Raw genomic sequence first — 45,866 nt, 5'->3', positions numbered from 1 at the left:
ACGACCGTCGCCTCGGTGGGGCCGTAGGTGTTCCACACCTCGCGACCTGTGACGGCGAGCCGGTCGGCGAGCTCGGGCGGGCAGGCCTCGCCGCCGAAGATCAACAGCCGCACGGCTTCCAGCGCCTCCGGCGGCCACAGGGATGCCAGCGTGGGAACCGTCGACACGATCGTGATGTCGCGCGCCACCAACCACGGACCGAGGTCCATGCCGCTGCGGACCAGCGAGCGCGGTGCGGGCACCAGGCACGCGCCGTTGCGCCACGCCAGCCACATCTCCTCGCACGAGGCGTCGAACGCGACCGACAGTCCGGCCAGGACACGGTCGTGCGGGCCGATCGGGGCGTCCGGCAGGAACATGGCCGCCTCGGCGTCGACGAACGCCGCCGCGTTGCGGTGGGTGACCGCGACGCCCTTCGGCTTGCCGGTGGAACCGGAGGTGAAGATGATCCACGCGTCGTCGTCGGGTGTGGGGCGGGCAGGAGATTGCGCGGGCGTCGACGCCGGTTTCGTCGAACGGGGTCCGTCGGCGTCGACGATGGCGTCGACCTCGGCCTCGCCGAAGACGAGCTCGGCGCGTTCGTCCGGGTCGTCGGCGTCGACCGGCACGTACGCGGCGCCGGCATAGAGGGTCGCCAGGATCGCGACGTACAGGTCCCGCGACCCCGACGGCATCCGGATGCCGACCCGGCTTCCCCGCCCGACGCCGACCTCGCCGAGACGTGCGACCGTGCGGCGGACCACGGCCAGCAACTGGCCGTAGGTGAGGGTCATCTCGCCGTCGTCGATGGCCGCGGCATCCGGGTGTGCACGCGCGGTGGCGGTGAGCACGTCGCAGAGGGTGCGCGGCGGGTCTGCCTGTGCAGACAGGAGGAAATGAGGTGGAATGGGCACCTAAGCGGCACCTGCCGGGCGCATCCGCGATCTGGTCACGAGTCCGAGAATATAGCCGACGAAGGTGACCGAACGACCTCGACACCGTGAACGGCGACCCCGACGAACGGACTGAAACGGACGCTCCCGGGGTGTACGTTCGGGCACAGGAGGAATCTGATGCCCATCGTTCATCACCGTCGGCCGAGCCTGCGGTCGTTCCCCATCTGGTTCGGTGCGCGTGCGCTCCTGAAACCGACCCTGGCGCTGTGGCCGATCAACAAGCAGGGGCTGGCGGGGCTGTTCCTCATCGACCGCATCTTTGCCGTTGGACCCAAACCCCGCGGCGTGGTCCGTGAGCAGCTGGTCCTCGCCGGGCGGCCCGCCGAGCTGATCATGCCGGTCGGACCGTCCCGCCGGGACGGCGACACCGCGATGCTCTACCTGCACGGCGGCGCCTTCGTGGTCTGCGGGCTCGGCACCCACCGATCGATCGCCGCGCGGATGGCGCGGGCGTGTGAGGTGCCGGTGTTCTCACTCGAGTACCGGCAGCTGCCGAAGGCCGGTGTCGGGACGTCCGTCGTGGACGCGGTCGACGCCTACGCCGAGCTGATCAACGAGCGTGGCTTCCGGCGGGTGATCGTCGCCGGTGACTCGGCCGGCGGTTTCTTGGCCGCGAAGGTGGTCGAGGCGGCCACGGCGCGCGGCCTGCCCACACCCACGGCGCTGATCGGGTTCTCGCCACTCCTCGACATGGACCTGGGGGTCCACCCGGACCGTTCGAGTCGATCCGACGCCTATCTGCCCAAGTCGAAGATGGCCCGGTTGGCGCCCCAGTTCGATCAGGGGCCCGTCCAGCTGACCGGTGTGCGCCGCATCGCCGACGCCGATCTCACCTCGTTCCCGCCGACCGTGCTGGTCGCGGCCGAAGGTGAGATGCTCGAGCCCGACGTCATCGACCTCGTCGAGTCGCTCGACGCTGCGGGCGTCACGGCCGTGGCGCACCTCTACGCATGGCAGGTGCACGCCTTCCCGGTGTTGAGCGCCCGCCACCCGGAGACCCTGGACGCGGTCGAGGTGACCGCGGCCTTCGCCGCCGAAGCGATCCGAGAGGGCAAGAGCACTGACGAGCGAACGGGCAAACGGGCCGGCTGACGGGGCGGGTGCCCCGAACCCGGCGACTCCGGATGCGGTGAACCCGGGGCAGTCGTACGCCGACGAGCTGGAGACCAGACCGCCCGGCGCAGTGGACGCCCGATTCACCCTCGCCGCCGAGCGAACGCTGCTCGCCTGGGTGCGGACCGCACTCGGCTTCATGGCGGCCGGTATCGCGGTGGTCTACCTCGCTCCCGACGAGACGACGCCGATGGTCGACATCGCGCTCGGCGTCGTGATGGTCGGACTCGGTGCCTCGCTTGCGGTCCTCGGCGCCTGGCGGTGGCGACGGACCACGCGAGCGCTGACCACCGGCGGCGAGATGCCGGGGCCGACGCAGGTCATGCTCGTGGTCGCTGCGATAGTGGTGGTGGCCGTCCTCGTCGCGGTTGCCATGGTGATCCAGTCCTGACCTGCGCTCCACAACGGCACGCTGCCCATGTCGGCGGCCGCGACCATCAGCTGTCCACCACTGCAGGAGATCATCGTGACCACCGGCCCCGACTTCTCGCGGAGCGCGCAGACGTTCTCGATGACGCTGACCATCGTCGGCGCGACCATCCTCATCTTCTGCATCGGCTGGCTGACGGTCGGCTGGTGGCAGGACGGTCGGTGGTTCTGGGTGGCCGTCGGGATCGCCGTGGTGATCGTGAACTTCGTGCTGATCGCCATGCAGCTCCGGCGCCGCCTCGGTGAGCGGGTCAAGGACACCGACGATCGCCCCCGGCGCCGTGGCCTGATCGACAACTTCGACGACCTCGACGACTGAGCTCACCCCTGCTATCCATTGCTCCCTGAGGTGCGAGGAGCGCAAGCGACGCCCTCCCTATGCTCCCTGAGGAGCGGGCGGAGCTTGCGGAGCCCGCGTCACGAAGGGTCACGCCGTCAGCGAATCCGAGTCCTCGGGGTCGTCCTCGGCGAACTGCGTCCGGTAGAGCTCGGCGTAGCGTCCGTTGCGCGCCAGGAGCGTCGGATGATCACCGCGTTCGACGACACGCCCGGCTTCGAGTACGACGATCTCGTCGGCGGCCCGGATCGTCGAGAGCCGGTGCGCGATGACGATCGAGGTCCGTCCCTCGAGGGCCTCGCCGAGCGCCGCCTGGACCGCCGCCTCCGACGTCGAATCGAGATGCGCGGTCGCCTCGTCGAGGATGACCACCGACGGTTGTGCGAGCAGCAGACGGGCGATCGTCATGCGTTGGCGCTCACCGCCGGACAGCCGGTACCCGCGTTCGCCGACGACGGTGTCCAGTCCGTCGGGCAGTGAGCCGACCAGCTCGTCGAGCCGAGCCCGTCGCAGTGCGTCCCAGATCTCGTCATCGGACGTGTTCGGCTGGGCGAGCACGAGATTCGCCCGGATGGTGTCGTGGAAGAGGTGGCCGTCCTGGGTGACGAGACCGACGGTTCGATGGACCGATGCGGTCTGCAGTTTCCGGATGTCGACTCCGGCCAGCTGGATCGAGCCCTCGTCGACGTCGTAGAGGCGGGTCGCGAGACTCGCGATGGTCGACTTGCCGGCACCGGAACTGCCCACGAGAGCCACCATGCTGCCGGCCGGGACATCGAGGTCGACATGGTGCAGGACCGTCGTGCCGGCCCGATTGTCGAGCTGGGCAACCTCTTCCAGCGATGCCAGCGACACCTTGTCCGCCGCCGGATAGGCGAAGGACACGTCGTCGAATCGGACGGACACCGGCACGGGCCGCCCGCTCTCGGTGCCGGGCACCGGGACCGCGTCGGGTGCGTCGGCGATGAGGGGTTGTAGGTCCAGGACCTCGAAGACGCGCTCGAAACTGACCAGGGCGCTCATGATCTCGACCCGTGCGTTCGCCAGGGCCGTGAGCGGTGCGTACATCCGGGTGAGCAACAGGGCCAGGGAGACGACCGCGCCCGCGGACAGATGATCCTGTACCGCAAGCCATCCGCCGAGCCCGTAGACCAGGGCGAGGGCCAGCGCCGACACCAGCATCAGCGTCGTCATGAAGTACGCCTGCAGCATCGACCGTCGTACGCCGATGTCGCGCACCCGGTCGGCGCGGTCGGCGAACTCGCGCGACTCGAGATCGGGACGCCCGAACAGTTTCACCAGCGTGGCGCCGGGGGCGGAGAAGCGCTCGGTCATCTGTGTCGACATCCGGGCGTTGTGTTCGGCGGCCTCGCGGGAGAGTGCGGCCATGCGCCGGCCCATCCGTCGCGCCGGTATCACGAAGACCGGCAGCAGGATCAGCGCCAGCAACGTGATCTGCCAGCTGATCGCGATCATGACGCCCAGCGTCAGGGTGAGGGTGACGATGTTCGAGACGACGCCGGACAAGGTGTCGCTGAATGCCCGCTGGGCGCCGATGACGTCGTTGTTGAGCCGGCTCACCAGGGCCCCGGTGCGGGTGCGGGTGAAGAACGCGATCGGCATCCGCTGCACGTGGTCGAAGACAGCTCGCCGTAGGTCGAGGATGAGACCCTCCCCGATGTTCGCCGACAGCCACCGGACCCCGATTCCCGCGGCGGCCTCGGCGACGGCGATCAGCGCGATGGCGACCGCGAGTCCGACGATCATCATCTCCGAGCCGCTCTCGGTGATGACGTTGACGACGCGACCCGCCAACAGCGGGGTCACGACGGTCAGCACCGCGGTGAAGACCGACAGCAGGAGGAACCATCCGATCCGGCGTCGGTGCGGTCGGGCGAACCCACCGATACGGCGAAGTGTCACCCGGCGGTCGCCCCGTAATCGCTTGCTGCTGGGCTGGGTGGAGGACTTGTACATCATGTCCCAGGCCACGGACTGCATACTCATGCCGTCCACGGTAGAACTTAAACCCAACTTGAGGTCCAGCTTGTTCGCTGCCAGAGGAATCCCGAGTGCGAACATGCTGGGTCGCCCCGGCCGGCTGAGGTCCCGTCCGGCTCCCGACGTCGGCGTCTGTCCGCATGCTCTACGTTGGTATGCGAGGTCACACGACGATTGGGCCGACTCCGCAGACCGGCCCGCGCCGGCGGGTGAGGGCCGGTGGCGAAGGAGCGATGGACATGGCAGAACTCAAGCTCGGTTTCAAGGCGTCGGCGGAGCAGTTCGATCCGCGCGAGCTGGTGGAGATCGCGGTCGCGGCCGAAGAGCACGGCATGGATTCGGTTGCGGTGAGCGATCACTTCCAGCCCTGGCGGCACAACGGCGGCCACGCCCCGTTCTCGCTGGCCTGGATGGCGGCGGTCGGCGAGCGCACCAAGCGCGTGCAGATCGGCACCTCGGTGATGACCCCGACCTTCCGCTACAACCCCGCGGTCATCGCGCAGGCCTTCGCCACGATGGGCTGCCTCTACCCCGGACGCATCATGCTCGGTGTCGGCACCGGCGAGGCGCTCAACGAGTACGCGACCGGCTTCCAGGGAGAGTGGCCGGAGTTCAAGGAACGCTTCGCGCGCCTGCGCGAGTCGATCAAACTCATGCGCGAACTGTGGACCGGCGAAGAGGTCAACTTCGACGGCGAGTACTACCACACGCAGGGCGCCTACATGTATGACATTCCCGAGCAACCGATCCCGGTCTACGTCGCCGCCGGCGGGCCGGTGGTCGCACGCTATGCGGGCCGTGCCGGCGACGGTTTCATCTGTACCTCGGGCAAGGGGCCCGAGCTCTACACCGAGAAGCTGCTGCCCGCGGTCGCCGAGGGTGCGGCCAAGGCCGAGCGCGATGTCGACACCATCGACAAGATGATCGAGATCAAGATCTCCTACGATCCCGATCCCGAACTGGCGCTGGAGAACACCCGGTTCTGGGCCCCGCTGTCGCTGACCCCGGAGCAGAAGCACAGCGTCAACAGCTCGACCGAGATGGAGCGGCTGGCCGACGAGCTCCCGATCGAACAGGTCGCCAAGCGGTGGATTGTCTCCTCCGACCCCGACGAGGCCGTCGAGAAGGTCAAGTTCTACACCGACGCCGGGCTCAACCACCTCGTCTTCCACGCCCCCGGCCACGACCAGCAGCGGTTCCTGGAGAACTTCGAACGCGACCTCGCCCCGCGCCTACGCAAGCTCGGCTGATCACGAAAACCCCTGCGCGACAGCGGCATCAAGCATCTCGAGCACTCTTCGGACGGGCGGCAGGTCGAGTCCGCTCTGCCGTACCCGGACCCGCACCTCGCGTGCGGGCGTCGGGTCGACGATGGGAACTGCCGTGACGCCGGGCGGCAGGTCGACGAGCGCGAGCCGGGGGACGACGGTGAGTCCGACCCCGGCCGCGACGAACCGTATCGCGGTCGGGTAGTCCTGGGTCTCGACACTGAAGTCGGGTACGAAACCGACCGACGTACATGCGTCGAGCACTGCCTGCCGGCAGGGTCCCCGCGCCACGTCGTTGTCGACCCACGGGACCTGGGACAGTTCGCGCAGGGTCACCGACTCCAGCGCCGCCCATGCTGAATCCACGGGTACGACAGCGGAATACGGGTCGGTGGTCAGCCGGCGTCCGACGAACCCGGCCACGTCCGCGGACGGGCGTTGACTGTCCTCGACATAGATCTCGATGTCGGGTGCCGCCGACGACGGGCCCATCAGCTCGATGAGGCGGAGATCCAATCGCAATCCGGGGAATTCGCGCGAGATGGTGGCGACGATCGGCGGGATCCAGGTGGCGCCCGCCGAGGCGAAGTAGTTGATGCGCAGCTGACCGAGCCGGCCGTCGCGCAGCTCCGAGATCAGACCGTCGATACGGGCGATCTGCTCGAAGACGGTGTCGGACTCGCGGGCCAGGATGGTGCCGGCCTCGGTGGGTACGATGCCGCGACCGTCTCGCTCCACCAGCGACAACCCGGTCTCGCGCTGCAGGGTGGCGATGTGCTGGCTGACCGCTGACGGCGTGTATCCGAGCGAGGCCGCGGCTCCGCCGATGGACTGCTCGCCGATGACCGAGCGCAGAACCCGAAGGCGGTGGATGTCGACCATGGGGCGACGATACCGCGGCAACTGTGCAGCGGCGCTGAAATGTTCGGAACAAGTATTCACTTGTCCTGAAGTGCCGGATGAGTGAATCTGGAACACATGTCCTCGCGCCCGACACCGGCATCGGCTGGGTCCGCCACCGCTTCCCTGCCGGCTCTGGCCGCCGTCGTCACCGTCGTGCTGTGGGCGTCGGCGTTCATCGGCATCCGCGCGCTCGGTGACACGTTCTCACCGGGTTCCATGGCGTTCCTGCGGTTGCTGGCTGCGGTGATCCCGCTGACGCTCATCGTGATGGTGGTACGTCTGCGCGCACGGACAACCGGGGCGTCGGCCCGTCCGCTGCTACCGCGCGGCCGTGCGCTCGCCCTGGTGACGGCGTACGGGGTCGCTTGGTTCGCGGGCTACACCGTCCTGCTGAACTGGGCCGAACGCCACCTCGACGCCGGGACCGCGGCGCTGCTGGTGAACCTGGCGCCGATCCTCGTGGCCGTCGCCGCGGGACTGTTTCTCGGAGAGGGGTTTCCGCGTCATCTCGTGATCGGTATGACGATCGCCTTCGCCGGTGTGGTGCTGATCGCCGCCGGCGGGTCCGCCACCGCGGACGCGCACGCCGACTGGCTCGGCATCGTACTCGGGGTCGGCGCGGCGGTTCTGTACGCGACCGGGGTGCTGATCCAGAAGTCGGCCCTACGTACCGTCGATGCGCTGACCGCGACCTGGTTGGGCGCGGTAGCCGGCCTCGTGGCCACCGCGCCCTTCGCCCCCGTCGCCGTCACCGAACTGTCCGGCGCCGAGCCGGGGGCGATCTGGGCGGTGATCTACCTCGGGGTCGGGCCGACCGCGATCGCGTTCTCCACGTGGGCCTATGCGCTGGCCCGCACCGACGCGAGTGCGATGGCGGCCACCACCCTCGTGGTCCCCGCGATCGTCATCGTCCTGTCGTGGGCGCTGCTCGACGAGTTGCCCACCGGCGTCGGCATCGTCGGGGGACTCCTCTGTCTCGGTGGGGTCGCCATCGCCCGCCGATTGCTGCCGATGAGACCGCGTACGGGCCGGTCGGCGCGTAGCCTGGACGTGTCGTCGCCGACGATGACGCCCCCCGATACACGACGCGTTCCCGGCACGACCGCAACCGAGGAGACATCGCCATGCGCAAGTTCGTCGCCGGCCTTGCCATCGGCGGATCGCTGACTTTCGCCACGGCGGCAACGCTTCTGGCTGTCGACTCGGAGTCGCCCGCGGCGTCGCCCAGTGTGAACTGCGGACCGCTCGCCGGTTCCGGACCGATCCCCGGGTGTTCGTACCGCGTCGACGGGACCCGATTGCAGATCAGTCTCTACAACAATGCGACGCGCAATCCGGCGGTGGAATGCACCCTCACACCGAGCGGCGCTGTCCATCCCGTCGCCGCCACCACGATGGGGCCGGGGGCGCGTGGGGTTCTCACGGCGTCGGTGTATCCGAATGTGCCGAGGACCTTCGTCGTCCATTGCCTCGGCGGCGGTGCGGGTGCCGACCGCGTGGACCGGCAGACCACGATCACCGCGCGCGCCGAGACGCCGGAGCCGGCGCGTACGACGCCTTCGGTCCGCCGTACGTCACCGGCGCCTGTCCCGTCGGCGCCTTCGACGTCATCCGAGCCGGAGGGCCCCGCCGAGATCACCACGACGCCTCCGACCACCGAGGACGCCGCACCGGGCAACGCCGTGACCACCACGACGACCACCACGACGGTTCCCGCCTCGTCCTGATTCGCTACGGTTTTCGCATGGATCGTGACCGCATGGTGGATGTCGGAGTCGGGCTGGTGTCCCGGTTCGGGGCCAAGACGCTGAGTCTGACGTCGGTGGCCCGGCACGCCGGGGTGGCGCGGGCGACCGCCTACCGGATGTTCGGCGGCCGCGAAGCGCTGGTCACGGCCATCGTGGAACGCGAGGTGTCGCTGCTGCGGGTCAAGTTGATCGAGTGGTCGGCGACCGCGCCCGACGCGGCGGGCAAGATCCACGCGCAGGTGGTGAACGTGCTGCCCTACATCCGCAACCACGACGCGTTGCAGTACGTGCTGCGCAAGGAGCCGGAGGAAGTGGTCCGCGCGCTCGTCGCCACCAACGATTCGGCCGGGCCCACGCTCATCCATCAGATCGTGTCGGAGGCCCTGCCCGATCTGGAACCCGAGATCGGGGACCAGCTGTTCCCCACCCCGCGGGGGGCCGCCGAGTTCCTCGTGCGCACCATCTACTCCCTCATGCTCATCCCCGACAGCTTCCTGAGTGACGAGCAGATCGCCGAACTGGTCGTCCGGGCGATCGTCCGAGACGACACCGAGAGCGGTGGCGCGCCGACGGGCGGCAACCGGCCGGGCCCGGTCCGATGACCGGCGAGCACGTGTCCGACGAAACCGCGATCCCCGTCGTGGGGATGCTTCGGCCGCGCTGGGGAGCCCCGGCGCGCACGGCCGAACTGCCCGGCGCCGCGGCTGCGCTGGCCGGGGACCGGAAAGCCGACGCCGGCGTCGACCCGGGGACGATCTCGCCGGCTCGGTCGACGGTCGATGCTGCTGTCCGCGAAGAGATCTCGGCTGTCGTCGGCGCCGACCACGTCTCCGACGCGGACGCGACACGGGTACAGCACACGCGCGGGTACTCCACCCCGGACATCCTGCGGTTGCGCGCGGGTGACGCCGACGACGCGCCCGACCTCGTCGTGTACCCGGGCGACCACGAGGAAGTGGTCGCGATCCTGCGGTTGTGTTCGGAGCGACGGATCGCGGTGGTGCCGTTCACCGGCGGGACGTCCGTGGTGGGTGGGTTGACGCCGGACCGCGCCGGATTCGCCGGCGTGATCAGTCTCGACCTGCGCCGTCTCGACCGCGTGGTGGAGATCGATGAGATCTCCCGGACGGCGACCCTGCAGGCCGGTCTGCGCGGACCCGCGGCCGAGGCGCTCCTGCGCGAGAAGGGTTGGACCATCGGTCATTTCCCGCAGTCCTATGAGGGCGCCGGGATCGGTGGATATGCCGCGACTCGCTCGGCCGGCCAGTCCTCGGCGGGGTACGGGCGCTTCGACGAGATGGTCGAGGGTCTCGTGTTGGCGACTCCGCGGGGAACCATCGAACTCGGTACCGCGCCGCGGTCGGCGGCCGGACCCGACCTGCGTCAGATGGTCCTCGGGTCGGAGGGCGTGTTCGGTGTCATCACGAGCGTGCAGATCCGTATCCGTCCGGCCCCGACGACCCGCGTCTTCGACGCCTGGCGGTTCGCCTCGTTCGCCGAGGGCGCGACCGCTCTTCGTCGGCTGGCCCAGGACGGTCCGCTGCCGACGGTGCTCCGGCTGTCCGACGAGGTGGAGACGGCGTTGAATCTCGCTGATCCCGTCGGCGCCGGGAGCGAAGCGAGCGGGCCGGATGACGTCGGCGCCGGGAGCGGTGACGGCGATGGCGGCGGCGGAGCCGGGTGCCTGGTCGTCGCCGGATATGAGGGTGCGGCCGACGAGGTGGCGCGGCGACGCGATGCGGCGTCGTCGATGTTGATCGAAGCCGGTGGCAGCGCACTGGGAGATGGTCCCGGGGAGGCCTGGCGGACAGGACGTTTCGCGGGACCGTACCTTCGCGACCCGTTGCTCGATGCCGGGGTGTTGGTCGAGACGCTCGAGACCGTCGCGTTCTGGTCGCGGCTGCACGACGTGCGCGCCGCGGTGACGGCCGCGCTGACGGACTCGCTCACCGCGTCGGGTACGCCGCCGCTGATCATGTGCCACGTGAGTCACGTCTACGCGTCGGGTGCCTCGCTGTACTTCACGGTCGTCGCACCGTTCGCCGACGACCCGCTGGCGCAGTGGGCGGCGGCGAAAGTCGCGGCCAATTCCGCGATCCGGGCGTCCGGTGCCAGCATCAGCCATCATCACGCGGTCGGCCGGGATCACCGTGACGCGTACCACGACGAGATCGGGCCCCTGGCCCTGGACGCGTTGCGGGCGGTCAAGGCGTCGCTCGATCCCGACGGTGTGTGCAATCCGGGTATTCTGCTCTGACGCCCGACTCCGGGACCGGGGTTGCCCGGTCCGTCCGCCACTATGCTGGGGCGCATGGCCACGGATAGAGTTCAGACCGCCGACGCCGACGGACCCGCGAGCGCGGATCAGATCGTCGCCGACCCCACGACCAGCATCTACATCGCCTCGGCTGAAGGCGAGACCGGTAAGTCCATCGTCGCGCTGGGGTTGCTGGCCCTGCTGTCGGCGACCGGCGGGCGGGTCGGGGTGTTCCGTCCGATCTCGCGGACGGCCGCGGAGGATCGTGATCCGATCCTCGATCTCCTCCTCGACTACGAATCCGCCGACCTCCCGTACGAGGACTGTCTCGGTGTCACCTACGAGGAGGTGCACAACGATCCCGAGGGCGCGGTCGCCGAGATCGTCGCGCGCTTCCACGCGATCCAGTCCCGCTGCGACCGCGTGGTCATCGTGGGTTCGGATTACACCGATGTCGGCACCCCGTCGGAGCTGAGCTACAACGCCCGGATCGCCGCGAATCTGTCGGCGCCGATGGTGTTGGCGATCAAGGCGATCGACCGGTCGCCGGAAGAGATGCACGGTCTGGCCGAGGGCCTGATCGCCGAGGTGACCGCTGCCCATGCCACCCCTGTCGCGCTCGTCGCCAACCGGTGTGACCCCGATCGCATCGACGAGATCCGGGACCAGTTGCGCAGCACCGGGGTTCCGGCGCTGTGCCTACCCGAGGACCCGGTGCTCTTCGCCCCTACGATGGGGGAACTCAAGGAGGCGCTCGGCGCGACGATGTACAGCGGTGACGAGGAATTGCTCGACCGCGAGGCGCTCCGGGTGATGGTCGGTGGCATGACCGTCGAGCACATCCTGGAGCGGCTCACCGACGGCACCGTGGTCATCACGCCCGCCGACCGGTCGGATGTTCTCCTGGCACTCGTGAACGCCAACACCGCACAGGGTTTCCCGCGTCTGGCCGGCATCATCCTCAACGGCGGACTCAAACCGCACCCGATGATCGAGGCGCTGGTGAGCGGGTTGAAGCCGACCCTGCCGATCATCAGCTGCCCGCAGGGCACCTACGACACCGCGCGTACCGCCGCTCACACGCGCGGCAAGGTGGGGGTGGGCTCGGTACACAAGATCGAGGCCGCACTGGCGATGATGGAGACCCATGTCGACCCCGAGAAGGTCATGCGCAACCTCAACGTGTCGACGCCGACCGTGGTGACGCCGCAGATGTTCGAGTACCGGCTGATCTCCCGCGCGCGCGCCGACCGGAAGCACATCGTGTTACCGGAGGGCGACGACGACCGAATCCTACGGGCCGCCAACAGGCTTGCGCGGCGCAGCGTTGCCGACCTCACTCTGCTCGGTGATCCCGAAGCGGTGCGCGAGCGCTCCATCGAACTCGGACTCGACCTCTCCGACGTCAGGGTCATCGACCCGGCCGAGTCGGAGTATCTCGACGAGTTCGCCCGGATCTACACCGAGCTGCGCAAACACAAGGGCATGGATCTGGAACGGGCACAGGAGAAGATGCGGGACGTGTCGTACTTCGGCACGATGATGGTGCACACCGGGCGCGCCGACGGGATGGTGTCGGGGGCGTCGCACACCACGGCCCACACGATCCGGCCGGCCTTCGAGATCATCAAGACCAAGCCGGGGGTGTCCACCGTGTCGAGCGTGTTCTTCATGTGCCTGGCCGACAAGGTGCTCGCGTACGGAGACTGCGCCATCGTCCCGGATCCGTCCGACGAACAGCTCGCCGACATCGCCATCTCCTCGGCGCAGACCTCGGCGGCCTTCGGTATCGATCCCCGGGTCGCGATGCTGTCGTACTCGACCGGGACGTCCGGATCGGGTGCCGACGTCGAGAAGGTCAAGACCGCAACCGAACTCGTGCGCGAGCGGCAACCCGATCTGCTGGTCGAGGGGCCGATCCAGTACGACGCCGCGGTGGAACCCTCGGTGGCGAAGACCAAGATGCCCGACTCGCCGGTGGCCGGCCGTGCGACCGTGCTGATCTTTCCCGACCTCAACACGGGCAACAACACGTACAAGGCGGTGCAACGCAGCGCGGGCGCGGTCGCGATCGGCCCGGTGCTGCAGGGCTTGAACAAGCCGATCAACGACCTGAGTCGCGGCGCCCTCGTCTCGGACATCGTGAACACGGTCGCCATCACCGCGATCCAGGCCCAGCAGGAAGGTGTTGACCCACTCGCCGAGAACGTCGCCTCCGCCGAGGCCGAGGGTCCCCGATGAGCGGGGCGTCGGGTGCGGTGCTGGTGCTCAACGCCGGCTCGTCGTCGCTGAAATACCGACTGGTGCAACCGGCGGACGGCACGGTGATCGCGGAGGGAATCGCGGAGCGGATCGGCGACTCCGGTTCGTCGATGACTCACGAACAGAACGGCGAGACTGTCACCGAGACACTGGAACTCGACGATCACCTCGCTGCGGTCCGACGCGCGGAGCGCTTCTTCGCCGACAACGGAACCGATCTGGCCGACGCGGGACTGAGCGCGGTCGGACATCGGGTGGTGCACGGTGGCCGGTCGTTCTACGAGCCGACGGTGGTGACCCCTGAGGTGATCTCGGAGATCGAGCGGATCTCCCCGCTGGCGCCGCTGCACAATCCGGCCAACCTGGTCGGCATCCTGGCGGCCCGGGAGTTGCTCCCCGACGTCCCCTCGGTGGCCGTGTTCGACACCGCGTTCTTCCACGGGCTCCCTGACGCGTCGGCGACGTACGCGATCGACCGTGCGGTCGCCGACGAACATGCCATCCGCCGCTACGGTTTTCACGGCACCAGCCACGAGTACGTCTCCGGCCGGGTGGCCGAGTTCCTCGACCGCGACCCGGCGTCGCTGAACCAGATCGTGCTGCACCTGGGCAACGGCGCGTCGGCGTCGGCCATCGCGGGCGGGCAGCCGATCGACACGTCGATGGGGATGACCCCGCTCGAGGGGCTGGTGATGGGGACCCGCAGCGGTGACCTCGACCCCGGACTGGTCCTGCATCTGAACCGGGTGGCGAACCTGTCCGTCGACGAGATCGACACGCTGCTCAACAAGCGTTCGGGACTTCGAGGTCTGTGCGGCGAGAACGACTTCCGCGCGATCGCCGAGTTGATGGACAACGGTGACGATGCCGCCCGACGCGCCTTCGACGTCTACATCCACCGCCTGCGCCGTTATATCGGTGCCTACGCCTTCGCCCTCGGCCGCGTCGACGCCATCACCTTCACGGCCGGTGTAGGGGAGAACTCCGCGGTCGTCCGCGCCCGTGCGCTCGCGGGGTTGGAAGGGTTCGGGATCGTCGTCGATGACGAGCGAAACGCTGTGCGTGGCAAAGATGCTCGACGCATCTCGGCGGATGACAGCGCGGTGGACGTGCTCGTAGTCCCGACCAATGAGGAGCTGGCCATCGCCCGGCAGTCGGCGGCGGTGGTGGCGGGCTGATCCTCGGCCGCAGGTGCGAGAATCGGCTGCCCTACCACGCGCCACCGACAAGATGCTCGCTGCGAATGGGCAACGAAAAACGTTGCACACCAGTGCTATAGCGTCTACGCTCGAACATGTATTCGCGCAATCGTCTCCGGGGGGTGACAATGTCTGACGAATCAATCACGCCGCAACCGCGCGCCGTCGAGTTGGTGGCCGAGCTGCACGCGACCCTCGACAAACTGCAGACCGTCGACTTGTCCCCGTGCACCGACGAAGAACTGACGGAAGTCGCCGCCGCTACCGAACGCGCGATCGCTCGAACCACTTACGCCGGGGACCGGCAAGTCGCCGAAATCGAGGCTCGTGATCTGCCCCGCAAGACCGGCTGCCGCACTCTCATGCAGTTCATGACCCACCGGCTGCGGATCTCCAACCCGCTGCGTCGACGCAAGCAGCTGAACGCCACCGCCGCGCTGACTTGCCTCAACGGCGACCGTCTCGAACCTGAACACCCCACGCTGGCAGAGGCTTTCGCCAAGGGTGCCGTGGGAACCGGGCACGTCCAGGCCGCCATCGACGTCCTCGACCAGATCCCGCATGCTGTCGAGCACGACGTGAAAGTCGCCGCCGAGCGACAGATGGCCGAGATCGCCGAAGCCCACACCCCTGCCGAGATCACCCAACTCGGTGCCCGGCTGCTCGCCCACCTCGACCCCGACGGCACCCTGTCCGACGACACCGACCAGAAACGACGCCGCGGCCTGTGGATCGGCCGGCAACGCGCCGACGGGACAGCCAAAATCTCGGGCACCCTCACACCCGAACTCCACGCCCGCCTGACGATGATGTTCGCCGTGTGGGGCAAACCCGGACTCAACAACCCCGACGACCCCGCCTCACCCAGCGGACCGGCCGGCACCGCCGACCCCGAAGCCCTCACCGCCGCAGCCGACCGCGACGGCCGCACCCTCGCCCAGACCAATCACGACGCACTCGACGCCGCACTCGCCGCAGGCTTCGCCGACGGAACACTCGGCACCTCGCACCGCGGGCTACCCGTGCAACTGATCGTCAAAGCCGACCTCTCCGACCTGATCCGGGGTGCCGGACTCGCGACCACCGCCACCGGCACCCTGCTTCCCATCCGGGACCTGATCGCGATGGCCGGTGACGTCCAGCCATGGTTGGCGATCTTCAAAGACGCCACCACCGTCCCGCTGCACTTCGGGCGCGGCAAACGCCTCGCCACCCGCGAACAACGACTCGTGTCCTTCGCCCGCCCTGACGGGGAAGTGTGCTCGGCACCCGGCTGCGATCAGCCCGCCACCCACGTCGAGCTTCATCACGCCGAACGAGACTGGGCCAAGGGCGGTCTCACCGACATCGACGACCTCGCGCCGGCTTGCCCGCGACACAACCGGATGGTCGGCGACAATCCCGGCCAGTACACCACGCACATCGAGCGCTCGGGACCTGATGAAGGCCGCTGCGTCTGGCGATTGAACGCCGAACCCGGCGCCCCACCCAATCCCGGTCGCCTGAACCGCGGACCCGACATACCGCGGCGGTTCGCAGAACACCTGAACACCGTGCGCGACGAGATCCACGGACCGACCACACAAGGGTTTCGCGTGCTCGGTCGCCGGACCCTTCGTGACGCGCCCTCCGCAAGCTCCGGGTGCTCCTCAGGGAGCTGGGGTGACGCGCCCTCCGCAAGCTCCGGGCGCTCCTCAGGGAGCAGGGGGCCCGGCGATCAAGCGCGCCGCTCATGGCTGAAAACCAGCCACGTCATCGACGTCCGGCCACCACGGCGCGTGCGGCCCACCCGTCCATCACCGGTCGAGGCCCACCTCGCGGAGCTCCTGGACGAAGACCCGCTCGTGCGCAACGCAGCAGGGACGTTCTTCGGACAGCCCTAGAACAACGTATTCGGCCGGACGTAGTTGGCGAGGTCGACGAGCATGAACCGGTGGTCCCGGTTGGTGCGGGTCAGGCGGGCCAGCTGGCGCAGCGAACGTTCGGTGCCGGTACGAATGCCGTACTCGGTGAACGGGAAGCCGAGCAGCGTCGAGGGTTCGTTGTCCTGCTTGGCGTCGTCGGGATTGTCGTGGATCCAGCCCAGCGCGGTGCCCAGGACGATGAGCAGCATCCGGGCCTTGCGCGGTTCGGTGTCCGGGATCTGCTCGAGACGCATTGCGGCCTCGATGATCTGCTCGCGGGTCACCTGCGAGGTGGGGCGCCCGTGCACGAGCGCGATGATCGCCGTGGCGCGCGCGGTGTTGAAGTGGCGGCTGGTGGCCGGCACCTCGTCGAGCGGCTGGATCGCGGCATCAATGTCACCGGCCGCCACGGCGAGCCGGGCCAGACCGAACGCGGCGGTCACGATGCTGTGATCGGTCAACCACAGATCGTGATAGTGATGTTGCGCAACGTCATACAGTTTGGTGATCTTCTCGGCTGACTTCGCCGGGCCCTTCTCGTCGGCGAGCCAACGGCCGATGAGTTCGGCGGTGCCGGCGACGGCGAGCTTGGGCGCGACCTCGCCCGGCATCGCGCCGAGGACCTCGTCGAAGCGTTCGTAGGCCAGTTCGGGTTCGTCGTTCATCAACGCGCAGATGCCCATGTACCACTCGACCCGCCACGAATCGCCGTGGTGGGCGCGGACTTCCTGGAGAAGGGCGAGCGCGGTGTCGACGTCGTCGAGTTGCAGATGCGCGCGGGCCTCGGCGAGATCGATCTCCCGTGACGGGTGGGCGTTCTTGACCGGCCGGCCGCCGAAGAGCGAGGCGAAACCCTCTGCCCGGGCGGTGTTGATGGAATCCAGGGTCTGTCGCGGGTCGGACAGCGCCGCCGAGGTGAGCAGGCTCGCCGCCGGGTCGAGGGGGTTGACCAGCGGGACGGGCAGGGCGTTGGCGATGTCCACCGGATCGTAGAACGCCGCCTGATCGGGGTCGAAGAAGCCGTCGACCGGCGCGAGCATCAGGTCGGTGCCGAACGTCGAGCGCTGCGGCGTGAAGACCGTGGACAGCGCGGGCCGCGGGACCCCCGTGTGCACGGCGACCGTCTCGCGCAACACGTTCAGCACCTGGGTGCTCATCTCCTCCGCGGAGACGAACCGATCGGCGGGGTCGGGGGCGGTGGCGCGTTGCAGGAGGCGGTAGTACGACGGATTGTTCCGGAAGACAGGCGTCTTCGACGCGGCGGGCAGGCCGTCGACGTAGCGTCCGTTCCGCATCTCCATCGGCACGGTCAGGACCGCTAGGGTGCGCCCGATGCTGTAGATGTCGGTCGCGATCTGCGGCCCGGTCTTCACGATCTCCGGTGCCTGGAACCCGGGCGTGCCGTACAGGTGCCCGTAGCCGTTGATCGGCGAGACCGCACCGAGGTCGATCAGCTTCACCTCGTCACTGCCGACCATGATGTTCTCGGGTTTGACGTCGTTGTAGACCAGGCCGACCGAGTGCAGATAGCCCACGGCGAGAAGCACTTCCAGGATGTAGGCCAGGCCCTGCTCCACCGACAGCAGGGAGTTGTCCGGATCGCCCGCGGTGATCTGTTTGAGCGTCTGGCCGCCGATGTACTCCATCACGATGTAGCCGAAGCGGTCATCGTCGTCGACGTGCTCGACGAAGTTGTAGATCTTGACGATCCCGGGATGGTTGACCGAGGCCAGGAACTGCCGTTCCGCGACCGCGACGCGCTGCGCCTCCGAATCCGAGGAATTCAGCAGGCCTTTGAGGACGACGGGCCGGTCGCTCACGTTGCGGTCGATGGCCAGGTAGATCCAGCCGAGGCCGCCGTGGGCGATGGCGCCGGCGATCTCGTACTGGTCGGCGACCAATGTTCCGGGAGCCAGTCCCGGGACGAAGGAATACCGGGCGCCGCAGTTGCCACAGTCGCCGGTCGGGGGACCGGCGCCCTCGCCCTCGGCTCGACCGACGGGTTTGCCGCAGCGCCAGCAGAACCGCTTGCTGTCGGCGATCACCGGGTCGTCGATGACGGCGTCCTCGGGCTCGATGTCGGTGATCTTCGGCATCTCGACCAGGCCGCTGCCGAGCCGTCGCTCGTGCACCGGAGGCCGACGCCGCGGAACCAGACGCCGGCCGAGCGGACCGGAGTCGGGTTCGGGATGGGGCACGGCCGGACGCTGCCGTTCGACGCGGTCGGTCCGGTCGTCGGGGTCGACCCCGACGGTGAACACCGGTGCGACGGCCTGGGTTCCGACATCCGGGTCGGTGCGACGGCCGGGCCGGGGGTCGGTGGTGTCGGCCGTGTCGTCGGGGCCCTCGGTCAGAGCCGCCAGGTCGGCCCGCTGGGTGCCGACGTCGACCACCTTCGCGGTCGTCTCGGCGTCCTCACCACCGGGACGGCCACCGCCCGGGCCGGGACCGTCGAGGTCGGCGTCGTCGTCGCCGAGCAGGGCGTCGAGCGAGACCCGCTGGGTGCCGAGGTCGTCGCCCCGTTCGCCGTGGGTGACGTCGTCTGTGTCGTGATCGTTTCGGGCCGCGTCGTCCATGGGGATCAGTCCCGGTAGTACGGCTGGGGAGCGCCGTACCCACTGTCGAGGATGGACAGCCACCGGTCCCGGATCTCCTGCCAGCGGCCGGTCACCCGGATGCGCTCGAGCACGCCGTTGACGAACCGGATCATGTCGTCCTGGCCCTTGGGAATCCCGACGCCGTAGAACTCCTCGCCGAGGCTGGGGCCGACGACCCGCAACCACGGATCCTGCGCGGCGAGACCGGCGAGGATCGCGTCGTCGGTGGTCGCCGCGTCGATCTGACCCTGCTGCATCAGGACCAGACAATCGGCCCAGGTCGTCGTGCTGACGATCTTGGCTCGGGGCTGGATGGCCTGGATACGACCGATCGAGGTGGTCCCGCGCGCGGCGCAGACCCGCTTGTCGGCGAGCTGCGCCGGACCGGTCACGTTGGAGTTCCGGAACGACAGGATGCGCTGGGACGCGACGTAATAGGGAGCCGAGAAACTGATGTCGCGCAACCGGTCGCAGGTGATGCTCATCGTCTTGATCACCAGATCGACCGTCATGTCCCGCAGGGCGTCGATCCGCTGCGCCGAGCTCAACACCTGGAACTCGACGCGGCGGTCGTCGCCGAAGATGGCGCCGGCGATCTCGTGCGCGATGTCGACGTCGAAGCCCTGGATGTCGCCGGTGATCGGATCGCGGAAGCTGAACAGGTTGGACCCGATGTCGAGCCCGACGATGAGCCGGCCCCGCTCGAGGATGCCGGCCATCGTCGAATTGATCGGCATCTGAGCAGGCGGCGGCATCTGGGCGGGCGGCCGCAGGGTCAGGGTCGCGTTGCAGGCCTCGGAACTCGGCGGCGGTTCGACGGGCACGTCGAACTGGACGCCGGGCAGCATCGGTTGCCCGGCGGTCGCCGTCGGTGGGGGTGAGTCAGGTGCGGGGAAACGCACGCAGCTGGTGGCGACGAGGCCGGTGAGCGCGAGCAGGACCACGACGGTCAGCAGGCGGCGAGGCGAGGGGACGGTCATCGGTACTCCCGGATGCGCGGGATGAGACCGCCCACGACCGCGACGCCGGCGAAGACGGTGAGCAGCAGGATGCCGGTGCCGGTGAACCCGAGGACCCGTTGCGCGGTGTTGATGTCGTCCCGGAAGGAGTTCCGGGCAGTCGTGATCGCATCGACCAGCGCGGTGTCCACCGCGGTGTAGGCGCGGGCCGAACTGTCCGGTCCGTCGCCGACGGTGTGCAGGCGCGCGAGACCGAAGTTGCCGGTCTGGATGTAGCGGCGGACCGCGGCGTCGGTGCGGCGCCACTCGGTCAGCGCCGCCGTGACCGTGTCCAGTTGTTCGCCGGTGACCGCGCTGTCGCCGTCTTCGGTGCCCTCGCGGACGTCGTCGACGATGTTGCCGATCTCGCTGGTCGCCGCGGAGAAGCTGCGCTCGAGACCGCCCTGATCACCGCGGCGGATGAGCGAGAGCGTCTCGGCCGACCGCGCCTGCTGGGTGAGGATCCGGGCGGCGGTCAGGTCGCGGAGCGGGTCGGCGCCCTCGGTGCGGGCATCGCTGGTGGCGGCCACCGACATCAGACCGGAGGCGAGCAACCACAGGGTCCCGACGCTGAGGGCGAAGATGGCCGCCACGATGCCGATGTTGAACCGCCGCCGGGTCCGCCGCGCCAGGTAGCGCGACGTCAGGACAAGCGCGGCGAGCAGGAACAGGAGCGGCGCATACACGGTCCAGGGTGGACGGGTGAGGGTCTGCTGGGGGTCGGCGATGGCCATCGATCGCCGTTCGTAGAGGCGCTGGGCGGCCGGGAGGATCTGGTCCTGCATCATCGACGACGCCTGGCCGAGATACGCCGATCCCACCGGGTTGCCGAGCCGGTTGTTCGTCCGCGCCGTCTCGATGAGTCCGCTGTAGACCGGGATCGAGGTGGACAGGGTCTCGAGATCGGCGCTGACCGCCTGCTCGGCTCGGTCCGACACCATGCCGGAACCGGGTTCGCTGGAGGTACCGGTGGCCAGGATCAGCGACGACGACGCCGTCGCCAGCGCGTCGGAGTAGCGCTGCCGCAGATCGGGGGTCTCCAGTCCGCCGGAGATGAAGGCCGCGTTCGCCGACGCATCGGCGATCGACAGCGAGCTGTAGAGAACCTGCGCGGCCTCGGCGAGCGGTTCGGTCCGATCGATGAGGCGCTGCAGAGTCTGGGTGCGGTCTTCCAGGACCGTTGATGCGTACAGGCCGGTGCTCAGACAGCCGAGCGCCAGGATTCCGCAGATGATGATCAGCTTGCCCGGGGTCGTGACGGCGAAGTGGCGCAGGGTCTGGAACGGGGACTGGGCGCGTTCCCGGGCGGTGGCGACGAGTTCGCGTCGGTCGGCGAGCACCTGGCGGATCGGGGGTGAGGCCTGCGCCGGACGGATCGTGCGACCGCCACGCGTCAGCGCCGTCCGCACGGAGGACGCGTCGCCGGTCACCTACCTGATCCCTTCTCGAACGCTGGATCGTCTCCGGTGCGGTCCTACGGTCACCGGTTCCCCGTTCCGGATTCGCGTGACCGGGCGATCAACGTCAGGGGTTGTGTCATCTGGGTCATCGTTCACCGGGTCGTGCGTGTTTCACCCTATGTCATCGTGCCGGGTTCCTCCCGAGTCGACCGGCGCCGCGCCGCCGACCTCGGCGGTTCGCGCGTGCCGGGTGCTCGCCGACGGCACCTCGTGGTTCCGAGCCGCGATGAGAGGGCTTCGCGGTCTCCCTGGCAGGTGTTGCGCATCTCACTTACGGTGGAGGCACCCGGTCGGGGCGACCGGGTTGCGAGGAGGCGTGGTGCGCGGCGACGGCGACGGCTGGGTGATCGATCCCGATGGTTCTCGATATTGGGGTATCCACGGTGCGGCAGGCCTCCTGCTGCGCGCGCCGCTGCCGGACGGATCGACCGGGGTGCTTCTCCAACACCGCGCCGCGTGGTCGCATCAGGGCGGCACGTGGGCGCTGCCCGGCGGGGCCCGCGACTCGCACGAGGGTGCCATCGACACCGCGATCCGCGAGGCCGAGGAAGAAGCCGGGATCACCGCCGACGATCTGCGCGTCGTCGCAGCGGTCGTCACCCTCGAGGCGCCCGGCGGATGGACCTACACGACGGTCATCGCCGAGACGGACTCGCCGGTCCGCACGGTCGCCAACTTCGAATCCACGGAACTGCGATGGGTCGACGAGAAGCGCGTCGATCAACTACCGCTGCACCCCGCGTTCGGACTCGCGTGGCCCGTCCTCCGCGACCGGATCGCGATGTTGGATCCCCAGAGCTGAGCCCTCACACCCCGGCGCGGTCGGACTCGAGCAGTCGGTTCGCGCCGGCGACCAGCGCGTGGACGTTCGCCTCGTCGCTGCTCGCGCCCTCACCGACGGCCCAGGCCTGCCGGCCGTCGTGCTCGCACAGCAGGAACGTCGTGACCAGGCCGTCGACGACCCGCTGGTGCAATCGGACGATCTGAACCGGGGCGCCGACGTCGTAGAGGATCGAGGTCATCGCACCGACGGGGCCGGCGGCGACGGCGCTGCGGGACATGATGCGGTCGGCGATCGCGAGCGTCGCGCGGCACTCGACCAGGTCGCCCGAGCACGGGACGGCAGAGAAGGAGCCCAGCCGGATCGTGCCGCCACGGGAGTACTCGTCAGTGAATTGCTGCCAGGTCATCCCGGCGGCCTCCTCGTGCATCCCGGGGGGAAGCGGGCGGCCGAAACGTGCGGCGACGTGGTCGCCGCCGTGCCGGTCGTCGCGCTCGGTCCACGAACAGGATCGACGAGGTAGATGAAGAGGGTGCATCTCGAAAACCGATTTCGGTCGAAGAACGGATGACCGACTGGAGAGCGCAACCGACCCGCAGCGGGGGGTCGGTCAGATTCAGACCCCGCTGCGGCGGGTTACGAGAACGCTCGTGATGCACAACATGATCGGTCCACCATAGACCCGCGACACCGACCGGGCAAACGTGTTTCCGCGAGGCGAACCGCTAGAGCATCCCGGCGAGCTCGGTGGCTGCGGCGGTCGGGTCGGCGGCCGCGGTGATGGCCCGCACGACGACGATGCGCCGCGCCCCGAGCGCGGTGACCTCCCCGACGCGGCCGGCGTCGATACCGCCGATGGCGAACCACGGCTTGGCTGATTGTGTTGCGGCCGTTGAGGACACGAGGTCGAGGCCGGCTGCGGCGCGGCCCGGTTTGGTGGGGGTGGTCCAGCACGGACCGACGCAGAAGTAGTCGACGTCGTCGTCGGCGATCGCGGCGGCAGCCTGCTCGGGGTCGTGGGTCGAGGCGCCGATGACGACGTCCGGTCCGACGATCCGGCGGGCCGCCGACGGCGACAGGTCGCCCTGTCCGACGTGCAGGACATCGGCCCCGGAAAGCGCCGCGACGTCGGCGCGGTCGTTGACCGCCAGCAGGGCACCGTGCGCGTCGGCGACCGTCCGCATGCCCGCGAGGATCTCGAGTTCCTCGCCCGCCTCCAGGGTCCCGAACTCGCGCTCACCCGGCGAGTTCTTGTCGCGCAGCTGCACGATGTCGACGCCGCCCGCGAGCGCCGCGTCGACGAAGTCGAGCAGATCACCGCGTTCGCGCCGGGCGTCGGTGCACAGGTACAGGCGGGCCGTGGAGAGCCGCCGGCGACGGTCCGTCGCGGAGCCGGGGTCCGTCGACGCGGAGCTGGTGCGGTTCGGGGTCGTCACGCCGACCAGGCTAACCGGACCCCCGACGCCCCGGCGTAGGGTGGATCGCACGAACACACGGGAGTCCGGATCGGCCGGGCTGAGAGTGCGGACAGATTCCGCTGACCGTCGAACCTGATCCGGGTCATTCCGGCGAAGGGAGGTGATTCCCAGCGTGGACTCCCCACCGCAGCGCCCTGCCCACCGCGCCCTGACGGTCGTCGGGGGCGGTGTCATCGGGCTGACCTGTGCGCTCACCGCGGCCGACGCCGGATGGCGGGTTCGCGTCCTCGACGCCGGCACCGACGAGCGCGCGTCCTGGGTCGCCGGCGGCATGCTCGGTTCACTCGGCGAGGGTCATCCCGGCGAGGACGCGTCCCTGGCCCTCTCGGTCGAATCGGTCCGGCTGTGGCCGGCGCTCGTGAAGCGGCTCGACGACCCGGGTGTCGTCACCGCCACCGACTCGCTGTTCGTCGCGGCCTCGGCCACCGACATCGAGTACCTGCGGCATCTCGCCGATTTCGTCTGGGCCGGGCAGCCCGCCACCGATGCCGCGCTGCAGTCGGTGACCGGCCGCGACATCCGGACCCTGGAACCGTCGCTGAGCTCTCGACTGGTCGGTGGCTACCGCGCGGTCGGCGAGTGGTCCGTCGACAACCGGCGGCTGCTCGAGGCGTTGCGCGCCGCCGCGACGTCGGCGGGTGCCGAGTTGGTCTCCGCGCGCGTCGAATCCCTGGCCGATCTCGACGACCTCGGTTCCGACACCCAGATCCTGCTCGCCGCCGGACTCGGCACCGCGGCCCTCTGGCCGGACGTGGACCTGCATGCGGCGAAGGGGGAGATCCTCCGCCTGCGCCGCACGCGCTGGTCGGTGCCGCCGCCCGGCCACGTCGTCCGGGCACGCCTCCACGGGCGGGCCGTGTACCTGGTGCCGCGCGAGGACGGAGTCGTCGTCGGCGCCACCCAGTACGAGGCCGAGGGGACGGCCGACCGCGCGCCGCAAGCCGGTGGGGTCGCGGATCTGCTCGCCGACGCGATCGAGGTCTTCCCCGGGCTGCGGACCTACGAACTGACCGAAGCGGGGGCCGGTCTGCGGCCGTGCACCGCGGACGGATTGCCGATCGTCACCCGTGTGGACACACGAACGGTCGTGGCGACCGGGCACGGGCGCAACGGGATCGTCCTCGCCCCGGGCACCGCCGCCCGCGTGCTGTCGATTCTGGAAGGAGCAGAGGAATGAGCATCAGCGCGAACATCACCGTCAACGGCAAGAGCGTCGACGTCGGCGCCGACACGTCGGTGCGCGACGTCGTCATGGGGCTGGGGTTGCCGGACCGGGGGATAGCGGTCGCGGTGGACGGCGCGGTCGTCCCGCGCGGCCGCTGGGACCGGCACACGATGACCGACGGTGCCGTCGTCGAGATCGTCACGGCGGTGCAGGGTGGCTGAGCTCGCCGATCTGAAGCCCGACGCCTCGCGGGCCGAGCAGAAGTCCGGCGACGAGACGATCCCGGATGCGGACCATCTGCGCATCGCCGGTCGCGACTTCTCGTCGCGACTCATCACCGGTACCGGCGGCGCGTCGAATCTCGCGACCCTGGAACGGGCGCTGGTCGCGTCGCGGACCGAGTTGACCACCGTCGCGGTTCGGCGCGTCGACGCGGCCTCGGGCACCGGGGTCTTCGATCTGCTGCGCCGGCTCGACATCGCCGTTCTGCCCAACACCGCGGGCTGTCACACCACCGCCGAGGCGGTCCTGACCGCCCAGCTGGCGCGCGAGGCGTTCGAGACCGACTGGGTGAAGCTCGAGGTGGTCGCCGACGAACGCACCCTGATGCCCGACGCCATCGAGCTCGTCGACGCCGCGGCCGCGCTGGTGGCCGACGGTTTCGTCGTGCTGGCCTACACGAACGACGATCCGGTCCTGGCCGCGCGACTCGCCGATCTCGGGGTGGCGGCGGTGATGCCCCTCGGGTCGCCCATCGGGACCGGACTCGGAATCCTCAACCCGCACAACATCGAGATGATCGTCGACGACTGCCACACCCGCTTCGACGACCCGCTGCCGGTCATTCTCGACGCGGGCATCGGGACGGCGAGCGACGCGGCCCTGGCGATGGAACTCGGTTGCGACGGCGTGCTGCTGGCCACGGCGGTGACCCGGGCGGAGAATCCCGAACTGATGGCGACGGCGATGCGGCACGCGGTGGCCGGGGGCCGACTGGCCGCGCGAGCGGGCCGGATCCCCAAGCGCTTCTGGGCGCACGCGTCCTCGCCCGGGCGCGACCGGGACTGACGCGCGATCCCGCGACCGGCCATCCGAACGACAGACCGGGCCGCTCCGGATTCGGCGGCTATGGTCGAGGCGTGTTGCAGGTAGCGAATCTGACGAAGGACTTCGGCGGTCAACGCGCGGTCGACGACCTCACCTTCGAGGTGGGGCCGGGACGGGTCACCGGTTTCCTGGGGCCCAACGGTGCGGGCAAGTCGACGACCATGCGGATGATGCTCGGACTCGACCGCCCGACATCGGGCACGGCGACGATCAACGGGCAGCGCTACCGGGACCTCGAGCATCCGCTGCGGCAGGTCGGTGCGCTGCTCGACGCCCGGTGGGTGCATCCCAATCGCAGTGCGCGGTCCCACCTGCGGTGGCTCGCGGCGAGCAACCGGATCCCGGCCGCCCGCGTCGACGAGGTGCTCGAGACGGTCGGGCTCACCTCGGTGGCCAAGAAGCGCGCCGGCGGCTTCTCGCTCGGTATGTCGCAGCGGCTCGGGCTGGCGGGTGCCCTGATCGGCGACCCGCACACACTGCTGTTCGACGAGCCGGTCAACGGCCTCGACCCGGAGGGCATCGTGTGGATCCGCGGGTTCATGCGCAAGCTCGCCGCGGAGGGGCGGACGGTGTTGGTGTCGAGCCATCTGCTCACCGAGATGTCGCTCACCGCAGACCATCTCGTCGTCATCGGGCGCGGCCGGCTGATCGCCGACTGTTCGGTGGCGGAGTTCACCGGGCGGGCCCGGCAGTCGGTGCGGGTGCGCGGCCCGCAGCTCGAACAGTTGCACGCCGCGCTCGCGGCGGCGGGGCTGAATCCCGCGCCGGGCGACCCGGATGCCCACGGGCGCCCGGTGATGCGCGTGCCGGACACCACGACCGATCGGGTCGGCGACCTCGCCGCCGCCGCGGGCATCACCCTGCACGAACTCGCCGCCGAGTCGGCGTCACTGGAAGAGGTCTTCATGTCGATGACGGCGCACGCCGTCGACTACACCGCCGTCGACAACCGCGCCGTCCACGACCCCGACGCCCACAACCGGGCCGTCGGGAACCACGGGGGAGTGAACCGGTGATCGCCGCGATCAACGCCGAACGGATCAAACTCGCCAGCACCCGGTCGCCGTATTGGTGCCTCGGCGTCGTCGTGGTGCTGGGCCTGGGCTTCGCGGTGCTGCTCGGCGCCATCGCCGGCGGTTCCAACGGCAGTCCCGGTGAGACCGACACCCTGACCGACGACTTCCTGCTCGGCGTCAACCAGTTCGGGGTCGCGGTGCTCGCGATCATGGCGATCCTGGGCGTCACCACCGAGTATCGCTTCGGCACGATCCGACCGACGTTCGCGGCGATCCCGCGTCGGCCACAGGTCCTCCTCGCGAAAGCGGTCGTGTTCGGCGGACTCTCGTTCGCGGTGGTGGCCATCGTGTCCGTCGTCGCGGTCGTGGCGGCGCAGGTGCTCGCCGGCGTCGGAGTCTCGCTGACCGGACCCGAGACCGTCCGGCATCTCTGGGGGACGCCGGTTTTCGCGATGCTGTGCGCGCTGATCGGCCTCGCGGTGGGTGCGTTGGTGCGGCATTCGGCCGGTGCGGTGGCGATCGTGCTCGTCTGGATGCTGGCCCTCGAGCGGATCGTGTCGGTGCTCCCGCGGGTGGGCGAGCACATCGTGTCGTTCCTGCCGTTCCTGAACGGGTGGAACTTCCTCGCCGGCGGGAGCGACACGTTCCACTGGAACGCCTACGGTTCGTTGGCCTACTTCGCGGGCTTCACGATCGTGTTGCTTGCGGCGGCAGTGGCCGTGACCAATGCCCGGGATGCGTAGTTCGCGGATTTTCTTCCGCCGATGTCAAATCCGGGATTAGCCGCGTGTCGACAGGGCCATCCGGTCGGACCACATTGGTGCTTCCGGGCGGCCCATTGTAGGGCCCAGCAGACTAAAATTCGCGGTTATGTCCACGAATTGGCCGCTCGTCGAGCGCGATCGGGAGTTCCGCACGATCCAGGCGGCCCTCAGGGGTGAGACGACCGGCTGTGGGGTGGTCCTGACCGGTGACTCCGGCGTGGGCAAGACGACCCTCGCCCGGCACGTCACCGCCGAGTTGCCGACCGGGGTGCGCTGGGTGGCGGGCACCGAGTCCGCGCGCTCGATCCCGCTCGGTGTGTTCGCGCATCTCGTCGGTCCGGCGACGTCGAGCGATCCGGTCACCTACCTTGCGGCGGCCCGTGAATCGCTGCTCGCCGACGGCGATGTCGTGATCGGGGTCGACGACGCCCACCTGCTCGACGAACTGTCGGCGACGCTGCTGCATCAGCTCGCGATCGACCGTGCGGTGCACATCGTCGCGACGGTCCGCAGCGGCGAGACCGTCCCGGATGCGGTGACCTCGCTGTGGAAGGACAATCACCTCACGCGGATCACGTTGTCGCCGTTCACCAAAGAGCAGAGCGTCGACCTCATCGAGTCAGTGCTCGGCGGGCAGCTCGAGGAGCATTCGGCCGATCTCATGTGGGAGGCCTCCGGTGGGAACGCCCTGTTCCTACGGCATCTCGTCGACGGTGCGCGGCAGGCCGACACGCTGCGGCAGGTCAACGGCGTGTGGCAGCTACGCGGACGCGCCGCCATCACCTCGGAGCTCGCATCGCTGCTCGAGGGGCGGATCGAGCAACTCGACGCGCCGGTTCTCGGGGCCCTCAAATACCTCAGTCTGTGCGAACCCCTCGACATCGACGTCCTCGCCGAGCTCGCCGGCGAAGAAGCCGTCGAAGAGGCGGAGATCGCCGGGCTGGTGCGCATCACCCGCGACGGGCGGCGTCTCGACGTCGCCTTCCACCATCCGCTGTTCGGTGAGGTGATCCGGCGCCGCCTGGGTCTCGTGTCGTCGCGGCGGCTGCGTGGCCGGCTCGTCGAGGCGTTGCAGTCACGGCCCACGAACACCCCGGCCGAGCGGATTCGGCTCGCCGATCTCGCGATCGAGAGCGACGTGGAGATCGACCTCGCGCTGGTACGGACCGCCGCACGCGATGCCCTGAACCTCGCGCAGACGCCGCTCGGCGAGCGATTCGCGCGGGCGGCGCTCGACGAGGGCGGTGGACTCGAGGAGGCCGAGTTGCTCGCGCGGGCGGTCATGTGGCAGGGGCATCCGGACGAGGCGCGGGACATCCTGTCCCGCTTCTCGCCCGACGATCTCGACGAGGGTCGACTCGTGCTGTGGGGCAATTCGATCATCGGCAACACGTTCTGGGCTCTGGGCGACGCTGATCGGGCCGACGAGATCCTGCGGTTGCTGACCGAGCGGGTCACCCACCCGGCACTCACGCCGATCGTCACCGGAATCGCCTCGGCGTGCGCCCTCTTCGAGAACCGGATCGACGAGGCGATCACGCTGTCCGACACCGTCCTCGCCGAATCCAGGGCGCTGCCGTGGGCGGTGGAGTGGGCGGTCTTCGGTGGCAGCCTCGCCCGTGCGGTCGCCGGTCGGGGAGCGGAGGTCGGGGCGCTGGCCGAACACTCGCGCGAGGTCGAGGTGGACGGATTGCTCCGGTTCCCCACCGGTTTCGGCGAGACCCTCGCGCTGACCCTCACCGGCCGACTCGACGACGCGGACGGCGCCGCGGGGCGTTTCGTGTCCGCCGCGCAGACCGCGCAGTACCTGGGCTGGGCGATGTCCGGAATACTCGTCGCCGCAGTCGAACTCGCCCGCGGATCGTGCGCCTCGGTGACCCGGCGGATGGAGCAGACCCTCGCCATCCTCGACAGTGGCCGGTTCTCCGAGTCGTGGAACTTCCCGGCCCACATCTTCCTGGTGCAGGCCCTGAGTGCGCTGGGACAGGCCGACCGTGCCGCGGCCGCGCTGGCCAAGGCGCGAAAGCGGTCCGGCAAGCATGTGGCCGTCTTCGGGCCCATGCTCGCCATCGCGGCGGCCTGGCAGTCGGCGGCCGCCGGAACCGTCACGCCCGCCGTCGAACTCGCGCACTCCGCGGCCGCATCCGCCCGTGCCGCCGGTCAGTTCGCGGTGGAGGCCGAGGCCCTGCACACCGCCGCCCGGTTCGGGGACGGCGGCGTCGCCGACCGGCTCACCGAACTGGCCGAGCGCGTCGACGGTCCGCTCTCGGATCTGTACGCGCGCCACGCCGCGGCCCTCCGCGACGGTGATGCGGTCGAACTCGATCTGTGCTCGACGGCGTTCGAGGACTCCGGGGTGTGTCTGTCCGCCGCGGACGCGGCCGCGCAGGCCAGTGTCCTGCACGACGCGGCGGGCAGACGGTCCGCGACCGTGGCGTCGGCCGCGGTGGCGAACCGACTGGCGTCGCAGTGCGGTGGCCTGCGGACTCCGGCGCTGATCTCGGCTGCGCAACCGTTGCCGTTGACCTCGCGCGAGCGGGAGATCGCCAACCTCGCGGCGGCGGGCTTGTCCAACAAGGACATCGCGCAGCGACTCACCGTCTCGGTCCGCACCGTCGAAGGGCATCTGTTCCGCGCCTACACCAAGCTGGATGTGGGTGACCGTGCCGAGCTTGCCGAGCTACTCCTCAAAGACCAGCGAAAGCCCGGCTGAAAACCACCCGCAGGAAACGGACAGTCGACGACAGGTCGCCGGTGCCCCTCGGACGGGTGGTTTCCAGTGCGGTCCTCGACGGCTCAGTCGCCCGGCCGGCTGAGGGCCGCGATCACCTCGTCGTCGTCCACCTGAGTGAAGTCGCCGTAGGACAGGCCGACGGCCCGGAACGGTTCCGGCGTCACGAGGACGATCACGTCGTCGGCGCCCCGATCCCGCAGTCGCTGAATCGAATCGGAGGGTGCCGTGGGTACCGCCACCACCACGTGGGTGGCGCCGGCGGACCGGACGGAGTCGACCGCGACGGCCATGCTCGACCCGGTGGCGAGACCGTCGTCGACCAGGATGACCGTCCGGCCGCCGAGCTCGGTGCCGGGACGTCCGCCGCGGTAACGTCGTTCGCGGTCGTCGAGGATGCGCCGCTGTCGATCGGCGGCCTCGTCGAACTCGCTGCGGGACACCCCGAGCCGACGCGGTATGTCGTCGTTGACCACCAGGTGGTGCGCGGTGAGCGCGCCCATGGCGAACTCCTCGTGGCCGGGCGCCCCGATCTTGCGCACCACCAGCACATCCATCGCGCACCTGCCTGTCGACGCCGCGATGGCGTCGGCGACCTCGCGGGCGACCGGAACCCCGCCGCGCGCGAGTCCCAGGACGACAGGTTCTGTCGCACCGGCCTCCGGAACCCCGTCGCCGTACCGGACTTCGACGACCCGCGCACCCAGCAACCGACCCGCCTCGCGGCGGTCGGCGAAGATGCGGGCGCGCATGGGCAGGCCTCAGACCTGGACTGCGGGACCGACCTTCAGTGCGAAGCTCGGCACGTCGGCGAGCCCGACGGTGGCCTCGTACGTGCGGTCATAACCGGTACTGCTGATCCGCCATCCGTCTGCGGTGCGGCGGTAGGTGTCGTCGTAGAACGCCGCCCCGATGAGCATGAAGGAGAACCCGGCGACGATGACCCGGTCCTGCAGGTACCAGCGTCCGCGTGCGGTGTCCCCGTCGATCTCGATCTCCGGGTGTGCGACACGATGTTCGGTGATGACTGCGGGACCGACGTTCTCGCGCATGTATCCGACCAGCTCGTTCCGATTCGAGAAGGCCAGGCTCTCACCGTAGTTACCGGTGACGTCCTCGGTGAGCGTCGACTCGAACGTCGCCCAGTCCTTGGTGTCGAGGGATCGCAGGTATCGATACTTGAGGCTCTCGATCGCCCGCAGGTCCTCGAAGCCGCCGGCGGGCGCGCTCACTTCGTCCTCGTTCCCGGCAGGATTCCGGCATCGATGACGGCTTTCACGACCGGTCTCGTCCGGGTGAGGAGGTCGTCGGTGCCGGCCCAGATGGCTTCTCCGACAGCATCGGTGGTGGCCTCGATGTCGTCGTAGGTCGCCGCGCCGGAAGCGGTGAGACGGTGCCCGTCCTCAACGCGCTCGGCCAGCCCGGCGTCGACCAGGCGATCGACGCTGTCCTGCCAGTCCTGTTCGGACCAGCCGCGGGTCATCAGCACGATGCGCTTGCCCAGGGTGGGACGACGAACCGTGGGGTCGGGAAGCTGCGACTCGTGGAAGACGGCCGCGTCGAAGCCGTTCAGACCGTTGAGGGCGAGAGCGGCGATGTGGTTGTCGCCGCGCCACTCTCGGAGAATCGCGATGGCGTGCCACAGCCGTAGGCGCGCGGTGTCCGGTCGCGGGGCCGTCGACCACGCGGCAGCGAGCGGGCGTCCGCCGAGGGGTAGTCGGGCGGCCAGATCGTAATAGGCGGAGGCGAGTTCGTCGAGGAGGGAGTCGTCGATGGACTCGCCGAGGATCTCTCGCAGCGAGTCGTCGAGCATCTGATTGCGTCGTTCGTGGACCCGGTCGAGCCCGGCGTCGACGGCGGCCGTCCAGCCCTTCGCGATGAGTTCGTGGTTGAAGTTGTAGAAGGCGGAGGCGACGACCGAGGCCGCGCACGGACCGAACGGCGCTCCGCGCGCACCGACGTAGAAGGCGTAGGGATCGAGCCCGGTGTCTGCCTGCGCGCCTTTCAGTCCCGGGTTGAAGTAGGCCAGGATGTGGAAGGGTTCGAGGGTTTCGTAGGCGAGCCGGGCAGCGGAGCCCGTGCTGGTCGATGTCATCAACCCACCCTCTCCATCAGCGGGGCGGGTGTCAACCACCTGCGACGACGAGAGCGGGAGCGTCAGGTGCGCCGGGAGTCCCGGCTCTCGAAGACGGGGTCGTCGGTCGTCCACAGATCGGCATCCGCGACCTCGGGATCGGCGTCTGCCGGGGATGCTCCCTGCTCCTCGTCGGAGGCGGGTTCTTCGCGGCCACGGCGCCACCCGCCCTTCATGGGCGGTGCCTCGCCGAGGTGATCCGGGTCGACCGAGCCGTACCAGGCGACCAGCACGGCACCGATGACCGCGCCGACGAAACCGAGGATGGCCAGCCAGCCGAGTCCGGGTTTGGCCGTGTCATCGAGGAAGACGACCCCGACCAGGCTCGGGCCGGCCGTCTCGCCGACCACGAGCACCGCGGTCACCCCGTTCACCGCGCCGAGCTGCAGGGCGACGGTCTGGACGTAGAAGCCCACCGCGCCCGCGGCGGCGATGGTCCAGGCGGCCGGATCGGTCAGCAGCGCCACGGGATCGAACGGCTGGATTCCGTCGAGGATGCGCACGGCGATGGCGATGATGCCGAACAGCAGACCCGCCGATGCGCCGCCGACGATGGCGCCCGCCGGACCGAGGTTGTAGACGCCCACCAGAGCAAGAGCGCAGAGGGCGAGCGTCGCGACGAACAGACCCCAGTGGAATCCGACCTCTTCGCCGCCGCCGGTGTGATGGGACGACGCCACGCCGAGCAGGCAGAGCGACGTCACGACCAGCCAGATGGCGACCCATTCGCGGGTGTGCAGCGCGATGTTGAGGATGATCGTGCCGAGCAGGGCGGTGATGACCAGGTTGGCCGACACGATGGTCTGCGAGAGGAACAGCGGTAGGAACCGGGCAGCGAGGGCGCCACCCGCGAAGCCGAGGACGACCAGTGTCGTGCCGAGGATGAAGGCCGGATCGACCAGCGTCGACATCGTGGACGAGAGGGTCGGTGCGCCGTTCTCGGTGGTGATGCCCTCACCCTCGTCGGCAGCGGCTTCTGCCACGCGGCGGGCGCCGAGCGCGCGCAAGACCGTGGACATCCCGTAGGCGACTGCGGCGAGGCACGCGGCGATGACGCCGATGACGAACAGCTGCATGCCTCCTCCAACTCGGCCCGGATGAGCCTCGACAGGCTCGGACCGACGACCACCCCGACTGCGTACGCACGCGATCGGCTCGGGCCGCACCAGCGCTGCTCCGCAACTGCTGTTCCGCAACCGGAAGCGAAGCACCCGGACCGGCCGATCGTGCAAAAAGCTAGCAGGGTGAACCGACAGGGCGGTACTGAAGATTCCCGACCTGACCGAATTTTTTCGCAGGCCGTCCGGCTTCCGTGCTCAGGGCCCGTCGGCACTACACTCGCTCGGGTGAACAGCGCCGGACAAACCCATGTACTGATCACATTCGGCAGATCGTTCCTCACCCTGGAACTCGCGCGGCTCATGGCCGCGGCGGGTCACCGGGTTAGCATCGTCGACTCCATCCCGGTCGGGATCGGCCGATTCTCCAACGCGGTGAGCGACTTTCACCGCGTGCCCCCGCCGAAGTTCGAGCCGCTCGCATACTGTCTCGCCCTCGCCCGGATCGTGGCCGACAACGACGTCGACATGGTGATCCCGGTGCACGAGGAGACCGACATCATCGCGATGCTCGCCGAGGTGTTCCCGCCCGAATGTCGGCTGTTCCTCTCCGATTTCACCACCGAGAACCGCCTGCACAACAAGTACGACTTCCAGGAGCTGCTCGTCGAACTCGGAATCCCGACGCGCAAGTTCGCGCGGGTGTCCGGACCCGAGGACGTCGGATCGCTCGATTTCACCAAGCCGTTCGCGCTCAAACACTGCTATTCGCGGGGCTCGCAGAAGGTTCACAAGGTGACTCCCGGCGATCCGCTCACCTGGCTCGAACACGATGAGCAGAACCCGTGGATCGCACAGGAGTGGGCGTCGGGGAACAACTTCTGCACGTATTCGGTCTGCCACGAGGGTCGCGTCTACGCCCACGCCACGTATCCGGTGGACTACGCCATCGACGGCAGTTCGTGCCTCAACTTCCGGTCCGTGGATCATCCGCGGATCGCCGGGTGGGTCAGCGATTTCGTTCGCCGGGTGAACTTCACCGGCCAGATCGGGTTCGACTTCATCGAGGACCGGAACGGTGGCGGCGACCTGTTCTGCATCGAGTGCAACCCGCGCGCCACGAGCGGGATCATGATGTTCACGCCCGAGGACGGCGTCGATCGCGCGTTCTTCGGGACCTGGAATCCCGACGACGGACCGATCACGCCCGGGTCGGGCGTGGACAAGATGATCGGGCTGGGCATGCTGCTCTACGGGTGGCGTCCGTCGTCGCGCAAAGACCGGACCCTGCGCGACTTCGTCCGCGACTTCCGCGGCGCGTCCGATGTCGTCACCAGTCCGGGCGACCAGAAGCCCGCGCTGATGCTCCCGTTCGCCTATGCCGGCATCCTGCGCAGTTGCCTCAAGTACCGGGTCGGGCTCGCGGAGGGTTTCATGCACGACCATGAGTGGGACGGCCTCCGCATCAGCCTGTGACCCGTCGCGGATTCGGTCCGTCGGGATGGCGACGACGCCGACGCCGAGGCGTAGAATCTCCAGTCACCATCACCTGCGTGTTGACCCCATCCGCAGGGTTGTCCGGGGGGACTCGAGCTCGAGGGGAGCTGCTCATGAACATGTCCGGGATCATGCGTCGTACGTCTGTCGGGGTGGCCGCTGTCGGTGCCGCCTGCGCGATCGGACTGGCCACCGCGCCGGCCGCTTCCGCCGCGCCGGCGCCGATGCAGCCGGTGCAACCGGTGCAGGCCGTCGGTTCGGTGGCGATCTGCTTCGGCATCCCCATCGGGCCGGTGACCATCAGCGTCTGCCTCTGATCTGATCCGAGCTGTATGACGCTGTGCCCGGAAACCGGGCACGACGTCATACGGATTCCTCGTACCCCACCAGAAGTCGACGCCGGCGTGACCATTTCGTGCCGGAGCGTCCCGATCCCCGGCCCGATGGCGCTCGCGCACGTACGATTCCCCGATGACGTCGACAACGGCCGAGGTCGAGGCGGGGACTGCTCCGAAGCGGGCGAAGGCGATCCTGGTCGCGCTGATCCTGGTCGCCGGGGTGGCCAACATCAATCTCGCGGTGGCGAATGTCGCGCTACCCGACATCGGCAAGGCGCTCGACGCGAGTTCGACGCAGTTGAACCTGGTCGCGGTCGGTTACTCGCTGGGCCTGGCGGCGTCGGTGCTCTACTTCGGCGCGCTGGGAGATCGGCACGGGCGCAAGCGGATGCTGGTCATCGGCATGTGCCTGTCGATCCCGGCGTCGCTCGTCGCCGGATTCGCGCCCAACGTCGAGGTCCTGTTCGGAGCTCGTCTGGTGGGCGGCATCGCCGCGGGCCTGGCCTTCCCGACCACCCTCGCGGTGATCACCGCACTGTGGTCGGGGCCGAAACGGGTCCGGGCGATCGCCGCGTGGTCGGCATTCGGCGGTGCGATCTCGGCGCTGGGACCGGTCCTGTCCGGGGCACTCCTCGAGATCCTGGCCTGGCACTCGGTGTTCCTGGTGACCCTGCCGCTCGCCGTCGTCGCGCTGATCGCGGCGTGGCGGTTGGTGCCCGACGACAACGGCGACCAGGCGGCGGTCGTCGACAACCTGGGCGGCGTCGTGTCCATCGTGATGGTGGGCTCGCTGGTGCTGGCGATCAACTTCGCCCCGAACTCCGATCAGCGACTGCAGGTCTACATCCTGGCCGCGATCGCGCTGCTGGCAGGGGCGGGTTTCGTCTGGCGGCAGCTGCGCGTGCGGGTTCCGCTCTTCGACCTGCGGATCGCAGCCCGACGCACCTTCTGGGTCGCGGCGGTCGGTGGGCTCATCGTGTTCGGCACGCTCATGGGCGCGATGTTCATCGGCCAGCAGTACATGCAGAACGTGCTCGGTTATTCGACGCTGGCGGCCGGCGCCACGATCCTGCCAGCCGCGGCCGCCATGATCGTTGTGGCCCCGCGCTCGGCCAAACTCGTGCAGAGCATGGGTTCGCGGTTCACGCTGCTGTCCGGTTACGCCTTCATCGTCGTCGGCCTGGTGCTCGCGATGCTCACCTGGGATGAGGACGCCCACTTCTGGCATGTCGGTCTGGTCTACGTCCTCGTCGGGGTGGGCGTCGGTCTCGCCGGAACCCCGGCCTCGCAATCGCTGACCGGTTCGGTGCCGGTGCAGCGCGCGGGCATGGCGTCGAGCATGTCCGATCTGCAGCGCGACCTCGGCGGCGCGATCCTGCAGTCCACCCTCGGCGCGATCCTCACCGCGGGTTACGCGAATCAATTGCGGGACACCATCTCCGGTTCGCCGCAGGCCGATCAGGTCACCGAACAGACCGAGGCCGCGCTGACGAAGTCGTTCTCGAGTGCCGAGGTCCTGGCCGAGCGCTATCCGCAGTACGCCGATCAGATCATCGCTGCGGCCCGCGACGCGTTCGTACAGGGCGACAAGAACGCCTACGGCGCGGCGGCCGCCATCGTGGTGGTGGGTGCGGCGGTGGTGTTCTTCTTCTACCCCAGACACGAGGCGGAGCGAACGGCGATGGCGGAGTACGCGAAACAGCGCAGCCTCTGAGTCGCCGACTCACCCAGCACTTACTCGACCAGCACTGCCCGACGGCGGTGAGTCGAAGGCCGCCAACAACATTCGTGCCGCCATCGCGATGAGCGAGGTCCGGTCGGCCTCGCGCGGGCGTTGCAGGGCGATGCGCAGGCACAGGCTCGCGGTCGCGCCCATGGTGAGGAAGACCAGTTCGTCGATCGCCCGATCGTCGAGGTCGGGCCTCATCCGTGACGGGAGGATCCGCGCCAGCGGAAGGAGCGGTCCCTCTACCTCGGCCCAGGCGTCGCCGAAGCCGTGTTCGCCGATCTCGAGCGAGGCGCGCAGTACCGGCGCATGTGACTCGAACGATGACACGAGGGTCTCGACCACCGTGACCATCGCGGTGTCCGGTTGCTGATCCATCGCCCGGCCGATCCCGCTCGCGAGGGTGGCGGTGATGTCGTGAACGGCCGCGAGGCGCAGCTCCTCGATGATCGCGTCCATGTCGGCGAAGTAGCGATACACCGTCCCGATGCTGACGTGCGCGTGGTCGGCGAGTTCGGCGGTGGTGGGCCGTCGGCCCGGACGACGCTCCAGGAGAGTGAGCGCCGACGTGAGGAGGCGCTGCCTCATCTCGCGACTACGCTGCTGCTCGGGTGCCTTGCGCCGTTGCGATGCGGTGGTTTTGGGAGTCGTCGACGATGCCATCAAAAGTGAATAGTAAGTGAGGATTGCTCGTGTTCTCATGGATTCATGGAACGGAGCGCACCCGCCGACCTCGTGAACACCGACCTCGCCGTGCAGCGGTTCGGGACAGCCGGCCGCGACTGGCTCGATCAGATGTGGATCGCCGACCCGCTCGCCGACGCCGTGGCCGCCGACCGGCAACCCGGCGGCCCGACCACGACAGTGCTGCGGGCGGCGCTGAAGAACGGCATCGACTCGGTCGACGACGCGACCGACTCGCTGCGCGCGCTCTTCGAGTTCCTCGATGACGAGCCCGACTGGGTCGATCATGATCGGATGAATCGCGCGGCCGACGCGCTGGTCGTCAACACCGCACCGCTGGGCATCGTGCTCGGCGCGGCATCGCTGGTCCGTGGGGCGGGAAACACGATCGCGGGCAAGCCGCTTGCGGTCACCGGGCGTTACGTGTCCCAGCCGGCGGTGCGGTCGGTGGAGGTCGGTGAGTGGTTGGGACAGGTCCTGACGCCCGGCGGGATGCGCCGCGGCGGCGACGGTTTCGCATACACGGTGCGGGTCCGGATGATCCACGCACATGTCCGTTCCATGCTGCTCAAGCGCGGAGACTGGGACGAGACCGCGTGGGGCGTGCCGATTCCGCAGCCGTACATGGCGTTCACGATCGCCGAGTTCGGGCACATCGCGATCGACGCGATGCACAAGCTGGGGGTGCGGTTCACCGACCGCGAACTCGACGACATCTATCACCTGTGGCGGTACGTGGGGCATGTGGTCGGGATGAGCCCCGAGCTCAACCCGGTCTGCGAGGCCGACCACGTCCGGATCGAAGAGCTCTATCGGCTGACCTCGCCGGGGCCGGGTCCCGACGACCGGGATTTCGTGGTCGCGTTGACCGGCGACTATCTGGTGCCCGAACTGGCCGCGGTGTTCCCGGGGCCGCAGGCCCTGCGACGCCGGCTGGCCACGAAGACCATGCACGGACTGCAGCGGGTGTTCATCGGTGACGCCGACGCCGACGCGCTCGGAATCCCCGACGGCCGGTTCACACATGTGCTGAGACGGGTCGGACCGGTTCTCGCGGTGGCGGATTCGGCGCAGCGGGTAGGTGGCGCCCGGCGGGCACGAGCACGCGTCGAGAAATCGTATCGCGCAAGGGATGTCGCCATGGCGCGGATGCGGGAGGACTACCGCGTCACCCACGACCTCGTCGACGCGGCGCCCGGCCCGCAGGCCGCCGCTCAGCCGTCGAATCGGCTCGCGGCCGTGACGTCCTCGGTCAGGCAGTAACTGACCGACAGCGGCTGTGTGAAAGCCCATTTCGTCTCGTCCTCGGTGCAGGTGAGGGAGTCTGCGCCGCGGCTGACGGTCTTGGCGAGGATGGTGCTCTCCGCGGGGGAGGCGTCGCACGCGACCTCACGGTAGTCGGCGAGTTTGCCGCCGCCGATCGGGATCTGGTAGCAGGTGTCGACGGCGAAGTTGGGTGTGAGGCAGAGCTTCTGGTCGCCTTCACCGAAGGTGAGCGCGGAGGTGTTGGGGGTGCCGCACTCCGCCGACGTGCTGACCTTGTCGGCCGCGTAGAAGGTGAGTCCCTCGGTGCCTTCGCACTCGGCCTTGGTCGCCTCGACCTTGCCTTCACCGGCTTCGGCACCGATCTGCAGGCACTCGCCCACGTCGATGTCGGAGGCCTCTTCGATCGACTGCGTGCCGACGCTGACACTGCAGGCCGCGAGGGCGGCGAAGCCCACGCAGGCCGCGATGACCGTGGCACGCCGGCCCAGCTGCCAGAGGGGCCTGTCCACGGACGGCACGTCGCCGCCGGACTCGGCAATCCGATCGTCGGAGGGGTGCGAATAGCTGGCGGTGCTGCGCGACATCGTGGTTCCTATCGTCTGGAGTGGGCGGGTGCCCGGTCTCGGCGGCTCATCGTGGTGTTCGGGTGATGAACGACAGGATGTCGCCGGGCGCTTGGTGCGAACTTGGGGTCGACTTGTCCGGCCCTTGAGGGGGCCGTCCAAGTCGGGAGCGTGTAGCGGGGGCGAGAGGAGAGCCGATGTCAGGTCCGTCCGGCGATGTCGTCCGCGTGGTGCTGCCGCATCAGTTGTTCGAGTCGCACCTCGACGCGGACCCCGGCACCCGCTTCGTCCTCGTCGAACACGATCTGATGTTCCGGCAGTACCGGTTCCACGTGCAGAAACTCGTCCTGCACCGGGCGAGTATGCGCAGGTTCGCAGACCGGCTGCGGGACCGGGGTTTCGAGGTCGACGTGCTCGAGACCGACGCGGAGGAGTCCAGTCACGATCAGCTCGTGGAGTACCTGTCCCGCCGGGCGCCGGCGTCGGTTCACCTGTACGACGTCGTCGACGACTGGCTGACGGGCGACCTGCTGGCGGCCTTCCAGCACGCCGGGTGTCCACTCGCGGCCGACGACATCGTCGAGAGTCCGAACTTCCTCACCACCCGTGCGCAGATCCACGAGTTCTTCGCCGGCAAGCGACCGCGGATGCAGCAGTTCTACACCTGGCAGCGACGACGGCTCGGCATCCTCGTCGACGACGACGGCAAACCGGCGGGCGGTCGGTGGAGTTTCGACACCGAGAACCGGAAGAAACTGCCGAAGAACCGTGAGGTCCCGCAACCGACACCGCCGGCGCGACATCCCGAGGTCGACGCCGCGATCGCCTGGGTGGCCGACGAGTTCCCCGACAACCCGGGCGACGCCGACGGTTTCGCCTGGCCCACCGCCCACGACGAGGCGCTGGTCATGCTCGAGCAGTTCCTGGCCGACCGGTTCGCGGAGTTCGGACCCTACGAGGATGCGATCAGCACCGAGCACCCGTTCGTCTTCCATTCGTTGCTGACGCCCGCACTCAACACCGGGCTCCTGAGCCCGCGAACGGTGCTGAGAAGGGCGCTGGAGGCCGGTGGACGTAACCGTGTCCCACTGGCCAGCGTCGAAGGGTTCGTGCGGCAGCTGATCGGCTGGCGCGAATACATGCGGGCGTCGTACGAGACCCGCGGGCGTGCCCTCCGGAGCCGGAACCACCTGGGCCACGATCGGAAGCTGTCCGACGGGTGGTGGACCGCCGAGACCGGGCTCGAACCGGTCGATCTCGTCATCCGGCGGATTCTCGCCAACGGGTATGCCCACCACATCGAGAGACTGATGGTCCTGGGCAACGCGATGTGCCTGCTCCGCATCGACCCGGAGCAGATCTACGAGTGGTTCATGGAGATGTTCGTCGACGCCTACGACTGGGTGATGGTCCCCAACGTGTACGCGATGAGTCAGTTCGCGGCCGGTGAGGCGATCACCACCAAGCCCTACGTCTCGGGCAGCAACTATCTGAAGAAGATGTCGGACATACCGCCCGGCGACTGGACCGCCGACTGGGACGGGCTGTACTGGACGTTCGTTCGCGACCACCGGGACGTTTTCGAGGCCAATGCCCGGTCGAACTTCCTCGCCCGGGCCTACGACCGGTTGCCCGCGGCGACGAAGGCGGGCCACAGCCGGCGTGCCGGCCGCTGGCTGGGGTGACCGCCCCGGTCCTGAGCGCGCCCGTGTCGACCGCCGGTCACGGGTTCAGCGCCGCTCGAGCGATTCGTCGAGAGCGCGCAGCTGGTCCGCGCGGACGTCGCGGAGCACGGCGAGGGTCGCGGTGATCGCGAGGTCGCAGGCCTCGTCGACGCCGGCGCCGTCGACGATCAGCGCGCGGTGGGCGACGTCGAGGCTCATCCCCAGCAGGAGCGACGCGAGGGTGTCGGCGCTGGCCGCGATCCGCGCCCCGCGTTCGGCGTAGTTCTGGCGGAGGCGTGCGGCGATACGGGGTTCGAGCGCGGCGTACAACCGGCGGTCACTGCCGCCCTCCCGGTGGCCGATGAGGACACGCAGACCTGCCGGGTGGCGTCGGGCGTAGTCGAACAGGGCCTGCACCGAGTAGCGGGCGCGGGCACCGTACGGCATGTCCTCACTCGCGTCGTAGACCTCGAACATGAACGAGGTGAACGTGTCGAGCTCGCGGGTCATCACCCGGTTGACCAGCTCGTCGCGGGACCCGAAGTGTGCGTAGAGGGTGACCCGGGTGGTGCCGCCGCGTTCGGCGATGGCGGTCATCGTGGTTCGCTCGGCACCGACCTCGGCGATGACCGCGCATGCGGCGTCGAGCAACTCGTCGTCGGTGGGCCGATTGCGGGTGTTGCGGGCCGGTCGTACGACGTCGGCATCCGTCCGCCCCGGATCGTCTGCGTCCCCGGTGGCCACGTCGTCCCGGTTCCGTTCGTCTCGTCCGTACGCCTGCAGAGCGTCGCGGCCCTAGGAGGCGCGGTCCTCGACGGTGCGCCCGAAGTAGGCCGCCTCGACCATGTCCCGTCGGTTGCGGAGTTCGCTCGCGGGAGCCGAGAGCGCGACCCGACCGTGATGGAGCACGATGGCGGCGTCGGCGATGCCGAGGGCGAGATCGATGTGCTGTTCGACGAGGACGACAGCCATCTGGTGTTCGTCGGCGATCGACCGGAGCCGGGGCAGCAGGTCCTGGACCGCGACCGGGGACAGGCCCAGGCTCAGCTCGTCGATGAGGAGGACCTTCGGGTCCGCGAGCAGCGCCTTGGCGAGTGCGAGCATCTGCTGTTCGCCGCCCGAGAGGTTGCCGCAGCGTCGGCCCCGCATCGTCTTGAGCTTCGGGAAGTACTGGTAGACGGTGTCGAGGTCGGGCCCGTTACGACGCTTGGCGAGACGGAGGTTGTCCGACACCGACAGACGGTGGAAGACGCCCCGGGTGTCGGGGACCAGGGTGATCCCGCGCCGCGCGTTGCGTTCGATGCGACGGTCGATGGGTTCGCCGAGGGCGGTCACCGTGCCCGACATCAGTCCGAGGGCACCGACCGCGGCGAGCAGACTCGTCGTCTTGCCGGCCCCGTTCGGACCGAGCAGCGCGAGGATCTCGCCGGGACGCACGGCGGCGCTCAGACCGCGGACGGCGGGGACCCCGCCGTAACCGACGGTGACGTCGTCGATCGTCAACACCGGTGTCGTCGAATCCGGTGTCGTCGAATCCGGTGTGGTCGGGTCCGGTGTCGCCGGGCCGGGGGCGGCGTGCGCGCTCATCGCGTTTCCTTCGGGTCGTGTCCGGTCGGGGCGGCGTCCGGGTCCACCTCGGGACTTCCGAGGTAGGCCGAGATGACCGCGGGATCGTCCTGGATGGCGGCCGGGGGCCCGCTGGCGATCACCCGGCCGAAGTCGAGCACGTACAGCCGGTCGCACACGTCGAGGACAAGTGACATGTCGTGGTCGATGAGCAGGATGCCGATACCGGTCGCCGCGATCCGCCGGAGTTCGGTCCCGAAGTCGCGGCTCTCGTGGGTGTCGAGTCCGGCGGCCGGCTCGTCCAGGAGGACGAGTTGCGTCCCGCCGACCAACGCCCGCGCGACACCGACGAGCTTCTGTTGTCCCAGGGTCAGCTCGCCGGGGAACTGGTCGGCGGCATCGGCCAGGCCGACGAGTTCGAGTGCCGACGAGATCACATCGGCGGGCGGACGGGAACCGTTGAGGACGTCGGCGAGCATGGCCCGCAGGCCGACCGGCTGGACCGCCACGGCCAGGTTCTGCTCGACGGTGAGGTCGGTGAACAGTTCGCCCGCCTGCCACGTCCGGGCCATGCCGGCCCGGCGGCGACGATGGGGGCTCGCCTTGTCCAGTCTCTCCCCGCGCAACGACACCGTGCCGGTGGCCTTGGTGAATCCGGTGACCGCGTCGACGAAGGTGGTCTTGCCCGCGCCGTTGGGTCCGATCAGTCCGACGATCTCGCCCGCCGAGACCGAGATGTCGATGTCGGAGTTGGCGCTGACGCCGCCGTACCGGACCGACAGCCCGCCTGTCTCGAGGAGTGTCGTCGACGTGGCCGGCTTCTCGAGTGTCGACTCAGACATGTGCACCCTCCTGTGCGTTCTGTGCCGCGCCGGGCGCTTCCGGACGGGGGGACGGTTTGTGCCGGTGGGCGCGTAGCTTCTCGCCGAGCTCCGACATGGCCCCCGCGACGCCGACGGGATTCAGCACCGCCATCAGCAGGAGGCTGCCGGCGGCGAAGAGTTCGTAATACTCACCGAGAGCGAGGGTTTGGTTGAGGAACACGTAGCCCACGCCCAGCGGCCCGATGATGCCGGCGAGGACCGCACCGGCGAACGACGTGATGCCGCCGACGTAGGTCATCGCGAGCAGCGTCAGCCCGATCATCACCGTGAACGAGCCGGCCGACAGCTGTCCGCGGCTGTAACCGATGAGGCAACCGCCGATGCCGGCCAGAAACGCCGACAGTGCGAAGCCGAGCAATTTGGTTGCGGCGACGTTGATCCCGACCGACGACGCGGCGCGTTCGTTGGAGCGGACGGCCAGGAAGGCCCGTCCGGTCGAGCCGCCCATGAAGCGCAACACCACGAGGGTCGCGATCGCGACGACGATCAGGACCATCAGCGAGAACCGGATCGTGACCAGGTTGGTGCCGTCGCGCACCCCGAGGTCGAGGCCGAAGATCGTCGGGTCCGCGATGAGGTTGCCCTCGAAGGACGTGATCGCCGGGTTGTTGAAGACGAAGCTCTGGATGGCCAGGGCCGCAGCCAATGTCACGACGGCCAGCTGGGCGCCGCGGATCCGGAGTGCGGGCACGCCCACCAGGACACCCAGGCCGGTCGCGATCAGGGCGGCGAAGATCATGCTGAACGGGAACGGCACATCCCAGTTGGTCGTCAGCTTCGACAGGGCGAACCCGGCCGCGCCGGCGAAGGCCATGCTGGCCAGCGAGATCTGGCCGAGGTAACCGGTGAGCAGGACCAGCGACAGTGCGATGAGGCTGAGGATCACCGAGGTGACGACGCCGAACCGCCAGCTGCCGGATGTGAGGAGGATCGCGACGACGACCACTGCGATGCAGACGACCGTCGGGATCAGCCGGATGCGGGGGATCCGGACCGCGGGCATGCGCACCTCACCGAGCGAACCGCGCGACGGGATACGACCGCCGAGCAGGAAGAGGGCGATGACGACGATGACGAACGGAACGGCGTCGCCGAGGCCGGCCTGCGCCCATTCCGGCCACCAGTCCTTGGTGGTGAGCCACGTGATGGTGGATTGGAATGCGCCGAGGACAAGACCTGCGGCACAGGCGATCCCGAATGAGGTGAGCCGGCCGACGAGGGCGACGGCCAGGGCCGGGATGACGAAGAAGGTGTAGCTGGTCTCGGTGAGTCCGATGGTGTAGGACGCGAGGACGACGATGAGACCGGTTGCCGCACCGGTGAGTGCCCACACGATCGCCGCGAGGCGGTCCGGGGAGTAGCCCGACAGCCGAGCGGCGAGTTCGTCTTCGGAGCCCGCGCGGGTGGCGACGCCCAGGGTGGTGAGCCGGAAGTAGGCCCACAGCACCAGTGAGATGGCGATGGCGACGCCGGCCAGGATCAGGTCCGAGACGTTGACGACCGCGCCGGCGATGTCGACGGTGTCCTCCGGCAGGATGGCCTCGGCGAAGAGGTTCTCGGTCTCGAAGCGGAGATGGACGAGCGCCTGGATGAAGAGCATGAGTCCCACCGAGGCGACGACCTGGGCGAGCACCGGGGCCGAGCGAAGCGGCCGGAAGATGAGTACGTGTGCGAGCAGGGCCCAGACGACCGCGCTGAGCACGCCGAGGACCAGTGCCAACTCCATCGAGGTGGGGTCGGACTCACTCCCGAGTTTCAGTGTGCCGATGGGCAAGACGAGACTGCCGTCGGTGCGCAGTGCGGCGACGAGATAGACCGAGTGGAGGCCGATGGCGCCCTGCGCGAAGTTGATGATGCCGGTGGCGGCATAGATGCCCACGAGGGACGACGCGAGCACCGAATAGATGGCACCGGCGGATAGTCCGAGGAAGACGAACTGGAGGAACTGGCCCATGTGGCGTACTCATTCGTTCGGCGCGTACGGATCTCACGCGCGTGTGAGGATGCGGAGCGTTCGGATCGGGGAGCAGAGC

The 45,866-nt window shown here is 69.1% G+C and carries 41 protein-coding genes and 1 riboswitch; of the genes, 23 read left to right on the top strand and 18 right to left on the bottom strand.

Annotated features, from left to right (window positions below; all coding sequences use genetic code 11):
* A partial coding sequence (locus tag M4D77_RS11425; protein ID WP_259936233.1) for an AMP-binding protein occupies positions 1–893 on the bottom strand: 893 nt, incomplete at its 3' end.
* A 159-nt stretch (positions 894–1,052) separates the two neighbouring features.
* On the opposite strand from M4D77_RS11425, the gene M4D77_RS11420 reads away from it, so the two are divergent.
* The 3 genes from M4D77_RS11420 (at position 1,053) to M4D77_RS11410 (ending at position 2,796) form a co-directional block, all read left to right on the top strand.
* On the top strand, positions 1,053–2,027 hold the full coding sequence (locus M4D77_RS11420) for an alpha/beta hydrolase (protein WP_159371587.1): 975 nt from the start codon (positions 1,053–1,055) through the stop codon (positions 2,025–2,027).
* Positions 2,028–2,064: 37 nt separating this feature from the next.
* Positions 2,065–2,439 (top strand): YidH family protein, encoded by a 375-nt coding sequence (locus M4D77_RS11415; RefSeq protein WP_259936232.1) that lies wholly within the window; start codon positions 2,065–2,067, stop codon positions 2,437–2,439.
* A gap of 75 nt (positions 2,440–2,514) precedes the next feature.
* On the top strand, positions 2,515–2,796 hold the full coding sequence (locus M4D77_RS11410) for a hypothetical protein (RefSeq protein ID WP_259936231.1): 282 nt from the start codon (positions 2,515–2,517) through the stop codon (positions 2,794–2,796).
* Between the two features lie 108 nt (positions 2,797–2,904).
* On the opposite strand, the gene M4D77_RS11405 is transcribed toward M4D77_RS11410, so the two are convergent.
* Positions 2,905–4,821 (bottom strand): ABC transporter ATP-binding protein, encoded by a 1,917-nt coding sequence (locus M4D77_RS11405; protein ID WP_065630451.1) that lies wholly within the window; start codon positions 4,819–4,821, stop codon positions 2,905–2,907.
* Positions 4,822–5,054: 233 nt separating this feature from the next.
* Between M4D77_RS11405 and fgd the strand changes: the two genes are divergently transcribed.
* On the top strand, positions 5,055–6,065 hold the full coding sequence (fgd, locus tag M4D77_RS11400; RefSeq protein WP_065630452.1) for a glucose-6-phosphate dehydrogenase (coenzyme-F420): 1,011 nt from the start codon (positions 5,055–5,057) through the stop codon (positions 6,063–6,065).
* Here the strand turns inward: fgd and M4D77_RS11395 are convergent, their stop codons facing one another.
* Positions 6,066–6,965, bottom strand: a complete 900-nt coding sequence (locus tag M4D77_RS11395) for a LysR family transcriptional regulator (RefSeq protein WP_058249597.1) — start codon at positions 6,963–6,965, stop codon at positions 6,066–6,068.
* A 96-nt stretch (positions 6,966–7,061) separates the two neighbouring features.
* On the opposite strand from M4D77_RS11395, the gene M4D77_RS11390 reads away from it, so the two are divergent.
* From M4D77_RS11390 to M4D77_RS11360, 7 genes are all read left to right on the top strand, one after another.
* Positions 7,062–8,153, top strand: coding sequence for a DMT family transporter (locus M4D77_RS11390; RefSeq protein ID WP_065630453.1), 1,092 nt, complete (start codon positions 7,062–7,064; stop codon positions 8,151–8,153).
* A complete protein-coding gene (locus tag M4D77_RS11385; protein ID WP_065630368.1) occupies positions 8,111–8,713 on the top strand; it encodes a hypothetical protein in 603 nt (200 codons plus the stop codon). The genes M4D77_RS11390 and M4D77_RS11385 overlap by 43 nt, the downstream gene beginning before the upstream one ends.
* Positions 8,714–8,730: 17 nt before the next feature.
* Positions 8,731–9,336 carry a TetR/AcrR family transcriptional regulator gene (locus M4D77_RS11380; RefSeq protein ID WP_065630369.1) on the top strand — a complete coding sequence of 202 codons (606 nt, stop codon included), beginning with the start codon at positions 8,731–8,733 and terminating at the stop codon, positions 9,334–9,336.
* Positions 9,333–10,991, top strand: a complete 1,659-nt coding sequence (locus M4D77_RS11375; protein ID WP_259936230.1) for an FAD-binding oxidoreductase — start codon at positions 9,333–9,335, stop codon at positions 10,989–10,991. Before M4D77_RS11380 ends, M4D77_RS11375 begins: the two co-directional genes overlap by 4 nt.
* A gap of 42 nt (positions 10,992–11,033) precedes the next feature.
* The gene (gene pta, locus M4D77_RS11370; protein WP_259936229.1) at positions 11,034–13,232 is read left to right on the top strand and encodes a phosphate acetyltransferase; all 2,199 of its coding nucleotides are present in this window, start codon (positions 11,034–11,036) and stop codon (positions 13,230–13,232) included.
* The gene (locus M4D77_RS11365; RefSeq protein WP_259936228.1) at positions 13,229–14,431 is read left to right on the top strand and encodes an acetate kinase; all 1,203 of its coding nucleotides are present in this window, start codon (positions 13,229–13,231) and stop codon (positions 14,429–14,431) included. Before pta ends, M4D77_RS11365 begins: the two co-directional genes overlap by 4 nt.
* Positions 14,432–14,580: 149 nt before the next feature.
* Positions 14,581–16,335: an HNH endonuclease signature motif containing protein gene (locus tag M4D77_RS11360; protein WP_259936227.1), complete on the top strand. Its 1,755-nt coding sequence runs from the start codon at positions 14,581–14,583 to the stop codon at positions 16,333–16,335.
* Here the strand turns inward: M4D77_RS11360 and M4D77_RS11355 are convergent.
* Genes M4D77_RS11355 through M4D77_RS11345 form a run of 3 tightly spaced genes read right to left on the bottom strand, consistent with a single transcriptional unit; the run spans position 16,332 to position 21,381 of the window.
* A complete protein-coding gene (locus M4D77_RS11355; protein ID WP_259936226.1) occupies positions 16,332–18,932 on the bottom strand; it encodes a serine/threonine-protein kinase in 2,601 nt (866 codons plus the stop codon). The genes M4D77_RS11360 and M4D77_RS11355 overlap by 4 nt on opposite strands.
* 5 nt (positions 18,933–18,937) lie before the next feature.
* Complete coding sequence (locus tag M4D77_RS11350; protein ID WP_259936225.1) at positions 18,938–19,933, bottom strand: glutamate ABC transporter substrate-binding protein; 996 nt, start codon at positions 19,931–19,933, stop codon at positions 18,938–18,940.
* Positions 19,930–21,381 (bottom strand): hypothetical protein, encoded by a 1,452-nt coding sequence (locus M4D77_RS11345; RefSeq protein WP_058249606.1) that lies wholly within the window; start codon positions 21,379–21,381, stop codon positions 19,930–19,932. Before M4D77_RS11345 ends, M4D77_RS11350 begins: the two co-directional genes overlap by 4 nt.
* A 349-nt stretch (positions 21,382–21,730) precedes the next feature.
* Between M4D77_RS11345 and M4D77_RS11340 the strand changes: the two genes are divergently transcribed.
* The gene (locus M4D77_RS11340) at positions 21,731–22,213 is read left to right on the top strand and encodes an NUDIX hydrolase (RefSeq protein WP_211539767.1); all 483 of its coding nucleotides are present in this window, start codon (positions 21,731–21,733) and stop codon (positions 22,211–22,213) included.
* 4 nt (positions 22,214–22,217) lie between these two features.
* Here M4D77_RS11340 and M4D77_RS11335 read toward each other — a convergent pair whose 3' ends face one another.
* Together M4D77_RS11335 and thiE are read right to left on the bottom strand one after the other, a co-directional pair.
* Complete coding sequence (locus M4D77_RS11335; RefSeq protein WP_137809660.1) at positions 22,218–22,601, bottom strand: hypothetical protein; 384 nt, start codon at positions 22,599–22,601, stop codon at positions 22,218–22,220.
* A gap of 316 nt (positions 22,602–22,917) precedes the next feature.
* Positions 22,918–23,628, bottom strand: coding sequence for a thiamine phosphate synthase (thiE, locus tag M4D77_RS11330; RefSeq protein WP_137809661.1), 711 nt, complete (start codon positions 23,626–23,628; stop codon positions 22,918–22,920).
* 48 nt (positions 23,629–23,676) lie between these two features.
* Positions 23,677–23,786, top strand: a riboswitch (TPP riboswitch).
* Here thiE and thiO point away from each other — a divergent pair.
* The 6 genes from thiO to M4D77_RS11300 all read left to right on the top strand — a co-directional run bounded on the left by thiO (position 23,783) and on the right by M4D77_RS11300 (position 30,435).
* Positions 23,783–24,847, top strand: a complete 1,065-nt coding sequence (gene thiO / locus M4D77_RS11325; RefSeq protein ID WP_137809662.1) for a glycine oxidase ThiO — start codon at positions 23,783–23,785, stop codon at positions 24,845–24,847. (Overlaps the previous riboswitch by 4 nt.)
* Entirely contained in the window at positions 24,844–25,056 is a 213-nt protein-coding gene (gene thiS / locus M4D77_RS11320; protein ID WP_137809663.1) for a sulfur carrier protein ThiS, read from the top strand. Before thiO ends, thiS begins: the two co-directional genes overlap by 4 nt.
* Positions 25,057–25,114: 58 nt before the next feature.
* Positions 25,115–25,903 carry a thiazole synthase gene (locus tag M4D77_RS11315; protein WP_311199316.1) on the top strand — a complete coding sequence of 263 codons (789 nt, stop codon included), beginning with the start codon at positions 25,115–25,117 and terminating at the stop codon, positions 25,901–25,903.
* A 71-nt stretch (positions 25,904–25,974) separates the two neighbouring features.
* The gene (locus tag M4D77_RS11310) at positions 25,975–26,958 is read left to right on the top strand and encodes an ABC transporter ATP-binding protein (protein WP_259936224.1); all 984 of its coding nucleotides are present in this window, start codon (positions 25,975–25,977) and stop codon (positions 26,956–26,958) included.
* A complete protein-coding gene (locus M4D77_RS11305) occupies positions 26,955–27,701 on the top strand; it encodes an ABC transporter permease (protein WP_259936223.1) in 747 nt (248 codons plus the stop codon). The genes M4D77_RS11310 and M4D77_RS11305 overlap by 4 nt, the downstream gene beginning before the upstream one ends.
* 127 nt (positions 27,702–27,828) lie before the next feature.
* The gene (locus M4D77_RS11300) at positions 27,829–30,435 is read left to right on the top strand and encodes a LuxR C-terminal-related transcriptional regulator (RefSeq protein WP_259936222.1); all 2,607 of its coding nucleotides are present in this window, start codon (positions 27,829–27,831) and stop codon (positions 30,433–30,435) included.
* A gap of 83 nt (positions 30,436–30,518) precedes the next feature.
* Here M4D77_RS11300 and M4D77_RS11295 read toward each other — a convergent pair whose 3' ends face one another.
* The 4 genes from M4D77_RS11295 to M4D77_RS11280 all read right to left on the bottom strand — a co-directional run bounded on the left by M4D77_RS11295 (position 30,519) and on the right by M4D77_RS11280 (position 33,663).
* The gene (locus M4D77_RS11295; RefSeq protein ID WP_247450399.1) at positions 30,519–31,205 is read right to left on the bottom strand and encodes a phosphoribosyltransferase; all 687 of its coding nucleotides are present in this window, start codon (positions 31,203–31,205) and stop codon (positions 30,519–30,521) included.
* Positions 31,206–31,214: 9 nt separating this feature from the next.
* Positions 31,215–31,685 (bottom strand): nuclear transport factor 2 family protein, encoded by a 471-nt coding sequence (locus M4D77_RS11290; RefSeq protein WP_247450397.1) that lies wholly within the window; start codon positions 31,683–31,685, stop codon positions 31,215–31,217.
* Positions 31,682–32,548: an SCO6745 family protein gene (locus M4D77_RS11285; protein WP_247450395.1), complete on the bottom strand. Its 867-nt coding sequence runs from the start codon at positions 32,546–32,548 to the stop codon at positions 31,682–31,684. Before M4D77_RS11285 ends, M4D77_RS11290 begins: the two co-directional genes overlap by 4 nt.
* Positions 32,549–32,610: 62 nt before the next feature.
* Positions 32,611–33,663, bottom strand: coding sequence for an EamA/RhaT family transporter (locus tag M4D77_RS11280; RefSeq protein WP_247450394.1), 1,053 nt, complete (start codon positions 33,661–33,663; stop codon positions 32,611–32,613).
* Positions 33,664–33,933: 270 nt separating this feature from the next.
* Here M4D77_RS11280 and M4D77_RS11275 point away from each other — a divergent pair, with 270 nt between their 5' ends.
* The 3 genes from M4D77_RS11275 (at position 33,934) to M4D77_RS11265 (ending at position 37,194) form a co-directional block, all read left to right on the top strand.
* Positions 33,934–35,121 (top strand): carboxylate--amine ligase, encoded by a 1,188-nt coding sequence (locus M4D77_RS11275; RefSeq protein WP_259936221.1) that lies wholly within the window; start codon positions 33,934–33,936, stop codon positions 35,119–35,121.
* 134 nt (positions 35,122–35,255) lie between these two features.
* Positions 35,256–35,459 carry a hypothetical protein gene (locus M4D77_RS11270; RefSeq protein ID WP_068970948.1) on the top strand — a complete coding sequence of 68 codons (204 nt, stop codon included), beginning with the start codon at positions 35,256–35,258 and terminating at the stop codon, positions 35,457–35,459.
* A gap of 154 nt (positions 35,460–35,613) precedes the next feature.
* Positions 35,614–37,194, top strand: coding sequence for an MFS transporter (locus M4D77_RS11265; RefSeq protein ID WP_247450390.1), 1,581 nt, complete (start codon positions 35,614–35,616; stop codon positions 37,192–37,194).
* Positions 37,195–37,203: 9 nt separating this feature from the next.
* On the opposite strand, the gene M4D77_RS11260 is transcribed toward M4D77_RS11265, so the two are convergent.
* Positions 37,204–37,794 carry a TetR/AcrR family transcriptional regulator gene (locus M4D77_RS11260; protein ID WP_247450389.1) on the bottom strand — a complete coding sequence of 197 codons (591 nt, stop codon included), beginning with the start codon at positions 37,792–37,794 and terminating at the stop codon, positions 37,204–37,206.
* 120 nt (positions 37,795–37,914) lie between these two features.
* Here M4D77_RS11260 and M4D77_RS11255 point away from each other — a divergent pair, with 120 nt between their 5' ends.
* Positions 37,915–39,153: an oxygenase MpaB family protein gene (locus tag M4D77_RS11255; RefSeq protein ID WP_247450387.1), complete on the top strand. Its 1,239-nt coding sequence runs from the start codon at positions 37,915–37,917 to the stop codon at positions 39,151–39,153.
* Here the strand turns inward: M4D77_RS11255 and M4D77_RS11250 are convergent.
* Positions 39,105–39,740 (bottom strand): pyridine nucleotide-disulfide oxidoreductase, encoded by a 636-nt coding sequence (locus M4D77_RS11250; protein WP_247450386.1) that lies wholly within the window; start codon positions 39,738–39,740, stop codon positions 39,105–39,107. The two genes, M4D77_RS11255 and M4D77_RS11250, sit on opposite strands and share 49 nt — an antisense overlap.
* A 176-nt stretch (positions 39,741–39,916) precedes the next feature.
* Here M4D77_RS11250 and M4D77_RS11245 point away from each other — a divergent pair, with 176 nt between their 5' ends.
* Positions 39,917–41,404: a cryptochrome/photolyase family protein gene (locus M4D77_RS11245; RefSeq protein ID WP_259936219.1), complete on the top strand. Its 1,488-nt coding sequence runs from the start codon at positions 39,917–39,919 to the stop codon at positions 41,402–41,404.
* Between the two features lie 45 nt (positions 41,405–41,449).
* On the opposite strand, the gene M4D77_RS11240 is transcribed toward M4D77_RS11245, so the two are convergent.
* From M4D77_RS11240 to M4D77_RS11225, 4 genes are read right to left on the bottom strand one after another with little or no spacing between them, the layout of a single operon-like run.
* A complete protein-coding gene (locus M4D77_RS11240) occupies positions 41,450–42,127 on the bottom strand; it encodes a TetR/AcrR family transcriptional regulator (RefSeq protein WP_259936218.1) in 678 nt (225 codons plus the stop codon).
* Positions 42,128–42,178: 51 nt separating this feature from the next.
* On the bottom strand, positions 42,179–42,970 hold the full coding sequence (locus M4D77_RS11235; protein ID WP_259936217.1) for an ABC transporter ATP-binding protein: 792 nt from the start codon (positions 42,968–42,970) through the stop codon (positions 42,179–42,181).
* A complete protein-coding gene (locus M4D77_RS11230; RefSeq protein ID WP_065630386.1) occupies positions 42,967–43,791 on the bottom strand; it encodes an ABC transporter ATP-binding protein in 825 nt (274 codons plus the stop codon). Before M4D77_RS11230 ends, M4D77_RS11235 begins: the two co-directional genes overlap by 4 nt.
* Positions 43,784–45,787 carry an ABC transporter permease gene (locus M4D77_RS11225; RefSeq protein WP_259936216.1) on the bottom strand — a complete coding sequence of 668 codons (2,004 nt, stop codon included), beginning with the start codon at positions 45,785–45,787 and terminating at the stop codon, positions 43,784–43,786. Before M4D77_RS11225 ends, M4D77_RS11230 begins: the two co-directional genes overlap by 8 nt.
* Positions 45,788–45,866 lie beyond the last annotated feature (79 nt).

It is taken from the genome of Gordonia sp. p3-SID1431 (genome assembly GCF_025143765.1).
Lineage (GTDB): Bacteria > Actinomycetota > Actinomycetes > Mycobacteriales > Mycobacteriaceae > Gordonia > Gordonia hongkongensis.
The sequence above is the reverse complement of the archived record's forward strand: the minus strand, read 5'-3'. Positions and strand labels throughout refer to the sequence as shown.

Bases quoted from the DNA above. Each gene is read 5' to 3' on its own strand.
- M4D77_RS11235 (WP_259936217.1), bottom strand. From the start codon at position 42,970: ATGAGCGCGCACGCCGCCCCCGGCCCGGCGACACCGGACCCGACCACA.
- M4D77_RS11375 (WP_259936230.1), top strand. From the start codon at position 9,333: ATGACCGGCGAGCACGTGTCCGACGAAACCGCGATCCCCGTCGTGGGG.
- M4D77_RS11230 (WP_065630386.1), bottom strand. From the start codon at position 43,791: ATGTCTGAGTCGACACTCGAGAAGCCGGCCACGTCGACGACACTCCTC.
- thiS (WP_137809663.1), top strand. From the start codon at position 24,844: ATGAGCATCAGCGCGAACATCACCGTCAACGGCAAGAGCGTCGACGTC.
- M4D77_RS11265 (WP_247450390.1), top strand. From the start codon at position 35,614: ATGACGTCGACAACGGCCGAGGTCGAGGCGGGGACTGCTCCGAAGCGG.
- M4D77_RS11360 (WP_259936227.1), top strand. From the start codon at position 14,581: ATGTCTGACGAATCAATCACGCCGCAACCGCGCGCCGTCGAGTTGGTG.
- M4D77_RS11260 (WP_247450389.1), bottom strand. From the start codon at position 37,794: ATGAGGCAGCGCCTCCTCACGTCGGCGCTCACTCTCCTGGAGCGTCGT.
- M4D77_RS11420 (WP_159371587.1), top strand. From the start codon at position 1,053: ATGCCCATCGTTCATCACCGTCGGCCGAGCCTGCGGTCGTTCCCCATC.
- M4D77_RS11405 (WP_065630451.1), bottom strand. From the start codon at position 4,821: ATGAGTATGCAGTCCGTGGCCTGGGACATGATGTACAAGTCCTCCACC.
- M4D77_RS11335 (WP_137809660.1), bottom strand. From the start codon at position 22,601: ATGACCTGGCAGCAATTCACTGACGAGTACTCCCGTGGCGGCACGATC.
- M4D77_RS11270 (WP_068970948.1), top strand. From the start codon at position 35,256: ATGAACATGTCCGGGATCATGCGTCGTACGTCTGTCGGGGTGGCCGCT.
- M4D77_RS11280 (WP_247450394.1), bottom strand. From the start codon at position 33,663: ATGCAGCTGTTCGTCATCGGCGTCATCGCCGCGTGCCTCGCCGCAGTC.
- M4D77_RS11365 (WP_259936228.1), top strand. From the start codon at position 13,229: ATGAGCGGGGCGTCGGGTGCGGTGCTGGTGCTCAACGCCGGCTCGTCG.
- M4D77_RS11285 (WP_247450395.1), bottom strand. From the start codon at position 32,548: ATGACATCGACCAGCACGGGCTCCGCTGCCCGGCTCGCCTACGAAACC.
- M4D77_RS11395 (WP_058249597.1), bottom strand. From the start codon at position 6,965: ATGGTCGACATCCACCGCCTTCGGGTTCTGCGCTCGGTCATCGGCGAG.
- M4D77_RS11390 (WP_065630453.1), top strand. From the start codon at position 7,062: ATGTCCTCGCGCCCGACACCGGCATCGGCTGGGTCCGCCACCGCTTCC.
- M4D77_RS11355 (WP_259936226.1), bottom strand. From the start codon at position 18,932: ATGGACGACGCGGCCCGAAACGATCACGACACAGACGACGTCACCCAC.
- pta (WP_259936229.1), top strand. From the start codon at position 11,034: ATGCTGGGGCGCATGGCCACGGATAGAGTTCAGACCGCCGACGCCGAC.
- M4D77_RS11225 (WP_259936216.1), bottom strand. From the start codon at position 45,787: ATGGGCCAGTTCCTCCAGTTCGTCTTCCTCGGACTATCCGCCGGTGCC.
- fgd (WP_065630452.1), top strand. From the start codon at position 5,055: ATGGCAGAACTCAAGCTCGGTTTCAAGGCGTCGGCGGAGCAGTTCGAT.
- M4D77_RS11250 (WP_247450386.1), bottom strand. From the start codon at position 39,740: ATGTCGCGCAGCACCGCCAGCTATTCGCACCCCTCCGACGATCGGATT.
- M4D77_RS11300 (WP_259936222.1), top strand. From the start codon at position 27,829: ATGTCCACGAATTGGCCGCTCGTCGAGCGCGATCGGGAGTTCCGCACG.
- M4D77_RS11295 (WP_247450399.1), bottom strand. From the start codon at position 31,205: ATGCGCGCCCGCATCTTCGCCGACCGCCGCGAGGCGGGTCGGTTGCTG.
- M4D77_RS11380 (WP_065630369.1), top strand. From the start codon at position 8,731: ATGGATCGTGACCGCATGGTGGATGTCGGAGTCGGGCTGGTGTCCCGG.
- M4D77_RS11255 (WP_247450387.1), top strand. From the start codon at position 37,915: ATGGAACGGAGCGCACCCGCCGACCTCGTGAACACCGACCTCGCCGTG.
- M4D77_RS11385 (WP_065630368.1), top strand. From the start codon at position 8,111: ATGCGCAAGTTCGTCGCCGGCCTTGCCATCGGCGGATCGCTGACTTTC.
- M4D77_RS11350 (WP_259936225.1), bottom strand. From the start codon at position 19,933: ATGACCGTCCCCTCGCCTCGCCGCCTGCTGACCGTCGTGGTCCTGCTC.
- M4D77_RS11245 (WP_259936219.1), top strand. From the start codon at position 39,917: ATGTCAGGTCCGTCCGGCGATGTCGTCCGCGTGGTGCTGCCGCATCAG.